Source organism: Microbulbifer jejuensis (assembly GCF_047289955.1).
GTDB lineage: Bacteria > Pseudomonadota > Gammaproteobacteria > Pseudomonadales > Cellvibrionaceae > Microbulbifer.
The window spans coordinates 1-57671 of the sequence record NZ_JBLBUB010000029.1 but is presented as its reverse complement, the minus strand read 5'-3'; the positions used below and the strand labels follow the sequence as shown (position 1 = coordinate 57671).

The 57671-nt window shown below is 48.8% G+C and carries 53 protein-coding genes and 3 pseudogenes (1 of these 56 running past the window's edge); 25 read left to right on the top strand and 31 right to left on the bottom strand.

All coding sequences use genetic code 11. The features are described from left to right. The 4 genes in view from ACL7TT_RS16985 to ACL7TT_RS16970 are tightly spaced (at most 47 nt apart) and all read left to right on the top strand, a layout consistent with a single transcriptional unit that may run on beyond the window. Nucleotides 1–689, top strand: the final stretch of a protein-coding gene (locus tag ACL7TT_RS16985; RefSeq protein ID WP_413397168.1) for an acetyl/propionyl/methylcrotonyl-CoA carboxylase subunit alpha. It extends 1315 nt beyond the left edge of the window; the window shows 689 of its 2004 coding nt (coding positions 1316–2004); its start codon lies off the left edge, out of view; its stop codon occupies nt 687–689. A 26-nt stretch (nt 690–715) separates the two neighbouring features. Next, nucleotides 716–1885 carry an acyl-CoA dehydrogenase family protein gene (locus ACL7TT_RS16980; protein ID WP_299944028.1) on the top strand — a complete coding sequence of 390 codons (1170 nt, stop codon included), beginning with the start codon at nt 716–718 and terminating at the stop codon, nt 1883–1885. A 24-nt stretch (nt 1886–1909) separates the two neighbouring features. Further along, nucleotides 1910–2776 carry an SDR family oxidoreductase gene (locus ACL7TT_RS16975; protein WP_299944025.1) on the top strand — a complete coding sequence of 289 codons (867 nt, stop codon included), beginning with the start codon at nt 1910–1912 and terminating at the stop codon, nt 2774–2776. 47 nt (nt 2777–2823) lie between these two features. After that, complete coding sequence (locus tag ACL7TT_RS16970; RefSeq protein ID WP_413397166.1) at nt 2824–3768, top strand: alpha/beta hydrolase; 945 nt, start codon at nt 2824–2826, stop codon at nt 3766–3768. A 156-nt stretch (nt 3769–3924) separates the two neighbouring features. On the opposite strand, the gene ACL7TT_RS16965 is transcribed toward ACL7TT_RS16970, so the two are convergent. The 21 genes from ACL7TT_RS16965 to ACL7TT_RS16865 form a co-directional block, all read right to left on the bottom strand. Beyond that, a complete protein-coding gene (locus tag ACL7TT_RS16965; protein WP_413397164.1) occupies nt 3925–5103 on the bottom strand; it encodes an acyl-CoA dehydrogenase family protein in 1179 nt (392 codons plus the stop codon). Nucleotides 5104–5114: 11 nt separating this feature from the next. Continuing rightward, nucleotides 5115–6011, bottom strand: a complete 897-nt coding sequence (locus tag ACL7TT_RS16960) for an SDR family oxidoreductase (RefSeq protein WP_299944017.1) — start codon at nt 6009–6011, stop codon at nt 5115–5117. Between the two features lie 40 nt (nt 6012–6051). Next, nucleotides 6052–7200, bottom strand: coding sequence for an acetyl-CoA C-acetyltransferase (locus ACL7TT_RS16955; RefSeq protein WP_413397162.1), 1149 nt, complete (start codon nt 7198–7200; stop codon nt 6052–6054). Between the two features lie 11 nt (nt 7201–7211). Next, entirely contained in the window at nt 7212–8222 is a 1011-nt protein-coding gene (locus tag ACL7TT_RS16950; RefSeq protein WP_299944011.1) for an acyl-CoA dehydrogenase, read from the bottom strand. A gap of 8 nt (nt 8223–8230) precedes the next feature. Beyond that, on the bottom strand, nt 8231–9394 hold the full coding sequence (locus tag ACL7TT_RS16945; RefSeq protein WP_299944008.1) for an acyl-CoA dehydrogenase family protein: 1164 nt from the start codon (nt 9392–9394) through the stop codon (nt 8231–8233). After that, nucleotides 9384–10166, bottom strand: coding sequence for an enoyl-CoA hydratase family protein (locus ACL7TT_RS16940; RefSeq protein ID WP_299944005.1), 783 nt, complete (start codon nt 10164–10166; stop codon nt 9384–9386). Before ACL7TT_RS16940 ends, ACL7TT_RS16945 begins: the two co-directional genes overlap by 11 nt. Then, a complete protein-coding gene (locus ACL7TT_RS16935) occupies nt 10166–11233 on the bottom strand; it encodes an NAD(P)H-dependent flavin oxidoreductase (RefSeq protein WP_413397159.1) in 1068 nt (355 codons plus the stop codon). The genes ACL7TT_RS16940 and ACL7TT_RS16935 overlap by 1 nt, the downstream gene beginning before the upstream one ends. Further along, the gene (locus tag ACL7TT_RS16930; RefSeq protein ID WP_413397183.1) at nt 11234–12160 is read right to left on the bottom strand and encodes an enoyl-CoA hydratase; all 927 of its coding nucleotides are present in this window, start codon (nt 12158–12160) and stop codon (nt 11234–11236) included. A gap of 14 nt (nt 12161–12174) precedes the next feature. Further along, nucleotides 12175–12951: a CoA-transferase subunit beta gene (locus ACL7TT_RS16925; protein ID WP_299943999.1), complete on the bottom strand. Its 777-nt coding sequence runs from the start codon at nt 12949–12951 to the stop codon at nt 12175–12177. Nucleotides 12952–12976: 25 nt separating this feature from the next. Further along, nucleotides 12977–13858, bottom strand: a complete 882-nt coding sequence (locus ACL7TT_RS16920) for a CoA transferase subunit A (RefSeq protein ID WP_299943996.1) — start codon at nt 13856–13858, stop codon at nt 12977–12979. A gap of 32 nt (nt 13859–13890) precedes the next feature. Next, on the bottom strand, nt 13891–14811 hold the full coding sequence (locus tag ACL7TT_RS16915; protein ID WP_299943993.1) for a VOC family protein: 921 nt from the start codon (nt 14809–14811) through the stop codon (nt 13891–13893). Between the two features lie 196 nt (nt 14812–15007). Then, the gene (gene dmpG, locus ACL7TT_RS16910; protein WP_413397156.1) at nt 15008–16099 is read right to left on the bottom strand and encodes a 4-hydroxy-2-oxovalerate aldolase; all 1092 of its coding nucleotides are present in this window, start codon (nt 16097–16099) and stop codon (nt 15008–15010) included. Continuing rightward, nucleotides 16096–17034 (bottom strand): acetaldehyde dehydrogenase (acetylating), encoded by a 939-nt coding sequence (locus tag ACL7TT_RS16905; RefSeq protein ID WP_413397154.1) that lies wholly within the window; start codon nt 17032–17034, stop codon nt 16096–16098. Before ACL7TT_RS16905 ends, dmpG begins: the two co-directional genes overlap by 4 nt. 26 nt (nt 17035–17060) lie before the next feature. After that, nucleotides 17061–17852 (bottom strand): fumarylacetoacetate hydrolase family protein, encoded by a 792-nt coding sequence (locus tag ACL7TT_RS16900; RefSeq protein ID WP_413397152.1) that lies wholly within the window; start codon nt 17850–17852, stop codon nt 17061–17063. A gap of 3 nt (nt 17853–17855) precedes the next feature. After that, nucleotides 17856–18686 (bottom strand): alpha/beta fold hydrolase, encoded by an 831-nt coding sequence (locus ACL7TT_RS16895; protein WP_413397150.1) that lies wholly within the window; start codon nt 18684–18686, stop codon nt 17856–17858. Nucleotides 18687–19100: 414 nt separating this feature from the next. Next, entirely contained in the window at nt 19101–19733 is a 633-nt protein-coding gene (locus tag ACL7TT_RS16890) for a helix-turn-helix domain-containing protein (RefSeq protein WP_413397148.1), read from the bottom strand. Between the two features lie 165 nt (nt 19734–19898). Continuing rightward, a complete protein-coding gene (locus ACL7TT_RS16885; protein ID WP_299943978.1) occupies nt 19899–21056 on the bottom strand; it encodes an acyl-CoA dehydrogenase family protein in 1158 nt (385 codons plus the stop codon). A 127-nt stretch (nt 21057–21183) separates the two neighbouring features. Next, a complete protein-coding gene (locus tag ACL7TT_RS16880) occupies nt 21184–21657 on the bottom strand; it encodes an Lrp/AsnC family transcriptional regulator (RefSeq protein ID WP_299943975.1) in 474 nt (157 codons plus the stop codon). Then, a complete protein-coding gene (locus ACL7TT_RS16875) occupies nt 21654–22142 on the bottom strand; it encodes an Lrp/AsnC family transcriptional regulator (protein ID WP_299943972.1) in 489 nt (162 codons plus the stop codon). The genes ACL7TT_RS16880 and ACL7TT_RS16875 overlap by 4 nt, the downstream gene beginning before the upstream one ends. Before the next feature lie 406 nt (nt 22143–22548). Continuing rightward, a complete protein-coding gene (locus ACL7TT_RS16870) occupies nt 22549–22701 on the bottom strand; it encodes a hypothetical protein (protein WP_299943969.1) in 153 nt (50 codons plus the stop codon). A 153-nt stretch (nt 22702–22854) separates the two neighbouring features. Continuing rightward, the gene (locus tag ACL7TT_RS16865) at nt 22855–23037 is read right to left on the bottom strand and encodes a CoA transferase (protein WP_413397146.1); all 183 of its coding nucleotides are present in this window, start codon (nt 23035–23037) and stop codon (nt 22855–22857) included. A 1093-nt stretch (nt 23038–24130) separates the two neighbouring features. Here ACL7TT_RS16865 and ACL7TT_RS16860 point away from each other — a divergent pair. Both ACL7TT_RS16860 and ACL7TT_RS16855 read left to right on the top strand, forming a co-directional pair. Continuing rightward, nucleotides 24131–25693: an AMP-binding protein gene (locus ACL7TT_RS16860; RefSeq protein WP_413397144.1), complete on the top strand. Its 1563-nt coding sequence runs from the start codon at nt 24131–24133 to the stop codon at nt 25691–25693. A 365-nt stretch (nt 25694–26058) separates the two neighbouring features. After that, a complete protein-coding gene (locus ACL7TT_RS16855; protein WP_413397142.1) occupies nt 26059–26832 on the top strand; it encodes an SDR family NAD(P)-dependent oxidoreductase in 774 nt (257 codons plus the stop codon). A gap of 36 nt (nt 26833–26868) precedes the next feature. Here ACL7TT_RS16855 and ACL7TT_RS16850 read toward each other — a convergent pair whose 3' ends face one another. Beyond that, entirely contained in the window at nt 26869–27942 is a 1074-nt protein-coding gene (locus ACL7TT_RS16850) for a Rieske 2Fe-2S domain-containing protein (protein WP_413397140.1), read from the bottom strand. Nucleotides 27943–27986: 44 nt separating this feature from the next. Continuing rightward, complete coding sequence (locus ACL7TT_RS16845; RefSeq protein ID WP_299943957.1) at nt 27987–28955, bottom strand: flavin reductase; 969 nt, start codon at nt 28953–28955, stop codon at nt 27987–27989. Between the two features lie 207 nt (nt 28956–29162). Between ACL7TT_RS16845 and ACL7TT_RS16840 the strand changes: the two genes are divergently transcribed. Then, a complete protein-coding gene (locus ACL7TT_RS16840; RefSeq protein WP_299943955.1) occupies nt 29163–29933 on the top strand; it encodes an SDR family oxidoreductase in 771 nt (256 codons plus the stop codon). A gap of 45 nt (nt 29934–29978) precedes the next feature. Then, nucleotides 29979–30122, top strand: coding sequence for a hypothetical protein (locus ACL7TT_RS16835; protein WP_413397137.1), 144 nt, complete (start codon nt 29979–29981; stop codon nt 30120–30122). 550 nt (nt 30123–30672) lie between these two features. On the opposite strand, the gene fabV is transcribed toward ACL7TT_RS16835, so the two are convergent. After that, nucleotides 30673–31854 (bottom strand): enoyl-ACP reductase FabV, encoded by a 1182-nt coding sequence (fabV, locus tag ACL7TT_RS16830; protein ID WP_413397135.1) that lies wholly within the window; start codon nt 31852–31854, stop codon nt 30673–30675. A gap of 342 nt (nt 31855–32196) precedes the next feature. On the opposite strand from fabV, the gene ACL7TT_RS16825 reads away from it, so the two are divergent. Continuing rightward, nucleotides 32197–32853: a DUF2238 domain-containing protein gene (locus ACL7TT_RS16825; protein ID WP_413397133.1), complete on the top strand. Its 657-nt coding sequence runs from the start codon at nt 32197–32199 to the stop codon at nt 32851–32853. A 57-nt stretch (nt 32854–32910) separates the two neighbouring features. Here ACL7TT_RS16825 and ACL7TT_RS16820 read toward each other — a convergent pair whose 3' ends face one another. Then, on the bottom strand, nt 32911–33381 hold the full coding sequence (locus ACL7TT_RS16820; RefSeq protein ID WP_299943947.1) for an Lrp/AsnC family transcriptional regulator: 471 nt from the start codon (nt 33379–33381) through the stop codon (nt 32911–32913). Between the two features lie 196 nt (nt 33382–33577). On the opposite strand from ACL7TT_RS16820, the gene ACL7TT_RS16815 reads away from it, so the two are divergent. After that, nucleotides 33578–35251 (top strand): aminotransferase class V-fold PLP-dependent enzyme, encoded by a 1674-nt coding sequence (locus ACL7TT_RS16815; RefSeq protein ID WP_413397131.1) that lies wholly within the window; start codon nt 33578–33580, stop codon nt 35249–35251. Between the two features lie 9 nt (nt 35252–35260). Here the strand turns inward: ACL7TT_RS16815 and ACL7TT_RS16810 are convergent, their stop codons facing one another. Further along, nucleotides 35261–36163: a universal stress protein gene (locus tag ACL7TT_RS16810; protein WP_299943941.1), complete on the bottom strand. Its 903-nt coding sequence runs from the start codon at nt 36161–36163 to the stop codon at nt 35261–35263. Next, nucleotides 36163–37668 (bottom strand): SulP family inorganic anion transporter, encoded by a 1506-nt coding sequence (locus tag ACL7TT_RS16805; protein ID WP_413397181.1) that lies wholly within the window; start codon nt 37666–37668, stop codon nt 36163–36165. The genes ACL7TT_RS16810 and ACL7TT_RS16805 overlap by 1 nt, the downstream gene beginning before the upstream one ends. Nucleotides 37669–38051: 383 nt before the next feature. Here ACL7TT_RS16805 and ACL7TT_RS16800 point away from each other — a divergent pair, with 383 nt between their 5' ends. The 9 genes and pseudogenes from ACL7TT_RS16800 (at nt 38052) to ACL7TT_RS16760 (ending at nt 48422) form a co-directional block, all read left to right on the top strand. After that, the gene (locus tag ACL7TT_RS16800; protein ID WP_413397129.1) at nt 38052–39332 is read left to right on the top strand and encodes an efflux RND transporter periplasmic adaptor subunit; all 1281 of its coding nucleotides are present in this window, start codon (nt 38052–38054) and stop codon (nt 39330–39332) included. Between the two features lie 95 nt (nt 39333–39427). After that, nucleotides 39428–40129 (top strand): ABC transporter ATP-binding protein, encoded by a 702-nt coding sequence (locus ACL7TT_RS16795; protein ID WP_413397127.1) that lies wholly within the window; start codon nt 39428–39430, stop codon nt 40127–40129. Nucleotides 40130–40141: 12 nt separating this feature from the next. Then, on the top strand, nt 40142–41458 hold the full coding sequence (locus tag ACL7TT_RS16790; RefSeq protein ID WP_413397125.1) for an ABC transporter permease: 1317 nt from the start codon (nt 40142–40144) through the stop codon (nt 41456–41458). Between the two features lie 8 nt (nt 41459–41466). Then, nucleotides 41467–42669: an ABC transporter permease gene (locus ACL7TT_RS16785; protein WP_413397123.1), complete on the top strand. Its 1203-nt coding sequence runs from the start codon at nt 41467–41469 to the stop codon at nt 42667–42669. Between the two features lie 97 nt (nt 42670–42766). After that, the gene (locus ACL7TT_RS16780; RefSeq protein ID WP_413397121.1) at nt 42767–43039 is read left to right on the top strand and encodes a hypothetical protein; all 273 of its coding nucleotides are present in this window, start codon (nt 42767–42769) and stop codon (nt 43037–43039) included. After that, nucleotides 43024–44376: a sigma-54-dependent transcriptional regulator gene (locus ACL7TT_RS16775; RefSeq protein ID WP_413397119.1), complete on the top strand. Its 1353-nt coding sequence runs from the start codon at nt 43024–43026 to the stop codon at nt 44374–44376. The genes ACL7TT_RS16780 and ACL7TT_RS16775 overlap by 16 nt, the downstream gene beginning before the upstream one ends. After that, the gene (locus ACL7TT_RS16770; RefSeq protein ID WP_413397117.1) at nt 44376–45701 is read left to right on the top strand and encodes a sensor histidine kinase; all 1326 of its coding nucleotides are present in this window, start codon (nt 44376–44378) and stop codon (nt 45699–45701) included. The genes ACL7TT_RS16775 and ACL7TT_RS16770 overlap by 1 nt, the downstream gene beginning before the upstream one ends. Nucleotides 45702–46148: 447 nt before the next feature. Then, nucleotides 46149–46403 carry a DUF2164 domain-containing protein gene (locus ACL7TT_RS16765; RefSeq protein WP_413397115.1) on the top strand — a complete coding sequence of 85 codons (255 nt, stop codon included), beginning with the start codon at nt 46149–46151 and terminating at the stop codon, nt 46401–46403. A 528-nt stretch (nt 46404–46931) separates the two neighbouring features. Next, a pseudogene (locus tag ACL7TT_RS16760) lies at nt 46932–48422 on the top strand (immune inhibitor A domain-containing protein). On the opposite strand, the pseudogene tnpA reads toward ACL7TT_RS16760, so the two are convergent. After that, nucleotides 48384–48631: pseudogene (tnpA, locus tag ACL7TT_RS16755) on the bottom strand (IS200/IS605 family transposase); the annotation flags it as partial. The pseudogenes ACL7TT_RS16760 and tnpA sit on opposite strands and share 39 nt — an antisense overlap. 347 nt (nt 48632–48978) lie before the next feature. Between tnpA and ACL7TT_RS16750 the strand changes: the two are divergent. Next, the gene (locus ACL7TT_RS16750) at nt 48979–50397 is read left to right on the top strand and encodes a hypothetical protein (RefSeq protein ID WP_413397113.1); all 1419 of its coding nucleotides are present in this window, start codon (nt 48979–48981) and stop codon (nt 50395–50397) included. A gap of 287 nt (nt 50398–50684) precedes the next feature. After that, entirely contained in the window at nt 50685–50945 is a 261-nt protein-coding gene (locus tag ACL7TT_RS16745; protein WP_413397111.1) for a hypothetical protein, read from the top strand. A 272-nt stretch (nt 50946–51217) separates the two neighbouring features. Here the strand turns inward: ACL7TT_RS16745 and ACL7TT_RS16740 are convergent, their stop codons facing one another. Then, complete coding sequence (locus ACL7TT_RS16740) at nt 51218–52300, bottom strand: DUF4331 family protein (RefSeq protein ID WP_413397109.1); 1083 nt, start codon at nt 52298–52300, stop codon at nt 51218–51220. Between the two features lie 1020 nt (nt 52301–53320). Between ACL7TT_RS16740 and ACL7TT_RS16735 the strand changes: the two genes are divergently transcribed. From ACL7TT_RS16735 to ACL7TT_RS16725, 3 genes and pseudogenes are all read left to right on the top strand, one after another. After that, nucleotides 53321–53554, top strand: a complete 234-nt coding sequence (locus tag ACL7TT_RS16735) for a UPF0175 family protein (protein WP_413397107.1) — start codon at nt 53321–53323, stop codon at nt 53552–53554. Nucleotides 53555–53567: 13 nt separating this feature from the next. Next, nucleotides 53568–54077, top strand: coding sequence for a DUF3368 domain-containing protein (locus ACL7TT_RS16730; protein ID WP_413397105.1), 510 nt, complete (start codon nt 53568–53570; stop codon nt 54075–54077). Then, a pseudogene (locus tag ACL7TT_RS16725) lies at nt 54065–54283 on the top strand (IS256 family transposase); the annotation flags it as partial. The gene ACL7TT_RS16730 and the pseudogene ACL7TT_RS16725, both read left to right, overlap by 13 nt. Nucleotides 54284–54591: 308 nt before the next feature. On the opposite strand, the gene ACL7TT_RS16715 reads toward ACL7TT_RS16725, so the two are convergent. After that, complete coding sequence (locus ACL7TT_RS16715; RefSeq protein ID WP_413397103.1) at nt 54592–55089, bottom strand: c-type cytochrome; 498 nt, start codon at nt 55087–55089, stop codon at nt 54592–54594. 28 nt (nt 55090–55117) lie between these two features. Further along, nucleotides 55118–56389 (bottom strand): sulfite dehydrogenase, encoded by a 1272-nt coding sequence (gene soxC / locus ACL7TT_RS16710; protein ID WP_413397102.1) that lies wholly within the window; start codon nt 56387–56389, stop codon nt 55118–55120. A gap of 1095 nt (nt 56390–57484) precedes the next feature. Here soxC and ACL7TT_RS16705 point away from each other — a divergent pair. Continuing rightward, a partial coding sequence (locus ACL7TT_RS16705) for a helix-turn-helix domain-containing protein (protein ID WP_413397179.1) occupies nt 57485–57671 on the top strand: 187 nt, incomplete at its 3' end.

Below are 57671 nucleotides of genomic sequence, written 5' to 3'. Positions count from 1 at the left end.
CCACATCTTTTATCGATGAGAATTTTCCGAAATGTTCTTTACAAAATAACAGAAAATATAAAAATACCCATATGCACTATGCCGTTGCTGCTGTGCTTCAACATGTTTTAGCGATGCAGCAATATCAAGCTTATTCATTGAATGTAAATTCTGATCTATTAGGCTGGTCAAGCACTGCAAACTTACGAAGCCTGCGCTGTTATGAAATTAACGCTCAGCGATCACTAATTTCAATATGCGCTCGAGCCAACGCTACAAGATCTTACAGAGTATCCCTTTCTGAAATTGAAATCGATATTAGAGTCTTATCAATTTCAGATAGTTACGCAAAGCTTATTGTCAATAAACGGCGACTCTCGGTGATTTTTCATAGTGAAAGCGAAAAAATCATGCATTTAGCCATATCGGGCGCGCCCATATTTACAGTTAGGGATATTAGCACAGATGTTGATATCGATAACACTGATTTTCTAGCCAGGGTAATTAAAGCTCCTATGCACGGAGTGATCATCGGACTGGAAGTCAGCGAGGGACAAGAAGTTAAAATTGGTCAGCCGCTGGTTATATTGGAAGCGATGAAAATGCAGCACTCTATTCTTGCACCGACGAACGGTTCTGTAAAAACACTTAACGTAAAACAGGACGAGAGAGTCGCAATAAATAAAGTACTTCTTGAAATTGAAAATTAATTAAAACCAATCCAATTGGTTATACTATGACACATCAATTTAATCTCACCAACGAACAACAAATTTTACTTTGTCATTCTGACAAATTTGCCAAAGAGCAGCTATACCCTTTAGCGCAAAAAATGGATGACGAAGAGTGGTGGCCAACTGATATTATGCCAATGATGGGAGAGTTGGGCTTGCTCGGTGTCACGGTTAGCCCAGAGTATGGCGGTGTTGGCCTGGACATGCTGTCCGCGGGTCTGGTTTGCCAGGCATTTTCCCGTTGGAATCATGCTTTGGCATTAGCGTGGGTCGCTCATGACAATCTTTGTGCCAACAATATTGATAACAATGGTTCTGATTATCTCCGTAAAAAATATTTACCAGGACTCTGCTCTGGCCAGCTCATCGGTTGCCTTGGCTTAACTGAGCCAGGCGCTGGATCAGACGCACTTGGCTCAATGAATACCAGGGCTAAAAAAGATAAAGATCACTATATACTAAATGGCAGCAAGATTTATATTACGAATGGACCAATTGCTGATATCTGCCTAGTGTATGCTAAAACAGAGCCAGGCAAAGGCTCAAAGGGTATTACTGCTTTTGTCGTAGAAACTGATACACCTGGTTTTACAGTTGCACAAAAGCTAAAAAAAATGGGCTTTCGTGGCAGTCAAACTGCTGAGTTAATTTTCGAAGATATGCGTGTTCCGATAGAAAATATTATCGGTGTTGAACACCAAGGACATCGAGTAGTTATGAGCGGCCTGGATTTTGAAAGAGCCATGGTCGCACCGATTAGCGTGGGCACCGCAGAACGCGCACTAGCGTTAAGTATCGATTTTGCCAACACCCGTGAACAATTCGGTAAACCCATTGCACAGTTCCAAATGGTACAGTCACGATTAGCCGATATGTATGTCTGGGTAGAAACAATGAAAACATTCTGCTGGAGTATTCTGGCAGAAACCAATGAAATAAAGGCATCTCAAGCAGGCAAAGGCGATATCCACGCGCGTACCGCTGCTTCTATTATGTATTGTGCCAATATGTGCAATCAAGTACTCGACAATGGCGTGCAGATTTTTGGTGGTAATGGCTATATCTGGGAATCTGAAATAAATCGCTTGTTTCGATCAACGAAATTATTGGAGATCGGTGCAGGCTCTACAGAAATACGTAAAATTATTATTGCCAGCCAACTTTTTGATTGATAATTTCTATCACGGATTTAACCTATGACGCAGGCGCAACCTGTATTCGGTATGAGCGATACCCAACTCGCATCCGCTCCCACGATTTATACTCCAAATCTTTTTAAGGATAAGTCCGTGCTAATTTCGGGAGCCGGCAGTGGCATCGGCAAGGCTACCGCTTGGTTGTATGCTCGTCTCGGTGCTAAAGTCATTCTCTGCGGTCGCAACCTAGATAAACTACAAACAGCAGCCTATGCAATGTCAAAGGCACAACTGGATATTGAAATCAGACAAATTGATATTCGTGATGATAATTTAGTAGAGCAATTATTTGAAGATGTTTGGCAGACGTTTGGTGGTATCGATATTCTATTCAACAATGCCGGTGGTCAGTTTCCTAAACCTGCAATTGATATCAGCCCCAATGGCTGGAAAGCCGTTATTGACAATAACCTCAACGGTACCTGGTTTATGATGCAGGCCGCTGCAAAAAAATGGCGAGAGCAAGGCGTAGCCGGCAATATTATCAACATGGCCACCGTCATTGATCGCGGCATGTTAGATATCGCTCACACCTGCGCAGCCAGAGCTGGCATTATTTATACGACAAAAACGGTCGCTGTGGAATGGGCACCGCTAAAAATCAGGGTGAATTGCGTAGCCCCTGGTGTCATTTCATCTGAAGGAATGAACACCTACGCACTTTCTGCAGTAGAATCCTTCTCAGATTCCAATCCAATGAAACGATTCGGAACCGTGTGGGAAGTGGCTGAATTGGTTGGTTACCTTGGCAGCAATGCTTCAAACTTTATGACCGGTGAGGTCATCACTCTCGATGGCGGAGGACGCTATTGGGGTGAATTATGGGCACATAAAAAACCTGAATTCTTTAGTGACATAAAGATCTAATTCCATTTACAGTTTTACTACAATGATACGCTAACCGAGAATTTAACTTGTCACTAAACATATTTATTTTCTTCGTCTTAATCTTTTTATTTTGGTCTTTCGTTACAGCATTATTCATAATATACAGCCAACATTTTCGAAATAGAAAATCCTATAACTATTTACTACCACCCCTGCAAGAAAGTATTAAATCGGGTTGTATAGGCCTGATATACGAGGACATTTCATTTATCACATCTGATCGGCTAACGATTAATGCCTGGTATGTGCCACCACCTGAAAATCATCTGGGTTGTACTCACAAACCGCCGGTTATTATTGCCCTACATGGCGGTATGGATGATCGACGCTATTATCTACCCTTACTGCCTGCAATAAATAAAGCTGGGCTTGCAATGCTGATGCTTGATGGTCGCAATCATGGTACCAGCGATTTTGACCCACGAGGTATGACAACCGTGGGCATACGTGAAGCCCGGGATTTAAAAGCGGCACTCGATTATCTTGACAAACACAAGCAGCATGGCAAGGTTGGTATTGTGGGTGTTTCAAATGGTAGTGCTGCCGCGATTTCAATCACCAGCAGTGATCGCCGGGTTAGTGCCATTGTTGTCGAAAGCACTGGTTACAATGTACAATTTATAGCTCAAAAAATTTATCGCTGGATTCCCTTGTGGTTAAGCTATTTTTTTGGTTCAGTATTGATGCTGCTGGTCGGCTCAGGATTAAAAAATGCTATTCATTGCCGTGGTCCACAGTTAGATTTAGTGAAAAAAATTCCAATCTCTGTACCTGTTTTATTTATACATGGTCGAAAAGACCATCTTACGCCATTAAGATATGTTGAACACCTCTATAAGGCGAAACGAGGTCAGAAAGAACTTGTCGTATATGATAACGCTCGACACGCTGTCATCCGATTTGAGGAAAGAAAATTCGTTGCGCATGTCAGCCGTTTTTTTATTAAATATTTATTCCCGGGTCGTAAATAAAAAATACACCTCTCACAGGACGCGTTGTGAACACATCCATGTGCACTTGTAATCGGCCTCCATGCCTCATTCTATCCCAAGGAAAAGTATTCCGCCCTCCTACCTTACGAGTATGTTGTAAATTAGCACTATCGCCTGTGGCGGGAAATCGGTGAGTTAGCCAGCGACTACATCTAAGCCAACCGTTCCCAGTATAGCATTGGCTATTCGGTCTTTGTGCCAGGCGCTATCACCGAGACTAACTTGCGCTGCTTTGGCACGCTTGAAGTAGAGCTGCACATCGCATTCCCAGGTAAAACCAAAGCCACCATGCATTTGCAGTGCTGAGCCGGTATTAAAATAGGCAGCTTCACAACAGTAGGCTTTTGCAATACTGGCAGCTTCCAGCAGCTCTGCACCCATGTCGTTGCCAGCCATAAACTCATCGGCTACACAGGCGGCGTAATAAACAGCAGAACGGGCGGCTTCTACTTTGCTCAGCATATCGGCTGCTTTGTGTTTCAATGCTTGAAAACTGCCTATTACACGACCGAATTGCTTCCGCTCGGCCATGTAATCAAGCGTCAGGCTTAACGATTTTTCCGCAACCCCCATTTGTTCGGCCGCTAGAGCAATGCACGCAAGGGCCAAAATGTTATCCAACGGTATCAAGCTATCGCCACATGTATCAAGCATGATCGAATCTTTGGCCACACAAACATTTTCCAATTTAACAGTCGCCAGTTTTCGAGTCTGATCCATTGAAGGCGTCCAATACCGAGTCACACCCACTGTCTCGGCTGATAACAAAAACAAGGCAATATTACCGCTTGACACATCACGAGCAGCAACCACAAATGCGTCCGCAGTATGACCATCAATCACATAGCGATAATCGGCATTTATAACAAAGCTGTTATCCTGCTGTTGATATTGGGCCGTAACAGATTCCACACCCCAGACTCTACCTTGGCTGGAATAAGCCAGCGCCAGTCGTTTTTGTCCTTCTGCAATCAATGGTAACCATTGCTTTTTCTGTGTTTTAGTACCGGCTATCAATAATGAATTAATACCAAGTACAACAGTAGAATAAAAAGGTGCACAAACCAGATTTGCACCCATCCGTTCAAGCAAAATACAAAGTTCGACATAACCCAAGCCAAGACCATTGAATTGCTCTGGAATGTGCGTCAAGTGCCAACCCATTTTCTGTGTAATCTGCTGCCACAAGACGCCATCAATACCCGTTTCTGTTACCATGGCCTCGCGTATCGATTCACTATTTGAAACCGAGCTTAGAAAAGCATCCGCAATGTGTGCAATGTGCTGTTGTTCTTGATTAAAAGAAAATTTCATAGGTTCTGTTGCTAAGGCCATTCAGTGCCGTAAACGGGTTGGGCGGGGTTTTCTTTTGCCAGTAATTGATCCATTACATTGGCAATTTCACCTGGCTGCCAACGATCGCCCTTGTCAACGCCTTCGGTACTGCGCCAACCATCAGCAATGGAAATCTTGCCCCCTTCAGCCTCAAATACCTTGCCGGTAATATGTGCGGAATACTCCGAACCAAGCCAAACCAATAGCGGTGATACATTATCCGCTGACCAATAATCAAATCTATTGTCATCTGGTTTCTTCATGCGCTCGGCCATGACCGCAACTGCTTTTGTCATACCCGTACGGGCTGCGGGTGTGATGGCATTTGCGGTGACGTCATAACGCGCAAGTTCAGCTGCCTGATTTAATGTTAATGCAACAATTCCAGCTTTTGCTGCTGCATAATTTGATTGCCCGACTGAGCCCTGCAAACCCGCACCGGAAGTGGTATTGATTATACGCCCGGAGACTGTACGACCTGCTTTTGATTGAGAACGCCAATAACGCACTGCATTTGAACTTAAGCAAAAATGTCCTTTAAGATGTACGGCGATTACTGCATCCCAATCGTCTTCCGTCATGGACGCAAACATACGGTCGCGATTAATACCGGCATTGTTAACCACGATATGAAGACCGCCATAAGTGACAACAGCATCCTGTATTGCATCAGTGCAAGCCTGGTAATTAGTGATATCAAAGTTACTAGCCTTGGCTGTACCACCATTGTCACAAATTTGCTCCACTACCGTCTGAGCGGCCATTTCATTAATGTCATTGACTATTACCCTGGCTCCTTCAGCACTAAATGCCAAAGCATGTGCACGCCCCAGGCCTCCACCGGCACCAGTAATAATCACAGTTCGGTTTTTACAGAGATTGCTCATGATTTTTAACTAATCAGTTTGTTGAGTTCGGTTTGCTCCATCACATTCTCTCAATGATGGTGACATTGGCGAGGCCGCCACCTTCACACATGGTTTGCAACCCATAGCGACCGCCTGTACGTTCAAGTTCATATAATAGCGTAGTCATCAACTTAGTACCCGTTGCCCCCAATGGGTGACCCAAAGCTATGGCACCGCCATTAACATTTGTTTTTTCATGAGGATACTGAATTTCTTTCAACCATGCCATTACAACTGAAGCAAAAGCTTCGTTAATTTCTATCAGATCAATATCCTCTAGGGATAACCTGGATTTTTTTAACGCATATTTAGTCGCTGAAATTGGAGCTGTCAGCATAAAAATTGGATCATCACCACGAACACTCATATGATGAATTCTAGCGCGTGGTGTCAATTCATAGTTCTTTAACGCTGCTTCTGACACCATTAATACTGCACTCGAACCATCGCAGGTCTGACTGGATACCGCAGCCGTCACCTTATCACAGCTAAACAGATAATCGAGTTCTGCCATCTTTTCTAAACTGGTTCGGCGCGGGGTTTCATCCTGGCTCAGACCGTTCAATGACAATATCTCCCTATCGAATCGTCCCTCCTCGATGGCACTCAAAGCTCGTCTATGGGATTCCAGCGCATAGACTTCCAGATCGACACGAGAAAAGCCCCACTGATCAGCAATCATCTGTGCTGCTTTGAATTGCGTAGGCGGATTCCTACCATAGCGCTCAACCCAACCAGTAGAACCACTATAAGGATCAGTAAAACCTAGCGGAGCGGCAAGGATCATAGCTGAACTAATCGGGATCTGCGTCATGGTCTGTACGCCACCAGCTACAACCACATCTTGAATTCCCGCCATAATAGCCTGAGCCGCGAAATGTACAGCTTGTTGAGAAGAACCACATTGACGGTCTATGGTGACGCCAGGAACCTGATCACTCAGCCCCGCTGCCAACCAACAGGTTCGAGCAATATTACCTGCCAGTGGGCCAACTGTATCGACACATCCAAAAATAATATCATCATACTCAACATCTGGTATACTATTGCGTTCTACCAGACCTTTTAAAACATGGGCACCCAGATCAGCGCCATGTACCTCGGCTAAGCCACCTTTACGGCGTCCCGTTGGTGTTCGAATTGCATCAACGATATACGCTTCTGCCATTTTTTATTTCCCTAAATAAACGTTCGCATCGTACCAATCTCCAGCTCACCATTCAGCAAGTAGTCTTCCAATTTTTTCATATGATAACTTCGGTCACCCCATTCACCACATAGCGCCCAGGTACGTTTCATAAAAAGGTGTAAATCTACTTCATAGGTGTAACCCATGCCACCATGTACCTGAATGGCCGTTTCAGCCGCTAGCATGGCTGCATCTATCGCAGCAAGCTTGGCATTATGAACCACCACTCCTCCTTGAAGAGCTGCTAGCTGAATGATTGGTCGGGTAAATTCAATCTGCATATACGCTGTGGCAAGCTGATGTTTTATGGCTTGAAACGCCCCAATAGGCTGCCCAAATTGATATCTGTTTTTAGCGTACTCAGACGACATGTCAATCATGCGCTGGGCCAAACCAAGCAATTGAGCTGCACTGAGTACCGCTCCGTGATAGTCAGCAAGGGTATTTAAAGAGCTTGGTTTATCGGTTTTGGCAAGGGTTCGCAATGGGTCAATCGAGTGTCTGGATTCTAAATTCAGATCTTCTTTTAATATCAGTTCACCACCGAATTTAGAGGTAACAATAAACATATCATGGTAGGCAGTGGCATTATTTATGGGTAGCAATGGTGTGATAATACCTACCGATAAACGGCCTTCAAGCACTTGGATCAGATGCTCCAAGTTATTCATTTGAGATAATAACGGGACCACTATTCCAGCCAGTTCGACCAAAGGCTCTGGCAAAGCTACATAGCCTGCGGCCTCGGCCACCCCTGCCATAACTACAAGAGGCTGCTCCAAACCACCGTCCGTCTCGTTGGCCATTATGCCAAACAACCCGAGATCAGCGAATTGGTTCCAGATATCAGAGGCACCGTTGTCCTTCGTTTGTTTGATAGTGTTTTCCGCTCTCCTTTCGCCTACAAGGTCTCGCAAGCGCTGCAAGGTATTTTTACCTTCTAGCACCTTTTTGGTTGCTTCAATGAGATCTTGTTGATTCTGTGTGTAACGAAAATCCATCGCTATTCTTAAACTCCCACTCTCGGCAACCCGAGTACACGCTCGGCTAAAATATTGCGCTGAATTTCATTAGTCCCTGCGTAAATCGGACCGGCAAGAGAAAATATATATCCGCCGAGCCAACGACCATTATCTATCGCATCCAGGCCATGCTCCAGTTCGGCTTGCGCGCCCATAATACTCATGGCAGTTCGATGCAGGTGTCGATCCATTTCTGACCAAAAAAGCTTATTGGCACTGGCTTCGGATGATATTAATGCACCCGCCTGCACCCGCGAAACAAGCTGGTAGGTTGCAGCACAAAATCGTTCCGTATTCATCCACGCCTGTATAACCTGTTCTCCAACCCCCGAAGAAAGACGATCTTTATGTTGTTTATATAACTTTACCAACCGTGCTGAAGCTGCTTGAAAACGCGCGGGAGAGCGCAATAATAAACCACGCTCAAAACCTGCTGTCACCATCGCAACGCTCCAGCCACCATGCTCCGGACCAAGCAGATTTTCAACGGGCACACGCACCTTATCAAAAAATAATTCGGCAAACCCTGTATCACCATCCAATTGTGCAATTGGGCGGCGGATCAAACCAGGGCTGTCGAGTGGTACGAGGATCATAGATAACCCTTTGTGTCGCTCACTGCCTTCTTCGGTTCTAAACAAACCAAAGCACCAGTCGGCAAACACTGCGCGCGAAGCCCAGATTTTCTGGCCGCTTATCAGGTAATGATCGCCTTCGCGAATAGCCTTGGTTGTGATGGCAGCCATGTCAGAACCCGCGCCCGGCTCAGACCAGGCTTGCGCCCAAATTTCTTTTCCCGATGCCATGGGTGGGAGAAAACGTGCTTTTTGTTCATTACAGCCATATTCCATAATGGTTGGTGCAAGCAGGAAGATACCATTTTGACTCACACGCAACGGCGCATCCACACGATAATATTCTTCTTCGAAAATTAGCCACGAAATAAGATCAAGACCTCGACCACCATACTCAAGGGGCCAATTAACATTACTCCAGTTTCCGGACGCCAGCGTGGCTTCCCATTCTCTATGCCGTTCAAAACCCTCTTTTGTATCAAAGCTTGGCAAGCGTTCTCCGGGCACATGATCTGCCAACCATTCTCGCACCTCGGCACGGAAATTTTTCTGATGAGGCGTATAATTAATATTCATGCCCAAGATCCGCTTTAAGCTTTTTAAAATCAGCCGACTTGCCATTTTTGACAAAAATATCTCGTGCTCTTTGGCTATCTTTGTGCATATACATTTCTAAGGTAAAACCCTGCTCCCAACGATAACACGCATCGACGTCAAAGGGTTCAATACCATTCAACGCTTGCTTGGCAATCCGCAAGGCATCTCTGGATTTACTGGTGATGACTTCTGCATAGGCACGGGCCTCCCTGACAAGGATTTCACGTGAAACCAGCATTTCAATACCACCCAAACGATAAGCTTCTGTAGCTGAAATTTTGCCGCCGGTAAAAAAGGCGGATCGGACCTTAGGCAGTGGCAATATACGCTGTAAATGTGCAGCCCCACCCATAGCACCTCTATCTATTTCTGGCAGGGAAAAGAAACAATCATCAGAGGCAATAATGATATCTGCAGCCCCACACATACCAATACCACCACCAATAACAAATCCATGGGGTGCGCATATAATCGGTACTTCGCAGTGATGAATTGCCTTAAAGGTTTCGAAATTACCTTTATTAACTTCTACAATAGCAGATGAATTCTCCGCGAGTTCCTTAATATCGACACCCGCACAGAAGCCCTTGCCTTCGGCACGAATAAGCAAGACTTTAACATCCTGCCGCTTTCCCAGTGCTGTAATTATTTCTGGAATGGTATTCCACAAGGAACTGTCAAAGGCATTGACTGGCGGGTGATCAAAAATCACTTCGGCAATACCATTAATGACTTCTGTTTTAATAGGCATTAAACCTCCGTACGTGAGAACCGCATTAAATTAGTTTCAGTCTCAGCTATAATTTTTGACACTATTTCAGCACAATCCGGCAGGTCGTAGATAAGGCCAGCAATCTGGCCACTGGGCAGCACTCCCTCTTCTGGTTTGCCCTCAACCATTGCCCTTTGAATGATCATAGGCGCATTAGCCGCCATCAAGGTTTGGCCTATTGTCAAGTCGGTTTTACTTGCCATATCCCAAGCTGTTTTAAGAGTCTGGATTATTGACATGTCAGTCTGCGACTTGAATTTCCAAGAATTTTTTAGAGCCCGTACCAGCATGCCGAACCTCGATGATTTTTCCAGCTCATCTAATGTGTGGTTGAGAATCATTCGTTGTCGAAGACCGTCCAGTTTAGTGGAAACAGGAATGTTCGACACATCAGATTTAATGTATTCCGCTTTAGTCGCATCTGGCGTTGGACTATCAGCACTCATCATAAAACGTGTTCCCATGGCAACCCCATCAGCGCCAAAAGCCAGAGCGGCTGCAAGTCCGCGACCATCCTTAAACCCACCGCATGCTACAATTGGCACGCCAAGGTTCTGATCTAGAACATCTGTCAGCAATAACCAGGTTGGTGTTGCACCCGTATGTCCGCCACCCTCTTGCCCTTGGCAAACAACAATATCCGCACCCATATTCACAGCCCTGGAAGCGTGCTTGCCAGCACCAATAGTTGGAACACATTTCAAGCCCGCATTTTTAACTTTACTAACAATTTTGGGGTTTGGCCCACGCCCATAAGACAATGCAGTAATCTCATGATCAATGCACATATCCACAATACGCTCAACGCCTGGTTGAAACCCATGGATATTCACACCAAAGGGTTTAGATGTGGCCGACTTGATTTTTTGGATCTCAGCTTCGCACTCAGCAGGGTCCATAACCGCAGCGGCAAGAAAGCCGAACACGCCGGCCTCAACACTCGCGATAACCAGTTGACTGGTCGCTACCCACCCCATCGCCGTTTGAATGACAGGGTAATCACAGCCAAGCGCCTGGGTGAGCGAAGTTGAAAGTACTGGATGCATTTATTCCTCGCGCTCCCTGTTTGCAACCTTATTCGATTGTGCCATCTTCTTGCTGTCAAAACCGGCAATGTAATCCCCTTTTACAAGCGTGTTGTTGGCATGTGCAAAATGATGCATAGCGTAAACAGCGTCAATCCCGGTCCGTTTGCCCTGCAGCTCTTCAATGTGGTTGCAGGCTTTTTTACTGAGAGACAACGCCAGACGCGGTTGCGTAGCGATTTTCTCACCCCAGCTTTTAACCGTGGCTTCAAGCTGCTGACGCGGAACTACTTTATTGATCATTCCAGCGGCAAGAACACGTTCGGCACTCCACTGTTCTCCTAATAACAGAAACTCTTTAGCCAGTCGCACATTCAGTTCGAATGGATGCGCAAAATACTCCACGCCTGGAAAACCCATTTGAACAACGGGATCTTGAAAAAAAGCATCATCCGATGCAATGATCAGGTCGCATACCCAGGCCAACATTAGCCCACCTGCAATACAACCTTTATGCACCTGTGCGATAGTGGGTTTCGGCACGCCGCGCCAGCGACGACAAAATTCCAGGTAAACTTCTGCCTCTCGGATGTAGGCTTTTTCTGCACCTGGCTTGTTGTCATGATTGTAGTTCATTGAACGTCGATCATTACGTCCTTGATCAAAATCCCGGCCCGGCGAACCAATATCATGACCCGCCGAAAAGTGCTTGCCATTAGCACGCAGAACAATTACTTTTACATGGTCGTCATCACAGGCTTTATAAAAACTATCGTCAAGTGCATAAAGCATCTGCGAGTTTTGGCTATTGTGGTATTTCACTCGATTCAGAGTAAGATAGGCGATGGGGCCGTCAACTTTATACAGAACAGGATGCTCTTCCTCATAGAAAATGTCTGTCGTGACACGGCCCACCGTTTCATTCGCACTTATCTTAATTTTGGTCATATCACTCACAGTACCTACCTCGCTTTAACAGCGTTTATACGCAGGTTATCCGGATCTAATATACTGATGGATGTCAATTGCTCTAATGCAGGTTCAGGGGTTTGCCTCAAACCTTCAGGTTTAATCAGATCAAAACCCGTATTGTCTTGAACCTCGTCAATCGTCACACCAGGATGCAAACTTACAATTCGCATTTTCTTGCACTCAGGCTCAAAATCCATCACACACAAATCTGTTACAATTCGACGAATATCAATATCATTCAGACAGTACCCTTTAGGCAATCGGGCGGGGTTATACCCAATCGAACAGACGGTATCGACTTCACCTTTAACAAAAACACGCTTGCTGTGTAATGGTACAAAAAAAGAATTGGCATGACTGATAGAATTTCCTGGAAATCCACGCATACCCAGCATCTGCACTTTCGGTTGCTCATAGTCTCCGATTGCCGAGATATTCGCTTGCCCAAACTGATCTATCTGGCTGGGGCCGACCAAAGCGTGTCGTTTACCACTCCAGACGTTATCAAATATTCTTGAGAAACCCATCCATGTTTCTCGCTTGGGCTCATAGCCATTGCGCCGACCAACGGGCACCGGCTCTGAAACTATAAAGGCTTCAGAATCGGTCATCATCAGATTTGGATTTTTTATCATTGCCAGCGACGCAGCCAAGCGCTGAATTAAACCGATACCTGACGCCAACACTTCAGAATCACTATCCCATACACTGGAGCAGGCACAGATTAGAAGATCTGCTAATGGATTACACAATACTTCTTCTCTCATCACAGTGTCCTAAGGCCTGATAAGACTAATATATTGGCAGTGGTAAAGATCGAATCGCATCGGCACCACCAACTTTTTCAAGATAAACAGCTTCATCGATCAATACATATTCGTTAAAATACTGCTCCCATCCACCTTCTCGACTTGCGCTGGCGGCGTATTCTTTGAAAAGTCTGACATCGATACCATACAGTGGATTGCAAGAACTCGGATGCGCACCAAACGCGCTGTGCACAATGTAATTGGTAGCGCTTCGCTCCCAGAACACATAGCGTGCTTCTTCTGGGTTCTGATGAAAGAATCCGGTATCAACTAATTCATCGCAAGAGACAATCGTTGTGTTTGCTGCCCGGGCAAATAGATCATCCATGTAGTGATCGGGGCCTTTAATTTGGCAAACACCACGCTGATCAGCGCGGTCAACATGCAGCAGCGAGACATCGAGATTCAATGCCGGCATCGCGACCCATTCTTTGGCGTCGTCATAAGGGGAGTCGATCAGTTTAATGTTTTTATTATACCTGATTACATCTGTGCCCAGTCCAACCTCAGTTGGAATAAAAGGAACACCCATGGCCGCCGCCCGCAAACCCAGCACCATTAAACCTTCGTCGATCTCCATTACCTCAAATTCAGCCTTTTGCCGAGCTTGACGGAAATAGGGCTCTAAGGGAATAAAATCGAGTGAAACAAAAGCAAACACCAGTTTTTTAACCTTACCTGCAGCACACAGCATACCAACATCGGCACCACCAAACGAAATCACTGTTAAATCATTCACTTCCCTGCGCAGCAATTCACGGATTAGCGCCATTGGCTTTCGACGCGGCCCCCAGCCACCAATGCCAATGGTCATGCCCGATTCAATGTTGTTGATTGCCTGTGTATGGGAAATCAATTTACTCATAGTGTTTTGTCTGCTTCTCAAACGCGCATAAATCAGGCTGGAACGGGTGGCATGTAATCATGTCCCCATATATCCGCCCGGGTGCTGAAGGTGGTTTGATAAGTATCATTATCAATCTGCAGACCGTCGCAACCATATTCAATTGCAAAACCACCTGGGGCTATCACATAGAAAGACAACATATTGTCATTACAATGACGCCCCAGCGTTGCCATCAAGGGGTAGCCCCCAGCTTGTACCCGATCCAGGCAGGCTCCAACCTCATCCACGCTCGACACTTCCAGAAGTAAATGCACCAAACCAAGTGGGTTAGGCCAGTTAAAAAGTGCCAGACTGTGATGCCTGGGATTATTGGCATGAAAAAACCGAACATTCATATCCGGCATTCCCTCTGCCGGAGAAGGCAAGGTAAGATTATCGCTTGCACCAAACCCTAATACGTTTTGATAAAATGCCTCTGTTTGATCAGTTTTCGGCGCGGGAATAACTGCATGACCCATACCCAGATCTCCGGTTACAAACCCGTTAATATCCAGCGGGGATTGAAAGTCCTCACGCAGGTCGGTTCGGGTATGAAACACTTCAAATGAGTTACCATCAGGATCAACACTATGCGCATATTCTGCCACACTTCGTTCGGCTGCCGCTTGTACGCTACCGCGTTCAATCTGGGCCCCCGACGCTTCAATTGCACCAATCACGGTCTCATACGAAGCTTTGCCAGAGCACTCCCAACCAACAGCCGCCAATTTGTCCGCGTCATGTTGCTTCACGATTAAACGCGAAGGGTGGTTATCCATTCGAAAGAATAATTTCTCAGCATTGCTGACTTCCGAATTTAACATTAGCCCCAGCACATCTGAGCCAAATATACGCCAACCCTTGATATCCTGTGCTAGCAGAATAATGTAACCGAGGCCGGATATTTTTCCAGCAGAAACAGAGCTTGACAAAATATTCTCCCAAAATAATCTGACGGTTTATCATTTCTCGCAATTTGCTCATTACGTGTGTAAATTTACCTTTTGCGCGATTACTAATGTGATCTTGCCATAATGACGCCGAGACAGGCAAAAGCTCGTTTTTAATTTTGACAAAGAACAAACATAACCATCCAAACTGGCTTAATAAAAATGTCCGCAGCGTAATTTAAAGCGCTGAAAAAGCGTTTTCGATCACCTTCTTTTTGCTATTAGTTTGTGTATTTTTCTGCTGTTTGATTAAATCGAGTGCAACATCAACAATCATATCTTCCTGGCCGCCTACCATGCCCCGACGACCTAGTTCAACTAAAATAGTACGCACATCAATGCCATAATCTGCTGACGCTTTTTCTGCGTGGCGTAAAAATGACGAATACACGCCCGCATAACCCAGTGACAGAGTTTCGCGATCCACCCGTACCGGTCGATCCTGCAAGGGCCGCACTAATTCTTCAGCAGCGTCCATCAACTGGTAAACATCACAGCCATGTTTCCATCCCATACGATCAATGGCCGCGATAAAGACCTCCAGTGGCGCATTACCCGCACCGGCACCCATTCCTGCCAGCGAGGCATCAACCCGCCGAACACCGTTTTGCACAGCAACGATTGAATTAGCGACACCCAGCGATAAATTATGGTGTGCATGCACACCCCGTTCCGTTTCCGGATCAAGGATATCGTCATAAGCCTTGAAACGCTCGGCATAGCCGTCCATATCGATCGCACCGCCTGAATCGGTTACATAGACACACTGTGCACCATAGGTTTCCATTAACTTTGCTTGTCGCGCCAAAGCTTTTGGCTCACTCATATGGCTCATCATCAAAAAACCAACCGTGTCCATACCCAGATTTCTGGCACACTCGATATGCTGCCTGGAAACATCGGCTTCGGTACAATGGGTTGCAACGCGGACTGACCGCACACCTAACTTATAGGCCCGCTTTAATGCATCCACGGTTGCAATACCCGGCAATATCAACGTAGTCAGCATCGCATTTTTTACTGCATCTGCGGTTGCCTCAATCCATTCCCAATCCGTATGCGCACCAAAGCCATAGTTAAAGCTGGAACCATTCAATCCGTCTCCGTGGGCAATTTCAATAGCATCAACACCGGCCTGATCCAGCGCTTTAGCAATCGCCGCAATCTGCTCAATACCGTATTGATGGCGAATCGCATGCATACCATCACGCAGAGTGACATCTTGAATAAAAACCTTTTCCTCAAAGGGATTACTTAATTTACCGGTCATGCTACTACCCCGTATTTAAATTCAGCGATGCGTTCACCTGTCGCCAAAGCTGCTGAAGTCATAATATCCAGATTACCTGAGTACTTGGGCAAAAAGTGTCCCGCGCCCTCAATTTCAAGGAAAACTGTTGTTTTCAAGCCAATAGCCTTACCGTACCCGGGTATCGCCAACGGTTTATCTATACCCACTGTCTCAAACTGCACATCCTGCTTTAATCGATAGCCAGGTACATATTTTTGAATGTCGGCCAGCATGGCATGAATGGATTCTTCAATCTGCTTCTCTTTCGCATTGAATGACAATGTATATACCGTGTCACGCATAATCATCGGTGGCTCAGCCGGGTTAAGGACAATAATGGCTTTACCATATTTAGCACCGCCGACTTTTTCCAAGCCCCGCGCCGTAGTTTGTGTAAACTCATCAATATTGGCTCGCGTGCCTGGACCCGCTGATTGCGAGGATACCGAAGCAACTATCTCCGCATAAGGCACAGAATCGGCAACGCGGGTGACCGCATAAACGATCGGTATTGTCGCCTGACCACCACAGGTCACCATATTGACATTTGGCTTATCCAGGTGTTCGTGCATATTGATCACAGGTACACAATACGGGCCGATGGCCGCGGGTGTCAGATCAATCATCTGCTTACCAGCTGCACGACAAATCACATCATGATGCCTGTGAGCGCGCGCTGATGTCGCATCAAAAACAATACGAATATCATCCCACTCTGTAAATTCTTGCGCGCCCTCGATACCTTTACAACTTGTCGCAAAGCCAGACTTGGCCGCCATTGCCAGACCCTCTGACTCAGCGTCAACTCCAATGACTGCAGCGACGGCTAACTTTTCCGAAGTATCTCGAATTTTAATCATCAAATCAGTGCCAATATTGCCTGAGCCGATAATCATGCATTGTATTTTTGCCATAGTATTTTCCGAATCGTTCTCACTCACTATTTGATAAAGTTCAGATTTAACGACCCGATCTCCTGAATAGTCAGGCTCATCACATCACCCGGAACAATGGGTTCCAATGGCACTAGCGAACCCGAAAGCACCAGCTCACCGGCTTCAAGTCCAACCCCAAGTTCACCCAATGTATTGGCCAACCAGGCAACCGATGCCAGTGGCGAACCCTGTACCGCTGAACCCTCCCCGTCGCTTAGGAATTCACTGTTCTTGTACACCCTGACTTTACAAGCAGACAAATCAAGGCCAGTCGCATCGACGCGTTTATTACTCACCACGAATACGCCGCAGGATGCGTTATCGGCAACAGTATCTTGTATTTTTATTTTCCAATTCTCGATTCTGGAATCCACAATTTCGAAACAAGCCATCACCGAATCCGTGGCAGCCAACACATCACCCATGGTGATACCCGGGCCCCGCAGCGCTTTTTTTAATTTAAACGCGATCTCTGCCTCAGCTTTTGGCTGAATTAGATGCCCGATTGGCACATCGCCATCCGAAAACTGCATCGCATCCGTCAAAAAACCAAAGTCGGGGACATACACACCCAGCATTGATTGCACGGCAGTACTGGTAACCCCGATTTTCTTGCCTACCACAACTTCTCGATTACCCGCCAAGCGCAAATCCAAATAGTGTCGAGAAATATTATAGGCATCACCGATTGTGATATCAGGAATTCTTTCTGTTAATGGCCGAACGGTAGTTTGATTAACCATGCCGTGATACAACTCACTGCCAAGTCGTTCAATATCCGATTGGCTTAATGGCATTAATCAGGCTCCTGTAAGTATGTTTCTCAGTGCAAGGTTAAAACGTTCAGCGTACTCAACCATAACCCAGTGCCCACAATTTGAGAATATCAGGAATTCGCATTTGGGCACTTGATTCAGAAATTTGTTGGCGCCACTGGCTGGCGTCATCTGGTCCTGTTGCCCCCAAAAACCATACACAGGACACTGCAATTCACTCAACCGTTCGCCCATCGATGGAATCGCCATTCTCGATAACACCTCTTTAGGTTGTGTTTCTAGAATACAAAATCGCTCTTCGAGCAATTCATTCGTTATGTGCTTTGGATCGAAAACCAGGCTTTCCAGCACAGTCCGCAGCCCATCCCGATCTACCACACCATCAACAAATACGCTCACCATCTTGGCGATACCGGGCATAGTAAAGTAGGTTTCCTGCTCCTCAATAGCACCGGGTGCCATCATAATGAGCCGTTCAACCAGTTCAGGATGGTCCAATGCCAAACGGATCCCAATTCCTCCACCCAATGAATTACCAACCAGAGAACACCGCTCAATACCAATGTTATCGAGTGCTGCCTTGACTGTGGTCACAAACAGCTCCGTTGTGTAGTCAAGACCGGTAGGCTTACTTGAATAGCCGAAACCGATCATATCGATCAATACGGCACGATGCCCTGAACTAACCACAACCGCAACATTCTGTTTGAAGTTACTGTAGGCACTGGCACCAAGGCCACTGCCATGCAAAAAAACAACGGCAGGCCCTTCACCATAACTTAAGTAGTGGATATCATAGTCACCGGCTTTGGCGATACATCCTCGTGGTGGCGCAGAAGCATTCATAGCGGACATATAGCATTGAGTATTGTGCTGGGCTGCCTTTTATTTAAAACTGTAAATAACTGGTATCTCAGCTGGATATTCTTTATAACACCTACATGTACAAAATATTTCTTATCTGTCAGGTGTCACGTGATGTCACCCTGCTATCCCTTCCAAAGCTTAAAGTTCGAAAGGAAATTACATTAGGGTATAGTTCTGATGAATATGCAGGAAAATATTTTTTTCCTGTTTAACCCTTATATCTCGAAAGCCAATTATTCATCGAGCTTACATAATGCCTGCGTTAAATACCCATGAACAAAATGGCTTGACTCATCGAGCTCATAATTATTTTTTTATATTCAATCAGTTACTGTATTTTCGCATATCTTTATAACTTTGAAAGTACACTTTCCTCTGATTGATAATTGTCGATACCACATTCTATGACGTGTGCTTGGCATTTAAACGCATTACCGGTTTCAGAGCCTGAAGTGCTAATCCCCGTTTTGTCTGACAATCTGAGGGTGCACCGACTCCATTCACCCAATATATTCCTGCATTTTCTTTCTGTGCTTTGCTCTGAATCATTGCATACTTCTCTACTAATCCATTTTCTACTCGGTATTGATTTGATTCATCAGCCTGCCTGAGTGGTTTTTGCGGAGTACACTCCCGCCGAGCCAACAGATCCCCAACCGTCCTAATGGCTATTCGAATATTGAATTCTTGCTTGATGAGCTGTTGAACTGCTCTTCTAGTCCATAGAGGATACGCAAGTTTCATCTGCTGGGGCGTTTTATTAACAATCAATGTTTCTATTTGGATTTCCTGCTCTTCAGTAAGCAGGCGACCCGTTCCAGGTTTTCGCCCCAGTTGTTTTGCCGAAATTCCTTCTAACCCTTGAGCACTGTATGCTCGATACCATTTTCCTACAGTTTCAAAGTGGACACCAACCATATCGGCAATATCTTTGTAGGAATAACCTTCCTCGCGTAAACGAATCGCCTGTTTGCGCTTTTCTTCTTTCGCGGCAGATGATAGTGTTCGCGCATCTTCTTTTTTTAATGTTCGCATTATATTATCCCCACTAGCACCCTGGTTATTAAATAACCACTAGTCCGACAACCCTCTGTTGTATTTATTTTTTTGTTTTTAACATTACAAATTTCACAGTTTTTATATTTTTAGAAATCCATCCCTAAACACTCAAATAGTGAAAAGCTTAAAAGCAGGTGCCATCTAGACAAATAAGTCCGGATTTTCACCCCCCATCATCATATTGCCAAAGTTTCGTGCAAACGGCACCGGATTATTTGCAACGTGTGCCCGAGCAACGTGTATATCATGCCAAATATTTTGAATTTCTGCGCCTTTGAAAACGCTCCGCCCACCTGCAATATCAAATAGACAGTCAACAGCCCTGATCATCTCATCAATTACAACAGAAGCCTGGTATCGGTATCGAACACGATCGAGCAATAGTATCTCTTGGCCATGATTAACACTCTTCATCATTGCATCGAAATTACGCATCATAATTGTTTCATTACTATCAATCAGATGCTCCGCTTCCACCACACGGCGCAGCACATCCGGATCTCCAACAAGCTTTGTTGGATCTGTGCTACTGGTGCTGGCGTTTTGTTTGAAAATTTTCAGTGCATGCCGAGCAGCACCAATGGCCGGTGCCGACACGACACGGACAAAGATTTGAGCCCAGGGCAAATTATACATTGGGTTTTTCTGTTTATTCTTGCAGTTAAAACCATCTATTTGTTTATGTGTACGGTAGTGCGCTACAAATACTGGCTTTTCGATGACGATGTCATTGGAGCCTGTCCCCTGCAAACCCATCGCGTGCCAGGTGTCTTCAATTTCATAGCCAGAGCGTGGCACCAGGAAGGTTCGATAGCCTTCATTTGGCACAATTGCGCCAAGCAAAGCCCATTGACAATGATCACTACCCGAACTCCAGCCCCAGCGGCCACTGAGCATGATACCGCCATCCACAACCTGGGCTTTACCTCCCACCGGATTATAAGAACTCGATACACAAGCGTCTGGATTTTCGCCATAAATATCGGCCTGTGCCCGCTCGTCCATTAGGGCGAGTTGAAATGCGTGGACAGCGATAATACCGCCAACCCAAGCCGAACTCATATCGTATTCTGCAATTTTTATCTGCGCCGCGAAGAACTCTTGCGGCGTCACTTCCAATCCACCCCAGCGCTTGGGCAACATCGACCTTATCAGCCCCGATGCTTTGAACTCCTGAATAGTTGCATCAGACAGCCGTCTTTGATTCCGGTTTTCAGCACTACGCTGCTTGATACTCTCAAGATAGGATGCAACATCAATTCCTGACGTTTGGCGTTCGGTTGTTACTGCCAGCGACATAGACTTTCTCCTGGTTAGCCGCTTTTCTAACAGCTGAAAAAGCAGATAATGCATAATAATAATGCGAAATTTACCATTCAAAAAGTTTTATGTATATAGATTAGTAAAATTATTGGCAGAATATTACTTATTTGATTACTCGCCCCCAGCGGTAATTGTACTTTAAGCTTTTTATTGCCAGTTTCGTTTCCACATGGCGTACCCCTTTAATTGTCATAATGTCCGCATTGATGTGCTGGATTAACTCTTCATTAGAGCCAATAAAGGAAATCGCCAAGATATCGTAACGACCCAACATAGTCGCCGTGAAGCGAATAAATGGTAACATGCTAATTTCTTTAGCAGTTTCTTTGACCCCCTTAAGATCGGCATGAATGCCGAGATAGACCATCATCGGATTCTCATAGCCGGTTTGCACCCGCACATCGGCAATAGCCATGATGCGAATCATATTTTCTGATTGCATACGCTTAATCCGGCCACGCACGGTACCCTCAGTTAAATTCATCGATTCTGCAATTTCCCGATTACTGACACGGGCATCAACAGAGAGATATTCGAGGATTTTTCGATCTGTTTCGTCAAGTTTTCCGTTACTCATAACTCGCCTACCCACCCAGATTCATAACGAAAGACATCAACAGTAATCGCTGGCGTCAATTTGGCAATTCCTTCAATATTCTGGAATTTATCGTGTAAAAAATATGACAATTCTTCGAAATCACGAGCAGCAACCATGATATCCAGATCGTGTAGTCCGGTCGTCATGTTAACGCTGAACACTTCGTCCAATTCCGCCAGTTCCATCCCCACGTCTTCGGCACTACGATTCTCCACCTCTATACCAATCGCTAACATTAACTCGTAACCAGCGGCTTTAAAATCGGTAACCGCAACCACGCGCATCACATCAGCATCTGTCATACGCTGTATGCGCTTACGCACGATTGAGGATGTATAGCCAATTTTGTCAGCAATATCCCGTATCGACATCCGCCCATCAATTTGCAGCATTTCGATAATCCGGTGATCAACCTCATCTAAAACGATATCCTTATCAGCCTCATTTTTGTTTTCTTTAACCATATGCTTACCCGATGAATGATTACTATCCAAACAAATTCTATCACTTCAGGTAACACATTACCTCAGGGCAACCGCATGATAATCTCGTGTTCACAATTGTGCTGACCTCACCTTTACGCTCTATTCGTCAACAGTCTGAAATACAGGACGATCTTTATAGCGCTTTACAAAACATGAACCGCGGCAATTTCGAGTGTTTTTTGAGCAATGGCGCCTATTTCCAGAATACGGTACAGCTCAAAAAACGCGCACGCTGTGGCTCCGTACATCACCTCTATCTATTGCCACTGTTGGCAGCTTCAGCCCTATCGAGGCACCTTGACGGCTAAAGTTACCTGGCTGATGCGTAACACCGTATTTAGGATCGCCAATTTTGGCGACACAAGCATCCTGTAAAAACAGCTCATCACTTAAAACTTCTTCTGGCGAATGTTTTTTGGATACATTGCCCGGCTATCTCAGTTGCTGCGATCCTCTCGTCGGCTGCAAATTTTTTAAACACCTCTGCCAACTGCGGATAAGAGTGGCCAAGCACCAGCATGCCGTCCATTGCAGGCATGATCCGATCCGGACCTCAGATGACCTATCCAGCGCCGGGTACAAGGCCCTACCTGGGGAAGTGCCAAACACAAACCTCGGGTTTGCTGTCCAATTAATTATTCTGCGCCAAGACTGAGCCAATAGGTACCTGTAAAAAGCGCACCACCACGGCCTATATAGCAGGCCCACCGCTTACCTCACGATACCCGAGCTGCGACTCTCGACTGGAATTGCCTTCAGGCCTTTTTATCTTGATAAGCCCCGCACCACCGTCAGATAGAACCATAGCGGCCATCGGACCGGCAATGGCCCGCGACAAATCAAAAACTTTAATTTTGTCTAGTACTCCTGCCACCCTCTATTCCGAAACCTGTTGCCCCGCACACCTTTTGACAACCATATCACTATTCGTATATTTGCTTCAAGTATTTTACGATTGATATTACTTTTTTGCTTTAAACTATATATACTCGTACAAATCAGTCAAAATTAATACAGAATGAAACAACACGCAATAAGGGGGACCAGGCTACAGATAAAAAGTTCGATCTCTGCTGGTTTAAGGTTTTCCTCGCGACTTACCAGTAAAGCAGGAGGAAAGCAAACCCCTCTCCCAGAATCATATGAGGCATGGATGCCGATTACGAGCGCACAAGGATGTATTCACAGCGTGTCCTGGGAGAGGGGTATTCTTTCCTTCCGACTCGTTAGTATCTCCATTAATGAGGCACAGGTGCGGAGCGCATTTCTACACTGCCGCAGACTGCCGTGCGCTTTTGGGAAACCGCTCAGAGTGCATTATGTGACTCGTCATGGTGATATACCGAACAAACCTCAGATATCACTGAGAGACTGATCTCCACAGCATCCCGCCACTGACCTAGTGGCGGTCTTCAAGTGTTATACTTGGATGTTGGGGGACGCATCACGCCGCTCTCCCTTATTTGATCACAACTAGCGAGCTCATCAGGGTGAACCCGATACGTTTGGCGCAACAACGATGGATAGCGGATTATAAATTGCCGAGAACACACCGCAATGCACAAGCATGACATGCAATTCAGGTTTCAGAGCTCAGTTAGCTGAGCCCAGCCTGTCCACCTATTAAGGTCTTTCCAAAGACCGACCTTACTGGCACGTAAGTTGCCTTTCTGGACAGGAACTTCAATTTGAATCCACGTAATTATAATTTGACGGTTACGAAAACTTAAGCTGTGGACATTGCAATATCAGATAGTTGTTGACTGCTGTACTGTATTAATCAGAGAGAGGTTCATTAAGACTATCCTGAGCATTGTCTAAAATTATCATATTTTAATTTATTTATGTGTATGATAGTAAGCTTAAATGCAGTAAAAAATTATTACATTTAATTATCGACCCCTGGCAATCACCACATGCCGCTGCTTTAAAAGACATATAAGACATCATTAAAGCGAACTGACAACATGATAGATCTGACACAAACTATTCCCGACATTATCATCGATGCGGCCGATCAATGGCCCGAGCGAATCGCTATTGATGACCATGGTATCACTCTGACGTTTGAAGAATTGAAAAACAGGTCAAAGGAAGCGGCGAAGGGCTTTATTGCGAGCGGACTTAAGGCCGATGACCGATTTGCCATATGGGCTCCAAATATTCATGAATGGGTCTGGATAGCCATTGGTGGCATGATGGCTGGTGGCATTCTGGTACCATTGAACACCCGCTACAGGGGGATCGAAGCCGGAGACATATTGAACCGATCCCATAGTCAGCTCTTATTTACGGTCAGTAATTTTCTTGATACGGACTATATAAAATTACTCGATGAATATAAGCCCGAGTGCGTACACGAGATAATTGTATTGCGCGGACAACTCTCTAATGATGATGCTCATGTAAATTCTTTAAAAACTTTTATTACTCGCGGTCACGGCGTCACAGATCAACAGGTTGATGAGTCTATCTGTGCACTAAGTGGCGATTCACTGTCTGACATCATGTATACCTCGGGCACCACAGGTGCGCCCAAAGGGGTCATGAGCAACCATGGTCAAGTAGTCGCTAGTTTTAAACTTTGGGCAGCGGCAGTCGGACTGAACGATCAAGACCGTTATTTAATTGTTAACCCTTTCTTTCATACCTTCGGCTTCAAAGCGGGTTGGTTGGCCTGTTTAATCACTGGTGCGACAGCCTTTCCGGAGCCTGTATTTGATACCGATACTATTCTGGAGGCTATCGACGAAAAGCAAATAAGTGTATTGCCTGGTGCCCCTACTGTATTCCAGTCGTTGCTAAACTCACCGCAGTTAAACCACACGATTTTAAACAGCCTTCGCTGTGCGGTGACCGGTGCAGCCTCAGTTCCACAGCAACTGGTGCGCGACATGAAAAAAATACTCGGCTTTAAAGAGGTCTACACTGGGTACGGCTTAACTGAATGCGGCGTTGTCAGTATTTGCCGCCAGGATGATGATCTTGAAACCATCGCCAATACTGCCGGTTGTGCTATTGATGGTATTGAAATCAAGGTTCTGGATAACAGCAACCAGCAGCTCCCGTCTGGTGAAATTGGCAATATTTTTGTGAAAGGTTTTAGCGTGATGCAGGGTTACCTTGATGACCCACAGGCAAGCGAACAAATGATCGACCAAGAAGGCTGGCTAAATACCGGTGATATCGGCTGGCAAAACGCCAATGGCTATATCAAGATCACTGACAGAGCCAAGGATATGTATATCAGCGGCGGGTTTAATTGTTATCCCGCGGAAATAGAAAATTTATTATTGAGGAACCCTTCTATCACAGACGCCGCAGTAACAAGCATGCATGATGACCGGCTTGGCAAAGTTGGGGTTGCACATATCATACTAAAAGAAGGGGAGCAACCGTCCCCCGATACGCTACGCAACTGGCTCCGGGAACATATGGCCAATTACAAAGTGCCGCGAGTGTTGCACTTCGTTACATCGTTGCCGAGGAATGCCTCGGGCAAAGTACAAAAATTTCTTCTTAAGCAATAGGAAACGCCAATGGCACTCGACCTAAAAGCAAGTGCGTTAATACAGTCCCGCTATTTCCGGCCTGCTGCCTGCGACCATACGCGACTTCAAGACTGTTGTACACCGGAAACTTCAATACGCCGTATTGGTGGTAGCTATGGGCTACAAATGAACGGCCTCGGATTACTATAATCCAGTGTGCCGGTAACACAATTTACGATTTCCGTTGATTTTTGGCTTTGTATCCGCACTGCTGGTAGATCAAGTTTTGGTATGGCGACCTAGGGTGGACACGTTAACAAAGAAAGTATTGAACGCAAGTTCAATCCAAACTTTGGCTGTATATTACTGAAAAAGATATATCTCGATACCCGAGTAAATATACTATGGCAGAACAAGAATTCCCAAGTGGTGCTGCATTAATTTATGGAGGAAGCGGCGGCCTCGGTAGTAGCTGTGCCGAACGAATCGCGGCCTATGGCAGCGATATTGCCATTACCTATAGAAGTAATGTTGAAAAAGCGCGTCAACTTTCTGAACAAATCAAATCCATGGATCGTCAATGCTCTATTCATCGGGCCGATTTATCCGACGCAAACAGTATTAACAACGCCTTTCATTCTGCTGTCAAAATGCACCACCGGGTGCATACTGTGATTGTGGCAGCCGGATCAGACATTGCTCAACCCTTTTTTAATGACATCACTGATCAACAGTGGGAAGAAGTGATCCACAACGATCTCAACGGTTTTTATCGGATAGCCAAAGCAGCCATTCCTCATATGCGCACCCAGGGTGGCGGCAGCTTTGTACACATATCTTCTGCGGGGTTAAACCGTATCCCGCCCAGAGATGCGCTATCGGTTGCCCCTAAAGCCGGTATTGAAGCCATTATGCAATACATTGCCAAAGAAGAGGGTGTTCACAATATTCGTGCAAACTCTGTTGCAATCGGTGTGATTGAGGCTGGTATCTATCTACGTCTTGAAAAAGAAGGCATCTTTGACGAACAGTGGAAACAAGCCGTTAAAGCAACGCTTTGTCTGAAACGCTTCGGTAAAACCAGGGATGTCGGCGAAGCTGCCGCCTACTTTGCCTCAAACCGCGCAAATTACGTCACCGGGCAGATACTCTGCGTGGATGGCGGATACAGTGTTTAATCCATCCAATTGTATTTTCCTTACCCTTCGCCTGACTTATTCCTGTAATTCCGCCGCTAACTCAGCTGGTTTAGCAAGGCCTTTTAGGTGGTGCTTGCCATCCACCTTAGCATGAAATTCATTCGCTTTTTCGATCGGATTGTAGAACTGCTTGTACCAAACTCTCCCCAATCGAAAATTGCGCTCGACAGGTAAAGCCATAATTTGTAATGCCGGCTTTTTATTCGTCCATATTTGCAGGTCCTGAGCAAAAGCCGCAAGTGCACCCTCTTGTGCCATTTTTGCATTTGCGATGTCTTGCTCATCGGGATTGGCACTTGGCGCCAGTGAAAGATTATTGTGCCAGGCTTTAACCACGCCCTCATCAACCGGCGTATGGAAAATAAACTCATAGCCATTGGTATCACCGAAGCGCTGCCTAGACAATAACAGACCCGGCCCGGTATACCAGGTCAATGTCGTCAGATGGGCGCCATACATCCGGTGGAAGCCGCCCTGACGCTGGTAATATTTATGACCTATATATTCGTTTTCAAAATACTCACAGGGCGCACCATGCGTTGGGCCCAAATGATGCGCATCGGCCATATTATCGATAATCTCTTGCGGGTGAATACCTATTTCACCCAGATGGTCGTAGCGCCCATTAATCCACTGTGAGTCATGCCACGCCTCCAAGTCCGGGGCCTCGTAATCAGGCTCACCCCCAGCAGGATCGTGCCACATCATAATGGCACCAAGCGTTTCAACGACAGGGTAACTTTGAATTCTAGCCTTGGGACACGGGCCGTCAAAATAAGGAATATCGTCTACCTGGCCCTCTGCGTTATAGCGCCAACCGTGATAGGGACAGCGAATTGAGTCTCCTTCAAGTTGCTCACTGTTGGTCACGATGGAGGCACTGTTGCTTTTTGCCAGGTGTGTCCCCATGTGCAAACAGTAGGCATCAAGTAACACAAGCCGACCGCTTGCACCACGATACAGAGCAAAATCCTTGCCAAAAAACCGCACACCCTTGGGGCCATCATCCAGCTCATTGGCCTCAGCGATCATAAACCAACCCCGAGGAAAGGTGTATACCCCCAAATCAAACCCTTTAACAAGTGCCATATTTTCTCCAATTGACTATTTATGTAACTGGTTATGACTCATTTTCACTGCCATAAATCCGGAACACCGGGATCGGATTTCCGGATAAAGCGCTGCAGAAAATCCCGTGTATCCGCCACTTCCTCAGGCGAAAAGTCATCTAACAATTCTTCTTCAATTGCTTTCGATTTTGCCAGCAGACTAACGTAGAGCTCACGCCCTTTAACAGATAAGGAAAACTTGATCTTATCCCTAGTACCCCTTGTCGTCTCCACAATCAGTCCGCGCTCGAACATATCTTGAAGCATCGCATGACTAGGTTTATGCCCGGTATGCTCCATGCGAACATGCAAGTCCTGTAAAGAAAGCCCACCCCCCATACCAAACAATGTCAGAGCAAGATACTTTTCCTTATTCAAATTACTTTCACGCAAATCTTTTTGCAGCTTATGAGCAGCCTGGAAATGTGAGCGAGATAACAAGTATAAAAAAAACTGATCCGAAAAAGTACCCGCCTCGATATTGACAGCCTCTCTATATTTTTCATTGCCATGTTTAGTTTTTGCAAGCGCGTATTTACCACCATGAAAAACCAGTGGCAATTCTTCAACCCGGTCACATTCCAGCACTTCTCCAACAAAAATAATATGATCACCACCTTCATACTGATAACTTGTCTTACACTGAAAGCGTGCAGCGTACTTAGATAAAATTGGCAAATTACCAATACCCCTCCCCCAGTCAATACCTGCGAACTTATCTACGCCCCTGGAAGCAAATTGATCTGAGGTATCCTGCTGGCTGGCCGCCAGTATATGCACACAAAAATACCCTGAGCTTTGAAAAGAAGACAGCGACATTGCATTTTTAGCCAATGACCAAAGCACCAGCGGTGGATCGAGTGATACCGAGTTAAAGCTCGACGCCGTGACCCCGACCGGGTTATTGCCAGGATCAATAGAGGTAATTACCGTAACACCCGTAGCAAAACTGCCTAGAGCCTGGCGAAATTCCAATGGATCTATTTTACTCATGGTAAATATTTTTTAAATATTTGAGTAGTATTCTACGCAAAAGCTAAGTATGATTTCAATTACTTGTTAATATCGTTTTTTATAATTCACGCAAAAATAAATGCGCCAATATATTCTGAGCCTGGCAGTTATATAGTGATGATTAAATACAGAAATGATCAATAAAATTTCCGCAACACACCATCACTACCTGACCGCCGGGTTACTATGAGCGCACTTCAGTTCCACGGCAAAACAGCGTTGATCACAGGTGGATCCCGCGGCATCGGTAAAGGTATTGCAGAACAGTTTCTCAATGCTGGCGCCAACGTAATCATCTGCGCTCGCGAAAAACCAGCGGTGCTGCCATCCATCAGTGGCAGATCCGTCCTATTCCAAGCCACCGATGTTCGAGACCCTGAGTCAACGCAAAGCCTGATCGATTTCACACTGACTGAAACCGGGCAACTGGATGTACTTATCAATAACGCTGGAGGCAGCCCGGAGGTCGATGCAAAAAAAGCTTCCCCTCGATTTACGTTCTCCATTATCACCCTCAACCTTATTGCACCCGCGGTGCTGTGTCAGCAGGCATATAAGGCAATGGTCGATACCGCTGAGAATGCCTCTATTATCAATATCGCCAGTATTTCCGCCGGCAGGCCCTCTCCCGGCACCGCTGCTTACGGTGCCGCCAAAGCGGGCCTGGTAAACCTGACGCAATCACTGGCCCAAGAATGGGCGCCAGTTGTTCGCGTAAACGCGATCATCGCTGGAATGGCAAAAACCGAAGCGGCATTTAAGCACTATGGCGGCGCAGAGGGTATTACTAAAATTGAGGAGCATCTGCCAATGAAACGTATGGCCGCCGCTGATGATATTGGCAAAGCCTGCTTATACCTGGCATCGGACGACGCAGCTTATATTTCAGGCGCTTCACTTGCGGTACATGGCGGCGGCGAACCGCCCTCGTTTTTATCTCTGCAAAGCGACACTTAGAAGCGCCTAGAAAATAATCTAAGCCGAATTACCCTGGTGAAAATCATGGGCAATTGCGTGGTTACAGGAAGCCGTTCTGGTATCGGCGCAGCCATAAAGCCGCAGATGATTGATAAAGGATATTCAGTCATTGTTGCCGAGATAAAACATACCGATTTATCCACCGAACCAACCACCAACTCGTCGTAGTCTCAATACCCAAACCATGTACTTAAGGCTTAGATGGCCTAATTGCAGCACGCCACTGTATGATCGTACAAAGTCCCCAGTTATTGATCATAAGATTTTGCAATTTTATGCCCCAATGTCCCGACTATGATCACAGCCTCAATCGAGTTTTCCACTCTGGTATCTTGCGATACCTCTAATCTTGCCACCAGCAGAATATTTCCGGCTTTCTGACAACAAAAAAGGGAGGTTCGAAGAGGGGCCTCGGCGCGCCGTACAGATCATAAGTCTCTGAATCCAGGGGGATAATCCAGCGCTTGCTTTTCAGGCTCATTCGGGCATCCAAAAACGTCCGATCCCAGCGCAATCCGTTGAAAATCAGCCAACTCCGGGGAACATCCAGAAAGTACAGCGCCCCTGAAAACCCTGCCACGCCTGGGTTTCAGGGAGGAGTGAATATGCCGCTTTGCGGGCAGCGGGCATAGTGCGAACAGGAATCACCGTGAGCCGCAGGCGGGAGCGGCAAAGGCACTCCCGGGCAACAAAGGCCCGCTAGTGCACTTCCACTTTTTTAATCGCTGAACCCCGCCTCGACCTGCGGCCCGATATCAGCATTGTAATCAATACCCTCCACACCAAACCCAAACAGCTTGAGGAAGTCCTCTTGGTAGCCCTTGAAGTCGGTCAAGTCGAAGAGGTTTTCCCCAGTCACTGCAGGCCAGAGTTTCTCGATCTTGGCCTGGGTCTCCCGGCGCAGTTCCCTATCGTCCATGCGCAGGCGGTTATCCCTGTCCAGACGCGGTGTATCCGTATAGAGCCCTTCGGTAAAGAGGCGATACAGCTGCTCGATACAGCCCTCATGAGTCCCCTCCTCCTTCATCACTTTATAGATCAGAGAGATATACAGGGGCATGACCGGGATAGCGGAACTGGACTGGGTCACCAGGGCTTTGAGCACTGCCACATTGGCGGAGGCCCGGCCACTCGTGCTGATGGCCTTTGCCGCACGGTCCAGATCTTCCTTGGCCTTGCCGATAGTGGCGTTGCCGTATATCGGCCAGGTGAGCTTGTCACCGATATAGGTGTAGGCCACCGTTTTGCAACTTTCCGCCAGTACCCCGGCATCACCGAGGGCCTGCATCCACAGTTCCCAATCCTCGCCACCCATCACTTTTACTGTGGAGGTGATTTCCTCCTCGGTGGCAGGCTCGACAGTGATATCGGTGATTTCCAGCTTGTCGGTGTTGAGGTTCTTGGCGGTGTAGGATTCACCGATGGGCTTTAGTACCGAACTGTACAATGCACCAGTTTTGGGGTCAGTACGGCGCGGAGAAGCCAGGCTGTAGACAACCAGGTCCACCTGTCCCAGATCCTCTTTAATCGAATCGATGGCCTGAGCCTTCACCTTGTCGGAGAAGGCGTCACCATTAATACTCTTGGCGTAGAGCCCTGCCTGGTGCGCTTCGGCCTCGAAAGCGGCGGCATTGTAATAGCCGGCGGAGGCGGTGCGTTTGTCTGTTGGTGGTTTCTCGAAGAAAACCCCCAGGGTTTTGGCGCCGCAGGCAAAAGTGGCTGTAATTCGCGAGGCCAGCCCGTAACCGGTGGAGGCACCGACAACCAATACCCGCTTGGGTCCCTTCTCAAGGGTCGGCTGCGACTGGATATACGCAATCTGCTCGCGCACGTTGGCTGCACAACCCTGTGGATGGGCATTGGTACAAATAAACCCGCGTACTTTTGGCTGGATGATCATCCTTACTGTCTCTCCCTTCGCAGTTGGGGAATCGTGGTTGTGTAATCACAGATACGCCGATGGCGTACCAGGGGAAACGATGACCGAAATACAAGCGTACCGACGCCTGGGCCATCTCGACGCGCCATTCTAATGGTTGTGGCTCGGGAGTCCCATAGCGGCATTCCACCGCGCGACCCCGGCTTGTCCAAAATATCCGGGCCACCGGCCAAAGCAGCCACCTGCCCCATCGCCCAACCCCGCGCCAGGTCGCGTTGAGAGACGTGTTCAGGCGCAACCCATTGCGCACAATGGTGTATGCTGGCGCGGATTCACCTTGTCTGCAGTGGGGTTTCCGCCGTTATGTTCACACTCCGCCAACATGGATTCCACCTGTCTTTACTGGTCGTTTTTGCCCTTACCTGGGGCTGGTCCGCCTGGCAGCCCCTGCATCCGGACGACTGGTTGCTGGAAAATTACCTAGTATTCGCCGCGCTGCCGGTGATTTTGATCAGCACACACGCTTTCCCGCTCTCCAAAGTGTCCTATACGCTGATAACCCTGTTTATGTGCCTGCATCTGGTCGGCTCCCACTATACCTATGCGGAAGTGCCCTTCGGCTTTACCCTGCAGGAGTGGATCGGTGCCGAACGCAATATGTACGATCGGCTGGTGCATTTCAGTTTTGGATTGTTGCTGGCCTATCCGGTACGGGAAATACTGGTGCGTATGGCGGGCCTGCATGGGTTCTGGGCCTACTTCTTTCCCGTTGACATGACCTTCGCCCTGTCTTCCATCTATGAAATCATCGAATGGCTGGCAGCCCGCACTGTCTCACCGGAACTGGGCATTGCCTATCTAGGTTCCCAGGGAGATATCTGGGACGCTCAAAAAGACATGCTGCTGGCCGGGCTGGGCTCCATTGTTGCGATGCTGGTGGTTCTGGCCTTAAACCGCTGGCGCAGCGCCAATGCCTTGGGGGATATTCGCAATAGCCTGTCTGTACCAGCGCACGACTAGGCCCTGGGCGAGGCGAAACACCGGCGATAATCGCGCGGACGCCACAGCCATTGTGTGTCATTTGCCCATAGCATGTTTCAATGGCAGGCGGGTTGTCTGCTTCATGGTTTCCATCACAAAACTGGAGCTGACATCGAACAGGTCGGCCTTGATCAGCTCCTTATACAGACGGTCGTAACCGGGCATATCGGTGACCACCGCCTTGAGCAGGTAATCCAGGTCCCCGCTCATGCGGTGGACCTCCAGAATCTCCGCAATCCCCTGCACCAGTTCACCAAACCGTGCCGCCCATTGATCATTGTGCTGGTTGGTGCGGACAGAAATGTACACCGTCAGCGGCAGGTTTAACTTGTGCTGGTTCAGAAGGGTCACCCGTTCGGCAATCACGCCATCCGCCTCCATCCGGTGTATGCGCCGCCAACAGGCAGACTTGGACAAGCCTACCCGCTCGGCAACCTCCCCCACGGAAAGCGTCGCATCCCGCTGCAGCCATTCCAGAATCTGTCTGTCCTGTTTACTGAATCCCATTGCCTATCCCCTCGCCGCCCCACATTAGCCAAAACCCCATACGTCTCGCAATTAACAAATATTATATCTTATCGTTCCAATTAAGAAATTTTTCCGGCACATTGTTTCGATAATTATCAAAATAGAGACACCAAGAGACATGTTGTTTCGCCTGTAAAGCCCTAGAATAAGGCCCGATCAAACAGGGGAATGCAACATGACAACGCTGATAAAACGCATCCGCGATTCGGTGATCGGTGATATGCAACCGATCGATACCCCCTTTGGCCCGAAGCCATTGATCTATGCAGACTACACGGCTTCCGGGCGTTCCCTGACCTTTATCGAGGACGCGATCCGCCAGTGGGTATTGCCCTACTACGCCAATACACACAGCGAGACTTCCTACACAGGAGCACAGACCACCGCCCTGCGCGAAGAAGCGCGCGAGGAAATCCGGCGCACGATCAATGCCGGCCCCGAGCACAAGATCATTTTCTGCGGTTCCGGCGCCACCGCGGCAATCAATAAACTGATCGATATCCTCAACCTGCGCTTGCCCGCCGACCTGGACCGGCAGTACCGCCTGCGGGACAGTATCCCTGCGAAGCGGCGACCGGTGGTCTTTATCGGCCCCTATGAGCATCACTCCAACGAATTGCCCTGGCGGGAGAGCATTGCCGATCTGGTTTCCATACCCCTGAACAATGCCGGCACCCTGGACCTGAATGCCCTGGAGAGACAGCTGCACACCCACGCCGGCCGCTCCCTCAAGATCGGCAGCTTTTCCGCCGCCTCCAATGTGACAGGCATTGTGACCGATGTGGATGCTGTGACCCGCCTGCTCCATCGACACGGTGCCCTGTCCTTCTGGGACTATGCTGCGGCCGCCCCCTATCTGGCCATCGATATGTGCGGCCGGCGGGATGCCCAGGGGGACAGCGGCAAGGACGCGGTATTTATTTCACCCCACAAATTTGTTGGCGGACCCGGCACTCCGGGGATACTCGTGGTGCATAAGCGGCTGCTGCAAAACACGGTACCGGCGACGCCCGGCGGGGGCACGGTACTTTACGTCACTCCCGAGGATCACCGCTATCTGGCCGACCCCGAGCGCCGGGAGGAAGGGGGCACCCCGGCCATCATCGAATCCATCCGCGCCGGCATGGTATTCAAGTTGCAGCGGGCGGTGGGCATTGATGAGATTACCCGACGGGAAAAAGCGCTGGTGGATCGCGCCTTGGCGCACTGGTCCAGGGAGGAAAATATCGAGATTCTCGGCAATCCGGACGTACCGCGCCTCTCCATTGTTTCGCTGCGCATCAAATGGCGCGGAGGCGATTTGCACTACGGCTTCGTGGTGGCGCTGCTCAACGATCTTTTCGGTATCCAGGCCCGCGGTGGGTGTTCCTGTGCCGGCCCTTACGGCCACACGCTGTTGGGCATCGATATGGCCTACAGCCGCGCTCTGGAAGAACAGATACTCAAGGGACAGAAGCTGATGCGCCCCGGTTGGGTACGCCTGAATTTTAACTACTTTATCAGTGAGGAGGTGTTTGCCTACTTGCTGGATGCCGTATCACTGGTGGCGCAGCACGGCTGGAAACTGCTGCCTTACTACTGCTTCGATGAAGCCCAGGGCGTTTGGCGCTACCAGGGCAAAAAACCGCTTGCGACCTCCTGTCTGGCGCAGCCGGACTTCAGCGACTTGCCAACAATGCCGACAGAAACAAAGCCGCCGCTGTGCGCCCTCGACAAGTACCTGGCCCTTGCCGAGCGGGAGCTGTGTCGCAAGCAGCGCAATGGGCAACACTACGATTTGTCGCTGCCCGCGGACGCGGACAAACTGCGCTGGTTTGTGAGCCCCGAGGAAGCCGCGCTGGCACTTTAAGGGGAACCCCTATCGCAGCAACAGCAGCGGCTGGCGGGTGTTCAGCAGCATCTTGGCGGTAATACTGCCCATCAACAGATCGCGCAAGCGGTTGTGGCTAAAGGCGCCCATTACCGTCAAATCAATCTGATATTCCATCTGATAGGCAATCAGGGCCTCGACGGTATTGCCCTGCAGGTGGCTGGCACTCACTGCCAGGCCCTTCTCATCCAGCTGGGCACTGGCTTCCGCCAGCAGTACTTCCGCCGTTTCTGCAGACCCCACATTCACCAGGTGCAAAGACAGGCTGCGAAAAAGTGCACTCCCGGCGACCAAAGACAACGCTTTGCGCGCCGCCTCGCTGCCATCGTATGCGAGCATCACCCGATGTGGTGTCCGGAATTCCCGGTTTACCACCAGGATCGGTTTGTGCAGGGAGCGCACCACGGTTTCCAATTGCGCCCCCAGGCCCTGCTCGGAATCGCCGTGCTCCTCGCCGCGAATACCCAACACCAGGGCGCGGATACCATCCTCCAAGTCCAGCACAGACTCTGGAAGACTGTCGTGGCGCTGGCAGGTCATCACCTGCCCAACCCCGGCCTCTTCAACGCGTTTGCGCGCGGCCTGCAACATCAGTTTGCCCTGCTTCACCAATAGCTGCGCGCGCTCCTGCTCCAGCGCGGTCAGCTCTTCCAACAGCTCCTCCTGGCTGCCAAGGCCGATACTGCCAGTAAAGTCCGTCAACGCAGGGACATTGCTGCGCTCGATGTTGTGCAACAGTTTCAACGGCGCCTGCAGATTGCCCGCCAGCCAGGCTGAGTAATCGCACACCGCACCGGTGTAATGGGAACCGTCGATACAGGAGAGTACCGACGGCGGGGTGCCACCATTACAGGTTGTCTTATTGTTATTGTCTCTGTTGCTTACAGCCATCAATGCCCTCCAAGAACCCGTTCAATTTCCTCGGGTTTATCGTGTACGCCGAATCGGTCGACGATGGTTTCACTGGCTTCATTCAACCCTACCAGCGTCACTTCTGCGCCCTCGCGGCGGAACTTCAGCACGACCTTGTCCAGCGCATACACAGCGGAAACATCCCAGAAATGCGCCCGGCTCAGGTCGACCACCACCGTGTCCACCACTTCTTTGAAATCAAACGAAGCGGTAAATTTGTCCGCGGAATTGAAAAACACCTGCCCCATAACCTTATAGGTGCGGCGGCTTTTCACCGCATCCAGCGTGCTGCTGACATACATGAAATGGCTGACCTTATTGGCGAAGAACAAAGCCGCCAATAACACGCCGACAAATACACCATAGGCCAGGTTGTGGGTCCACACTACCACAATCACTGTCGCCATCATCACCAGATTGGTGGAGAGGGGATGGTGCTTCAGATTGCGGATGGAGTCCCAGCTAAACGTACCGATAGAGACCATGATCATGACCGCAACCAGCGCCGCCATGGGGATTACCGCCACCCAGTCGCTGAGGAAAACCACCAGCGCCAACAGGCCAATACCCGCCACCAGAGTGGAGAGGCGTCCGCGACCGCCGGACTTCACGTTGATCACCGACTGCCCGATCATCGCACAGCCGGCCATTCCACCCAGGGTGCCCGCGGCAATATTGGCGATGCCCTGCCCCTTGCATTCGCGGTTCTTATCGCTTGGGGTGTCGGTGAGTTCATCGACAATGGTCGCGGTCATCAAAGATTCCAGCAGCCCCACCACCGCCAAACCGGCGGAATAGGGGAAAATAATCTGCAGGGTCTCGAAGTTTATCGGCACCTCCGGCCAGAGGAAAATCGGCAGAGTATCCGGCAGCGCACCCATATCGCCTACGGTACGGATATCCAGGTCCATGGTCACGGCAACAGCGGTCAGTAACAGGATACATACCAGCGGTGAAGGCACGACTTTGCCGATCACAGGAATATACGGAAACAGATAGATAATCCCCAGGCCCGCAGCCGTCATGGCGTAGACTTCCCAGGAGCCTCCAGTCAGCTCGGGCATCTGTGCCAAAAAAATCAAAATGGCCAGGGCGTTCACAAACCCCGTGACCACCGCACGGGAGACAAAGCTCATCAGGCTGCCCAGCTTCAGATAACCGGCAATGATCTGCAATACCCCGGTGAGCAGTGTCGCCGCCAGCAGATACTGCAGACCGTGCTCCTTCACCAGGGTCACCATTAGCAGGGCCATGGCGCCGGTGGCGGCAGAGATCATCCCCGGTCGACCGCCCACAAAGGCGATCACCACGGCGATACAAAATGAAGCGTAGAGGCCGACCCGCGGGTCCACCCCGGCAATAATGGAAAAGGCGATGGCCTCAGGGATCAGTGCCAGGGCCACCACCAGGCCCGCAAGTACGTCACGACGGATATTCCCGAACCAATCGGCCCGGGTGGAAGACAACAACGAAGGGAGAAACATAAAATGCAATACAGCTGAAAGGATCGGAAAAAGACCGCGCACTCTACCACAATCCACCCGCCCCTGCATGGCTGCACCCCAGACGGCCATATCCTGAATCACCGACACCCTCAACAGCACCTGTTGCGCCTTGAGGAATGTTGTCCCTCTCCCGTACAAGGCGGACAGCGGACACTTTTAGTGGACACCTCGGCAGCGATACACAATCCCAGCAGAACGATAAACCCTTTAACTATTAACAGGTTATTTGCATTTGAATATTTGGCACGGCTATTGCCATCTATGCCGTAAAGCAGATTTTCCTGATTTGCATCCAAAACAGAAATGCGCTGCATCCAAATTATCAATGCAGACGCAACCACACAGAGAAATGGAAAGCCGCAATGATAAGAGACACTTCCAGGCAGGACACAAGAATCGAAGCCGTACCGCTTTGGAAGAACCCGAAAACCTATCAGGCTTCCGCTCTGCTCGGTATCACCGTCGCCTTTTTAACCTTGGGCATTGGCGCTTGGCATAACACCGGGTCTGTAGACGGCACCCTCTCGCTGGCGCGGATCAATATCGCCCAGGTCCAGCGCGGCGACCTGATCCGCGACCTGGTAGTCCAGGGCAGAGTGGTCGCCGCCAACAGCCCCACCCTGTACAGCCCGGCCCAGGGCATTGTGAAGTTCGCGGTAAAGGCAGGGGATACCGTGGAGGCGGGTCAACTGCTGGCCTCGGTCGACAGCCCCGCGCTGTCCAACCAACTGGCCCAGGAGGAAGCTCAGCTCAACCAACTAACCGTGGAGCTACAGCGACAAAAGATCCAGGCCAAACGCCAACGGATGGAAAACCGGCAAAAGGCCGATCTTGCCAGGGTCAATCTCACCGCTGCCAAGCGGGAATTAAAACGCGCTGAGCTTTCCATGGAAAAGCAGATTATTTCCCTGCTCGATTTTGAAAAAAATAAAGACGATATGGCCCGTGCACAGTTGGAATATGAGCAAGCCGTACAAAATGCCGAGTTGGAAAAAGAATCCCTCCACTTTGATACCCAGACACTCCACCTACAGGTCTCCCAGCAGAAATTACAGGTAGAGGAGCTGCAGCGTCGCGTACGCGAACTGGAGATCCGCTCCCCCGTGAGCGGCACCATCGGCAGCCTGGCCGCATCACAACGCAGTGCCGTTGCGGCCAACGCCCCCTTGATCACAGTGGTGGATCTCACCAGTTTTGAACTGGAAGCCGCCGTGCCTGAAAACTATGCCGATGACCTGGGTCTGGACATGGCCGTCGCTATCAATCTCGGCGGCAAAGAATTACCCGGCGAGATTACCGCCATTTCCCCCGAAGTGATCAATAACCAGGTCATTGCGCGGGTGCGCTTTACCGAAGGGCAGCCCCAGAACCTGCGCCAGAACCTGCGCCTCACCGCCCGTATCCTGCTGGAAAACCGCAACGGAGTATTGCTGGTGAAACGGGGAGGATTTCTCGACCAAAGTGGTGGCCGCCATGTCTTTCGCCTGAATAACCAGCAACAGGCGGAGCGGGTATCTATCCAGATCGGTGCTCTGGGATTGAAACAAGTGGAGATTGTTTCCGGCCTGCAGGAAGGGGATCAAATCATAATCTCTTCCGCCGAGGAACTGGAAAACGCGCAGCTGGTTGCCCTGAAAGAGTAACGCCGCGAAAAAATCGCCCGTGGACGGCCGTGCAAATACGGCGACGCCCGCCCAAAGGCCACACAACTATTCAGTGATCAACAAGGAACATCACCATGCTCAAAATGCATAATCTTCGCAAGAGTTTCCGCACAGATACCATCGAAACCCACGCATTGCGCGACTTCAACCTGGAAGTCAAAGAAGGGGAGTTTGTTTCCGTAACCGGTCCCAGTGGCTCCGGTAAAACCACTTTCCTGAATATCGCCGGACTGCTGGAAATCCCGACTGATGGCCAGTACCTGCTGGATGGCGAGGACGTTAGCAATCTCAATGATCGCCAGCGCTCGCGCCTGCGCAACGAGAAAATCGGCTTTATTTTCCAGGGCTTCAACCTGATTCCCGATTTAAACCTGTTTGACAATATCGACGTGCCGCTGCGTTACCGCGGTTTTAATGCCAAAGAGCGCCGCAAGCGTATTGAAAAAGTACTGGAGCAGGTGGGCCTGTCTGCCCGTGCCAGACACCTGCCGGCGCAGCTCTCTGGCGGGCAGCAGCAGCGTATCGCCATTGCCCGCGCCCTGGCCGGCGAACCGCGCTTTCTGCTCGCGGACGAACCCACCGGCAATCTCGACTCCCTGATGGCTCGCCAGGTGATGGAACTGCTGGAATTTATCAACGAATGGGGCACCACCATCGTCATGGTCACCCACGACCCGGACCTGGCCCGCCGCGCCCAGCGCAATATCCAGATTGTGGATGGACAGGTCTGCGATCTGCGCCCGGTCACCGAACAATCCGATGCCGTCATTGCTTAGGGAGCCCACAGAATGATTGTCTACTATCTTTCCCTGGCGCTGCGCAGCCTGCGCAGCACCCCCATTCTCAGCGCATTAATGGTTGCCGCGATCGCAATTGGCGTGGGCGCCGCCATGACGGTGCTGAGCCTCAACTATATGATGTCGCGGAATGCCTTACAGCATAAAGACAATGTCCTCTTGGCTGTGCAGTTGGACAGCTGGGACCCCAATGAAGCCTTTGACACGGCCAATGAATTGCCCTGGCAACTGACCTACCGGGATACCCAGGCGCTGCTGCGCTCGGATATTCCCACCCACCAGGTCGCCATGCACCGTTTCGGCTTCACTGTTGAATTGGAGGATTCGCAACTGCGCCCCTTTGTGGCTTCGGCACGGGTGACCAGCCGCGACTTATTCACCCTGTTCGATGTCCCCTTTCTGTATGGCGGCACCTGGGACCGTGTAGCGGACAGCACATCCACACAGGTGGTGGTGCTGTCGAAGGCCACCAACGACAAGCTCTTTGGTGGAGGAAACAGTGTGGGCAAAAGCATCACCCTAAATAGTGAACCCTTTACCGTGGTGGGTGTGATTGACCACTGGAATCCCGCCCCCAAGGTCTACGATCTCAACAATAGCCCGTTTGCCGATACGGAATCCATGTTCGTGCCGTTCAGTCTGCACCGAAAGTTTGAAATATACAGTTGGGGCAATGACAGGGGGTGGGATAGCGGTCCCAGACCAGAAGGTTATGAAGGCTATCTGCAAAGTGAGTCTACGTGGATTCAATACTGGGTGGAACTGCGTAATCGCGAGGAAAAACAACAGTACGAAGCATTTCTCACCGCCTATATCGAGGGTGAAAAGGCGCAGGGGCGCTTTCAGCGGCCGCTGAAATTCGCCTTGAGCAAACCGTCCCAATGGCTCTTACTCAACGAAGTCCTCAGGGACGACAATCGCGTGCTGGGATGGGTCTCCCTGGCGTTCCTACTGGTTTGCGTCATCAATGCGGTAGCTTTGCTGCTGGCCAAGTTCCTGCGCAAGGCACCCGAGGCGGGTGTGCGCCGCGCTCTGGGAGCCAGCCGCAGCGCCCTGTTTATTCAGCATCTGATCGAGAGCGCCGCAATCGGAATAATGGGGGGGGCTATAGGTATTGTTATTGCCCTGATGGGTATCCGCGCTAGTCGCCACCTGGCGATGGGAGGGATCGATACTGTGGCTTCGATGAACTGGTTGATGATGCTCGCCGCCATAGGGCTGGCGCTGATTGCTAGCCTTTTGGCCGGTCTCTATCCGGCCTGGCGTATCAGCCAGACCAACCCCGCCACCTACCTGAAAACCCAGTGAGGCCCCACATGTTCGAACTCAAGCCCATATTGTCGACACTCTGGCATCACAAGGTCTCCGCTTTGTTAATTGCCCTACAGCTGGCGCTAACCCTGGTGATCGTCAGCAATACCCTGCTGATCGTAACAGACCGCATGGATAAGATGGCCCGACCAACCGGCATGGCCGTCGAGGATATTATTGTGGCGGATTTCCTCGCAATCCCGCAGGACTATGATATGGCCGCTGCGGTGCGCGCCGATCTGGATATGCTGCGCGCCCTGCCCAATGTAGTGGATGCCACCCCCAGCAACAAAGCCCCGCTTTCCAGTTCTGGTTCCGCCAGTACCTATCACACCCAGCCAAATCAGGAAACCGGCGGGGTCAATGCCAATTACTATAGGACCGACCCCCATTTTATTAATGCCCTGGGCCTGACCCTGGTGGCCGGCCGCAATTTTACCCCGGCAGAGATGCAAATTTATGCCCCCGGTGAGCACCTAGAAGTGCATGTGGCAATCATTACGCGACAACTGGCGGAAAAGCTGTTCCCCAGCGAAGATGCCCTGGGCAAGTCTCTGTACGATGATGACAGCCCCATGGAGATTATCGGTATCGTGGAGCGGCATCTGGGCGCCTGGGTAGGCTGGTCGAATGCCGGCAATGTGGCATTTTTTCCAGCCGTGCGAACTGGCCAGGGCATGGACTATCTGGTGCGCGCAGAGACCGGTAAGCGCGATGCGGTGTTGAAAATACTGGCCGACAAGCTCGCGGAGCGAGACCCTGAGAGAGTCATCCGTGTAAAAACTCTGTCGAACCACAAGGCCCGGAGCTACGCCAGAGACAATATAATGGTCAAGGTCCTGTCCACGGTTGGCGCCATGCTCGCCTTTATCGTGGCACTGGGCATTGTGGGGCTCACCAGTTTCTGGATAAATCAGCGCACCAAACAGATAGGCGTGCGGCGGGCACTGGGGGCCACTCGCGCCAATATCAGCCGCTATTTCTTGGTCGAAAACAGCCTGATTGCCGTTACCGGTATCGCTCTGGGCGCCGCCGCCGCTTTGATCGCAAACCAATATCTGGTACGTGATTATTCGCAGCCGGTACTGACCCTGTTACCGCTGGGCATATGTGCCCTGGTGATTTTACTGGTTAGCCTGGGTGCCGCTCTGGCTCCGGCGCTGCGCGCCGCCAATATCTCCCCGGCAACCGCCACCAGAAGTGTGTAGTGCCAATACACCATGGCACCGGCAGCCAGACAGGCTGCCGGGATACTAAAACAAGCAATTGCCGATCACCCAAAATAGCAGCTTTGAAGAGTTTGTGATGTTCGAACCGGTATCCCTTTTATTTACAACAGAGCGCGCTACTTTCAGTTTGCCCGATTTTACAGAACAAAATCCGGTCATTTCCGCAACCGCGACACACCATGAGTTCATTGATGAAGCAACCAACATTGAGCAGATACTCTTCGATGCGGTGTTCAACCACTGCAACCTGGCAACATCCAGGGATCTGGCCAAAGTTCACACCCCTGCCCGGTCGTTGCATAATGGGCACACAACAACCGAATCCCGACACCTATGGATAAAATACTGATTATCGACGACAACAACGGTATTCTCTCTGCGCTGGAAATATTGCTGTCTCTGCACAATTTGCAATCCCTTTGTGCCATCACGCCCCAGGCCGGCCTGCAGTTATTGCGTGAAAATCGGGATACTCGCCTGGTCATCCAGGATATGAATTTCACTGCCGATACCACCTCCGGTGAAGAGGGCCGCGCGTTGTTTTTCGCCATCCGGGAAATCAATCCGGACTTGCCGATTATCCTGCTGACTGCCTGGACGCAGCTGGAGATGGCAGTCACGTTGGTCAAGTCCGGAGCGGCGGATTACCTGGGCAAGCCTTGGGATGACAACAAACTGATCGCCACTATCAACAACCTGTTGGAACTGGGTGAGTTGCAAAGGCGCCAGCAGGTGTCTCAGCAGCAGGCTCTGGATGCGCGCAACACGCTGGCAAAAACATTTGACCTTCAGGGTATTATCTATCGCAGTGACAAAATGCAGAAACTGCTGGAGATGACCACCCAGGTGGCCGGGTCCGATGTACCGGTACTGATTACCGGACCCAATGGCGCCGGCAAGGAAAAGATCGCGGATATCGTACAGGCCAACTCCCGAGTGCAGGATGGCCCCTATATCAAGGTCAATGTGGGCGCCCTGCCGGAAGAGCTGATGGAGGCGGAACTGTTCGGCGCCGAGCCCGGTGCCTACACCGGAGCCGGCAACCGGGCCCGCGAGGGGCGTTTCGAGGCCGCCGATGGCGGCACCCTGTTTCTCGACGAGATCGGCGAACTCTCTGCCAGCGGCCAGGTAAAGTTGTTGCGCGTGCTGCAAACCGGAGAATTCCAGCGCCTCGGCAGCAACCAGACCCGCAGGGTTAAGGTGCGCGTTATCAGTGCCACCAATAGTGATCTGCCCAAAGCCATTGCCGGGGGCAGCTTCCGCCAGGACCTGTTTTACCGCCTGAATGTGATCGAGCTGCGCCTGCCACCACTGTGTGAACGCCCCGAGGATATCGCTCCACTGGCAATGGGTTTTTTAGCCGAAAACGGCAACACCAAGAAACTCTCTGCGCAGGCGCTGACTGCCATGACCCGCTATACGTGGCCAGGTAATGTGCGGGAACTGCAGAATGTGATGCAGCGTGTCACTGTTTTATGTCTGGAAGACACGATTGACGACGCCATTCTGGCCTTGCCGGAACCGCCAACAGCCAAAAGAAGAGAGGTGGATTTTGAACCCAGTCGCGAACTATTAGAGCAGACCCTTGCCAGCTGCAACGGCATTATTGCCCAGACGGCACGGGAGTTGGGCATGAGTCGGCAAGCGCTGTACCGCCGATTGGAAAAACACGGAATTGCCTGTTGATGTCCAAGGTTTTCTCCCTGGAGGGCCGCATTGTCGCCATCGCGATCCTGGCACTCACCCTAGGCACCGCCCTTCCCTGGCTATTGGCGTATCTCGGCCTCGGTGCGCACTTTTCCTGGGCCTTTGGCTTACTAATGGGCGTACTCTTACTGATTGGCCTTATACGCTTGGCTCTGCGCCCGCTGACCACTACCCTGGAGGCCCTGCGGTGGGGCCTGCTAAATTTTCGCGATGGCGATTTCTCCATTTCCCTGGTCCCTCCAGGGGATATTGAGCTACGCCAAATCACAAATCTTTACAACGACATTGGGCAGCATCTGCGGCGCGAGCGTGCCTATATCTACCAGCGTGAATTGCTCCTCGATACCGTAATCCAGAGTTCCCCACAAGCCCTGTTACTTGTGGACCAGAACAATCATATTATTTACTCCAATAGCAGTGCGAGACAACTTTTGAACCAGGGCAGACCCATCCAGGGCCTGCTTTTGCAGAAACTGCTCCCGAACAGCCCCAGGGAAATTGCCAAGGCCATTAAGAACTGGGAAAACGGCCTGTTTAATTACACCGATAACAATGGTGTCCATTCCATGCATATCGGTAACAGCACTTTTGTGCTCAACGCCCACAAGCACCGGCTGATTGTTTTGCGCGAAATGACCCGGGAGTTGACCCGCGCGGAAGTGGCCGTGTGGAAAAAAGTGATCCGGCTCATCAGCCATGAATTGAATAACTCCCTGGCGCCAATATCATCTCTGGCACATTCCGGCAAACTGCTGACCACCCAACCGGATAAGGCCTCTGCACTGGAAAAGGTCTTCGATATTATCGCCGAGCGCTGCGAACATCTCACCGAGTTTACCCAGGGCTATGCCACCTTCGCCAAACTGCCTGCACCCAGTTGTGAAATTGTAGACTGGCCACAATTGATAGGGCGTATAGCCCCCCTGCAACAATTCACCCTATCGGGCAAACTGCCGGAACGCCCCGGCTATTTTGATCCCATACAAATTGAACAAGCGCTGCTGAACCTTATCAAGAATGCCCGCGAAGCCGGAAGCGATAGCAAGGATACTGAACTGCACATTACCACAGATGGACTCGGCCAACGGCTGGTGATCGCAGACCGAGGCTGCGGTATGAGTGAAAAGATACTGCAACAAGCGCTACTCCCCTTTTTTTCCACCAAGGAACAGGGGGTTGGCCTGGGACTGGCCCTTTGCCGGGAAATTGTCGATGCTCATGGCGGCCATATTCAACTTCTCAATCGCTCTGACGGCGGTCTGCAGATCACCCTGTGGCTGCCCTGGGCAAGGCAAGAAAGCTGAGGAGCCTTTCCCAAAGTAGTTTCCTTCACACTTGTATATAAAGCTGGTCTGAACCAGCAGCTCCTGGCAACCGGTAAAGGAGACGGAATGAGCGTGAGGTCACAATGGTTGCATAACAACCTCTCTCCTCTTTAAGCATTGTATGACAATCGTTCAGCATTTTTTCGGGAGGCTATCCAGGATGGCTATTTTCCTAAATGGCATCTTAATCACAATAGCCGATTGAGTGAACAAAGCCTTTCTTGGTGACAGCCCTGATTTACTTCTGAAATAGTTATCCTGATAATAGGGTCATGCGACCACTATACATTCACCCCATTGAGGGATTTACGTATTTTCTAATGTATTTTAACCAGTCAAATAGCATGCGCAAGCAGTTTAATGCCGGCCTTTTCCTCTATTGGGCGGCTTCCACGAAAGATTACGATTTATATATAGAGAGCGGACATGACCAAAATTCAATTCTCCAAAGAAGAAAAAACGCTTATAACCACAAGAATACAAATGTACTTCCGTGAAGAGCTAGACCAGGAAATTGGTAATTTTGATGCAGAATTCCTATTGGACTTTTTCTCAGAAGAAATGGGCGCATACTTTTATAATCGCGGCCTCTATGATGCCCAGCATCTCCTGAATACAAAAGTAGAAGAAATAGAATATTTGGTTCAAGATCTGGAAAAACCAACTGAGTTTAGGAAATAAATTATAGAACCCATGACATCTCCAAGGCCGTCAAGAGTAAATATCCACCGGAAAAACCGGTGGATTTTCTGAGGAAAATTGCACTATTAGATATACGCTTTAGTATAGTTACTCGGCCAATCCTCACTCAAAAAAAAGTTTTCTGGATGCCAAACCATAATTGAATTCTCTACAAATAGACCCAACTACCAACCCAATTCATTTGCAAAAGTTGCTGATAAATTCATACAGAAAAGATTGCGGTCGGCGGCATCTGGATCGTTGTAGTTAGAGCAGCCAGTAGGCAATGGCTGTCGTGATTTGGGGAAATATTCAGGTAAAACCCTTGCGCTTTAGCTGCGCCCGCCTCGATCAGAAATTTCTAATAAGATTTATGCCTAAGGAAAAGATATTATGTCAAAAATATACGGCACACTGAAACTTTGTGCGCTCGCTTTCAACTTAGCCGCTGCCGACAGCTAGGCCGCAGACCTGCCGCAAGCCTCGGGCGCCCCCTTGGACCTGGCAATCGCCAATGAGAACAAACTGATGGAAATGCTAAAGCGCTCCGGGCGGATCAACGAAAGCGCGACCTTGTCCGAAGCCGAACAGGCACTCCACAGCTATCTGGAAGCACGTGCGGCCAAAAGACAGCCACATTCACACGACCGCTCGACAGAAACCGTGCAGATGATGTCCCAATCCCGGAGTGCTGGTACCAGCCAGGCGCTGCAAAATGGCAAGGGCAACAAGCTCGGCCTGGGCAAAAAGCAGGCTCCAGCCCCACTGCAAACGGAACACTATACTGACGAATTCAAAACGGCACGGGTACTGGCAATTCTGATGGAATTCCCGGACTTCCCGCACAACAGCATTGAGCCCTGGGAAACGAATATGTACTACGCGGACTACGCCGCGGAGCACTACGCCGACCTGCTGTTCTCGCAGAATGGCTTCAGGGGACCCGACGACCAAAACCTGCTGTCCATGCAGCAGTTCTACTGGCAACAATCCGGCAATAGCTACTCCGTTGAGAGTGGTGTCGCAGGCTAGTACACCGCCAGTCAGCCCGCCGCTTTCTGTGGCAACAATCAAGACGGGGATGCGCGGGGGCTTGTACGGGAGGCCTTGCTGGCCGCCGCAGCCGACCCCGATGTCGACTTGTCGGAATTTGATATTGAAGACCGCTATGACCTGGACGGGGATGGGAACTACTGGGAGTCCGACGGTCTGGCAGACCATATTATGATCTTTCATGCCACTGTGGGCGAAGAAGCCGGCGGCCAAGTGGGTGAAGACGCTATCTGGTCACACCGCTGGAACCTTGGCAATGTCTTTCCCATCCCCGATACCACTGCAGAAGTGGACAATTGGGGCGGCGTCATGGCCGCCTTCGACTACACTATCCAACCCGCGGATGCCGCCGCCGGTGTGGAGAGCCACGAGTATGGCCACGATTTGGGCCTCCCGGATGAATACGACACCAACAACACCGGGCGCGGCGAGCCGGTTTCCTCCTGGTCCATTATGTCCATTGGCAGTTGGGCCGGCGTGATTCCAGGCTCCCAGCCCACCGGTTTCTCCGCCTGCGCCAAGGAATTCCTCCAGCACAATCACGGCGGCAACTGGATGCACGGCGCCACTATCGCCCTGGAGGAGATTCCGGCCGAAGGGGTCGTAGCCCTGCTCGATGAGACGGTGCATAAGGGTGCCAACCACGATGCGGTGCGCATTGACCTCCCGCCGAAAAAAATCGTGGTCACCGTACCCACCAGCGGCAGCTACGCCTACTTCAGCGGCAACGGCGACAACTTGCAAAGCAATATGGCAGTTGCGCTGAACCTCACTGCGGCCGCCAGCGCCAGCCTGTCCTTCAAAGCCTGGTACGACATCGAGCAGGACTGGGACTACGCTGCGATCATGGTGGACAGTGGGGATGGGTTTAGCACCATTCGAGGCAATATCACCACCGAGACCAACCCCAACAACGTGAATCCCGGACAGGGCCGTTTTACCTTTCACGACTCCCAAGAGCATTGATATTGGCACCTTCACGAGAAGTTGCACGTGGTCTGCTTGGACATTTATCGCTACCACTCTGCAACGAAGCTGACTGTAAAACACCTGATGCAGTTATACACTTCCTGTCCAACCGGCCCCTTCAGTACTCTATAGCGGTACTTGGGAAACCAAACAATGTGGCATTGGCAATGCCACAGAACATGCGTTAGCTTTTCAAAATGGCTTATGTTATTTCCTCTCGCTCGAATTCATGGGGCAATTCGAACCTAGGGGTAACATGGGCCGCCTTTTTCGTAATAGGCAAAGCCGATTATTCATAATCACGTCCGAAGGACGTCGGTTTCCACATTAAACTAAATTTTTATATCGTTGCCATAAATTCGTCACCGCCACTGTCTATATTCTAACGGCGCACCCATCCATATCGATTCTAATGGAATGTAATCTGTTTTAGCTGCAAATGAGATGTTTGACTGTTCATTGGTTTTCAAATTTTGCAAAACGGTGTGCTCGATTGAACCAGCTGAATTATCAAATTCTAAAATCTCTTTAATTAACAGGAGAAGACCAAGCTATGGGTTCTTCAATACATTCAAATTCTGGCCGGTTGGCAGATTATGCGCGGAAGACAGGTTTCGCTTTTCTCGTTACCCAGATACTGGTTGCCCGCTCTGTGAGCGCTCTTGACGGCGGTACGTTGCAAGTTTCCACCTATAACGGTTGGCAAGCCTTTGAGGTGATCACCCAGGGTGACAACCCTTCAGGCGATGGTGTTGGCCATTCAATGCCCAGTACCTTCGATGGTGCGGGTGCTTTTCTAGTGAATAGTTCAACAATCCGGATCCAGGTGAATCATGAAACCAGTGACGCTTCTGTTAGTGATGTGGATGTCAATGTCGCCAATTTGCGGGCAGCGATCTACAACATGATCAACGCTGGTAATACGGGTGATGTGAGTTTTGTAGTGGCTGCACGGCAAGCCTATGACCGCTGGAGTAGCAACGGCGGGTCAAGCTGGACCAATACGTCCAATACCTCCAATACCAGCTTTTCCCGTTTCTGCTCAAGCCAGGCGTATGCCCCAAATACGTTTGGGGACAATCGCGGGTTTGTTGACCAGATCTATATTACCGGTGAAGAAGTCAGTAGTGGACGTCTGTTCGCTCTGGACAGCGCCAACCGCGATTTATATCAACTGAGTGGAGTCGCAGGTAGTGCTCCCGATGGTATCGGCGGTATGTCGTATGATTCCTGGGAAAACGCTGCGCTCATTGATACCGGTGAAACTGAGCATGTCGCAATCGTGCTGTCTCCCGACGGCGGTTCTCAGGATATGAAGCTGTACATTGGCGTGAAAGGTCTGGATGCCAGTGGCAATGCATCGAACAGCTTCCTCGCACGGAACGGCCTGGCATATGGTAGCTGGTACTATCTGAATGCCTCCTATCCAAGCCTGGGTAACACCAATAGTGGCTTATTCGATACCAGCGCTTCCGGAGCGTTGACTTCCAGCAAGCTGGAAGACATTGATACCAGCCCCAGTAGCCCTACTGAAGTCGTACTTGCCGACCAAAATTCTGGTGTCTTTAACCTGAATTTCTCTCTGGTCTTCAACTCCGGGTTCGATGCCACTTCCTCCAGCTTTACCGTGACCAAAATTTCCAATGAAAGCGGTTCAAGCGGTAGCTTGGACAGTCCGGACAATATCGATTGGACCGCGGCAACCACATTAAATGGTGTGGATTATCCAGATGGAATCATCTTCGTTAATGAAGACAATAGTTCCGGTGAGATCTGGCACATGAATCCGGATGGCGGTAACAAGTTGCGCATTGGGAAGACGAATGTGAACGCGGAATCGACCGGTATCTTCGATATCTCCGAATTGGTCGGCTATGCCCCCGGCAGCATTATGGTGAGCAATAATCAGGGGTCGCCATCGTCGATGACGGTAATGATCAATCCTGATGCGACATTGAGCGACAACCCCTGAGGTGATGTACCGTGTAATGAAGATGGTAGTGCGAGTATCGGTGGTATTTGTCAACAAAGGTGTCGCGTAAGAAGGGGCAGTATTGATCGCGAACATACCAGGCGCGCATAAATTTCTCTCAGATTTAAGTAGGAATTGGAGAAAAACGCCAGATACTTCCGAGAGGCTGAGGATGCGTTCCAAACTGGCTTTGAGTCCGCTCCCTGCCACTGTGTTGCTGAGGGAGTGGAAATCCTCTCGTATTGGCAACCGGTTGAGCATTGATTAACCGCTTGAGGGAACCCCCTTTGCGCAATCAACTGGCTACGAACCAGGTGATCGGAGGTTCGAATCCTCCCGAACGCGCCAATAGAAACAAAGGCTTATATCTTTTGATGAAAGCCTTTTTTGTTCTTGCCAAAAATAACGAAGCATGCTTGGCATTCTGGTCACCCCAAGCCTCTATCAATCAATCTATTCCTATCTTTTTATTCCCTCACTCGTGCCCAAAACCTGAGCAGATTTCTGCTCCTAAAGGCGCAGCCCAAACTTCTCGACAATTTCCATAAACCGCTTAACATAAATTGCCTGCCCTGATTCATAAGGCGGCATCCACTCATCAGGGCCTTTGTCTCTTTTGCTCTGATTTCACCCATTATCAACAAGCCATAGGTACTCTGGTTCTTCAACAAACTACCGCTTCAACTCTACAGTCCAACCTGTATCACCATTCTCATGGGCCCATGAGAATGAGACGATATGTTCAACATCCAGGTCAGTCTTACTTACGGATAGCGGTAGCTTCGACTTTAACACAACTGCAAAAAATCTATTTTAATTGTTACTTATTAACTGGAATTAAATAAGGAAATTTACTGGTATATTTTTTTGGGTTACTTATGAAATCATCAACAACCACACCTGTATAAACTTTAAAAACTTCATTTGAAGAATCCCCATATAAAGGCCTACCTGAATCCCCACCTATCTTGTAATCACCCTCACTACCTATTTTAAACTTCAACACATCGGGTGTTAACATATCAGCAACGCGATTGGCATATTCAGATATTGCTTTTACTCCACCTCCAACACCACCAGCTTCACTAACAGCACGGAAAACGTTATTAGATATTGAGCTTGTAAGTTTATGATCTGTATCAGGACGAGTTTGGTCTAAAACCACACCAGATGGATGCGTATTATATAAAAATATATATTGCATCAAAACATTAGCCACCCGTGTTATTTGCATCCACTCATCATGCCCTCCCATTACTTTCATTGATGAACTACCATAAAAATATACATTTTCACCTAACAGCTTATTGGGTATATCTATAACAATACTACTAATTCTTGAATCCTTGAAAATATCTTGCCTGTAATGTTTTTTGAAAACTTGCTTATCAAAGTTACCGTCCATAATATTTTTTTGAAATGCACCAAAATCAAAGGCATCTACAAAGTATGGCTCTAATGTACGGGCTGCCCAAATTTTAATTCCGCTTTTTGTTTGTATTGTTTCCCCTACTTTTCCGGAAAGCAGCTTTCTACCAAACATTCCAATTTTACCGTTAGGCTCATCCAGTATACCCACATCGAAAGATGGGCCATTAAATTTAAAGTTTAAAGTAAAACCTTCTGACATTTTCTTATTTTTTGAAATATGAAAACTATACAACCCATTATCACCAAAAGAAGTTGCATTTGTTAAATTCTGCGCATCACCACCCTTGCCAATTGGTGGAGGATTTCCGGTTAAAATAAATGTTGTGTGACCTGGGGATGCTGATTTAAATACATAAGCATCGCCAAGATTATATTGAGGGTATTTATTTGCCAGCTCAGTTTCCCAGTGATGAGAAGAAAATGCAGAATTAAAAGAAAATACAAGCATCGTTAAAATAAATAATTTTAGCATATCTAGCACTCCTCATGAAGAAAATTGCAATACAAAATAATTAAGGAAATCTCTATAAATTTAGCCTCCTTAATTTTATCGCCCTAAAGCCCCCATTATTCATGGCTTATGGCCGCCAAAAAAAGTAATTTTCAGAGGCGCACTTAAGCATTAACTGATACTCATAATTTTATATTTTCGCCATTTATTTATAATAATGTAGACACCATAAAACTCTAAATACCTTACCCTTATCATAAGCATATCCTATCGATTGATAGCTGCCACCTTAGTGAGAAACAATGAATTCAAGCCTGTCAACATACTTTGTAAATACCATTTGGTCATGCCGAACTGCAAAAACACTGTTGTAACTGATGTAGTTTAACAATACGAAGTATTTCAATTTTAAATCTAGGAAGAAAATATAAATTTAATCAATTGTTAATACTTAATACCCTTTACGCCGAGTTAGTTTAGATCAAACTTGACATATTTCCATGAAGTGAATGTATTTATGTGTTTTTGCACGCCTTCACTATCCTAGACACTATCTCTTTCAGTATCGCCAAACCGGTAATGCGGGTCCTTTTAAAAAATGCCTTAAGACTTTGCGAAGCTTTGCCAGCCACTGCATTGATTTTCTTCTGAATCACGTCCAGTTTTAACAGCTTGACCTAGCGCGTATGGTGGAAAACCGTGACCCACGCTCATTGATCATCTACCATAACGCGACCGCCACAGAAACTGTCTCTCGCCTGGACTAGCCAATAAGGATGGCCAGTACTGGCGTACAAGGCGGTGGATAGAATGATATGAAGAATCAGGTGCATAGCGATTCCTCAATATTTTTGAGGGATCGTACAAGAGGTGGAGGCGAAAGAGGGCGTGAAGTGCGTGAAACCGGCCAAACGGCGTTCCCACCGCCAAGGGCGGCCAGGGCAGCCCCTTCTGAGTGGTTGGGGTATAACCGATAGCTCAGCAGGGAACCGCTACACCAGAGGTACCCTTGGAAACGGGCAACCTTAGCAAGAATTTGGCATGCATATAGAACTCGACGACGTGCTGATGGCAAAAATCAGCGTGGATGAAAGGGAAGCGTCTGAGCTGTTGGCCATCACCTTATACAAGCACAAGCGCATACATGGATCTTTGACGGGAAAGATGATTCGAGTGTCTGAATTCGACTTCCATAACCTGCTTTTGGAGAAGAGGGAAGCCGTCAACTTCGGTGTGGACAACTTGGTGGACGATATAAAAAGCCACGATCTATAAGGATATAAAGAAGATGAACAAGATTGTCATCAGCGATACCACCGCATTAGCCCACCCCACCAAGATCGGTGCTCTCCACATCCCTCAGAAGCTTTCCGGCGAGATACTGATTCCTACAGCCGCTTTGTCGGAGCTGGCACAAGTTAAACGTACCCAGCCAGGTGCACTTCAGGCACTCACTTCTCCCTGGATCAGGGTGGCTCCTATCAATAATCAGACAGTAGTTAGCAAGTTGACCCAGCATCTGGATCTCCGCGAATCCGAGGCCATAGGCCTTTCTTTGGAGCTGAACGCCGACGTGCTGATCATTGATGAAGTCGCCGGCCCGACAGTAGCGAAGAGGCTGGTGCGCAGTATTATTGGCATGCTTGGTGTTGCGCTGGAAGCAAAGAAGAAAGGCCATGTGGCACAGGTGAAGCCTTACTTGGACAAGCTGTGCAGCACTGACTTCCGGTTGGGAGTAGATATCTATAAACTGGCATTGACGCCTGCCGGGCAAGCCCAAAATAGACAGCCGCGGTAAGCGCTTTCAGTGTACACCGCCAGTTCCGCAAGCTGACTAAAATCAAGGGCGGCTTTGCCAATAAGAACAGCTTACTCAAGCTGCTTTACGCCGGTATATTGAGAGCCTCCGAGCGCTGGGCACACCCAACCCAGAACTGGAACTTGACGCTGTCACAGCTGACGATCCACTTCCCGGATCGCCTGGAGAAATATATCAGCCTATAAGGCTACTTGGCTGACACAGAGCTTTGAACACCCTCTCAACTGCTAAATGGATCTTGCCTGTGTGCCTCGTCCGACATTTCCCTATCGCATGATTCTGATCACTGGCAGTACCGCTACTGTGTTGGTACGCCTTAACGTAATTTCGATCAATAAAAGCCCATTCCATGTCCGAATCTACTACCAGCATTTAATTATTTCAACAGCCTACGACTTTAATCGCGTGATTTGGCTCATTTTACGGTCGGACGTCTATTACGCGTAAACTCCGTTATACTCAACATGCAGATTGAAATAGAGATTAGCAAATTTTAACGATGATCAGGTTGAGCCCAAACGTCTATCGTATTATATTTCTCTGGCATGGTTATCGTGATTAGCTTGTCAGCATTAAGGGCATCTGTTTTTTCGATCAGTTGATTTAAAAATAAAATATACGCTACTAATTGATAAACTTCTTCATTTTTAAGGCTCTTTGGCGCAAAGTGCGGCATACCTCTGCGGATATAATCAAATATTGTTGTGGCATTGGGCCATGCGCCTACAGATAACGCCCGTAAAGGGTCAGTCGAATCGTGATAAAAACCTGCCGTGCCACTTAACCGGGTGGCAGGCCCTTCTGTACCCGTAGCACCGTGGCAGGAGCGGCATTGCACTGCGTATAAAGCTTCCCCTTCTTTGGCATTGCCGCTGCCTGCGGGCAACCCCTTACCAGAGGGATAGATAGTGATCGACCACTGTGTGATCTCTTTATTGCCCAGGGTTTTTCCTAGGTTGGGAGCCTCTTGAGAAAAAGTTTTTTCTGCCACGCACAATAGCGCGGCCAATAAAAAGCATTTAACTATAGGCATTATTAATATGGCCTTCGCGCGTGACTTCCCAAACTTGCATAGCATTGTAATGATTAAAGGTGAAATTGGCAAAGCGCGACTTCCATTCCTTTCTACTTGGCTGAGTGTTGCCGTATTCATCGATTGCCCGGCTGATCAAACGAGCGCTTTGACCTTGCCATTGCCAAGGGAGAGTAAAACGGGTAAACGCTTTACTCAAAGTAGGGCCTTGAAGGGTTGCTGGAAGCCAGGAATTTCCACCATCGGCGGACACTTCTACGGTATTAATTTTGCCTCGACCCGACCACGCCAAACCCGAAATTTCATAGTAACCCTTGTCGGGTAATTGCTGTAAACCCGAGGGATGGGTGATAACAGACTTCACTTCCATATATAGTGTGAATTGACGAATCTTTAGCTTGTTATCAAATTCAGCATAAAGCGATTGCTCATCTTTACTTTGCGAAGGCTGGTCACTAAGCTCCATGCGGTGAAGCCATTTTATATTTGCGTTACCTTCATAACCGGGCAAAAATAATCGCGTAGGGTAACCCTGATCGGGCCGCAAGCGTTCGCCGTTTTGATACAAGGCAATAATTGCATCATCAAGTAATTTGTCAACTGGTACATTTCTCACCTGGGAACCAGCGTCCGCCCCTTCACACATTGCCCAGCGAGCCTTTGATTTGATGCCGACTTCATTTAATAATACCGACAGCGGAATGCCCGTCCATTCGGCGCAGGAAATCTGGCCATGCAACGCCATGCAGTTGTCTTGCACGGGCTCATCGCTGGTTGCATTGGTCGCAGAGTTACCTGAACATTCTAAAAATTGAACACGGCTTATCATCGGGTAACGCAACAAATCGGCCATGTTCCATTTAAGAGGCTTATCCACTAAACCATGAATCATAAAGTGATGTTTATCGGGCGGGATATCGGGTATGCCATTATGATGAATACAAAAGTGAAGGCCATTAGGCGTGATAATACCACGCAAATCTTGCAAGGGAGTTAAGGCCTCGGTAAAAATTTGTGATTGAAAATACTGATTTTTCTTGCGTTTTACCTGGGATTCATATTGTGATGGTAAGCCATAACTATCACTACTACGCCCAGGTGTAGTCATGTAACGCGGGTAGCGACTAAAGTCTTGAGCGGCTCTGGGCGGGCTAAGGCCAGCTGATGCCACCGCGGTTAATAGGGTAGCTCCACTGCGTAAAAAGCTGCGCCGGTCAATTAATCCATTGTGGCTCAGTTTATTGTAAGAACTTGCCATGATGATAGCCAATGTATCAATGAAATTATCTTTAATGTAGGCGAAAAAAAGTAATTTGACTGGACCCTCTTGTCAGCTAAAAAGCCACCTCACGCCTTTGTGAAGCTTTAGCTGCCATAGCATTCATTTTCTACTGCATCACATCCTGTTTTAGCCGCTTAGTTTTGCGAGGAATACCCTCAGATAAAATACGCTCACACCGCTAGCGCAATTCGGCTAGCTTGATGCAGTAGATGGCGCTGGGCCAGCTTGTTGTGATGTTCAGCCCTCTAAACATGAATTAGTACACATCTGCTACATCTGAAAAACAAGCTCTCGTCAGGAATGGACTCCCATGCCTGCATGACCAAACGAAAGGGACGCGCCATTACAGCGCCTCTAATAATTGACAAAGGAGCGGCGCATTGTCAGCGCAAACACCTCGCACAACCAAGCCGTTTGGCAGCGATAGCGTTAAGCCAGCATTGTCATCCGATCGATAGCTGACCTGAGCAAACCCGGTGCCTGCTACTGGTGTGAGTTGTTCACCCTGTAACTGCATCTGGATGCCGCCGGGCAAACTCAGCTTAACCTAAGCCTCTAAAAACCTGGCATGGGCACCAGATTTTTCTAGGCACCGATATGCTGCTGCCGGAAATTGGATTTACTCTGAGTGGTCACTTGAATTTTCTGGTCGTTAAAATCAGGAAAGTAGAGAAAATCTGGTTGGCCCTTTAGGTAGGGTCATTTTATCACTTACGCAAAATCGCCAAAATTGCGCAACTCCAAAACTTACGCTAATCTCCGGCTCTGCGAATACCCAGTATGAAGAAAATGTTTGTAGCGCCAAATGCGATGGTAAGAGGCGGCACTTACTGGGAAGGACGTGATGTCAAATTGGTTATCTACGCAGTTTCCTTTTCGCCTAACCTTTATATGGTGATCACTATGACCAATGTTATCCTGATTACAATCCCGGAATCAATTCTGCACAAATCCTCCACAATCCTCATTTTAATACCTAGATTCAACTTGTAAGTGCATATCTCAATGGAGCTAGAAAAAGCGGCCAGTTGCCCGTAGGCTCCTCGCTTTTTCTCCGGTAAGAGGCATGCAATAAGACACTACAAGCAACTGACCTATGAGCAAAGATGCCAGATTGAGGCGTTCAAGAAAAGCGGTTTTACACAAGCAGAGATTGCGGTGGCTCTAGGCGTGAGCCAGTCAACGATATCAAGGGAGTTAGCGCGGAATAGTGGTCAGCGCGGGTATCGACACAAGCAAGCCCAGAGGTTTGCGCTTT

Excerpts from the sequence above, each read along its gene's own strand:
- ACL7TT_RS16980 (WP_299944028.1), top strand. The coding sequence starts at position 716 with ATGACACATCAATTTAATCTCACCAACGAACAACAAATTTTACTTTGT.
- ACL7TT_RS16975 (WP_299944025.1), top strand. The coding sequence starts at position 1,910 with ATGACGCAGGCGCAACCTGTATTCGGTATGAGCGATACCCAACTCGCA.
- ACL7TT_RS16965 (WP_413397164.1), bottom strand. The coding sequence starts at position 5,103 with ATGAAATTTTCTTTTAATCAAGAACAACAGCACATTGCACACATTGCG.
- ACL7TT_RS16960 (WP_299944017.1), bottom strand. The coding sequence starts at position 6,011 with ATGAGCAATCTCTGTAAAAACCGAACTGTGATTATTACTGGTGCCGGT.
- ACL7TT_RS16955 (WP_413397162.1), bottom strand. The coding sequence starts at position 7,200 with ATGGCAGAAGCGTATATCGTTGATGCAATTCGAACACCAACGGGACGC.
- ACL7TT_RS16950 (WP_299944011.1), bottom strand. The coding sequence starts at position 8,222 with ATGGATTTTCGTTACACACAGAATCAACAAGATCTCATTGAAGCAACC.
- ACL7TT_RS16945 (WP_299944008.1), bottom strand. The coding sequence starts at position 9,394 with ATGAATATTAATTATACGCCTCATCAGAAAAATTTCCGTGCCGAGGTG.
- ACL7TT_RS16940 (WP_299944005.1), bottom strand. The coding sequence starts at position 10,166 with ATGCCTATTAAAACAGAAGTCATTAATGGTATTGCCGAAGTGATTTTT.
- ACL7TT_RS16935 (WP_413397159.1), bottom strand. The coding sequence starts at position 11,233 with ATGCATCCAGTACTTTCAACTTCGCTCACCCAGGCGCTTGGCTGTGAT.
- ACL7TT_RS16930 (WP_413397183.1), bottom strand. The coding sequence starts at position 12,160 with ATGACCAAAATTAAGATAAGTGCGAATGAAACGGTGGGCCGTGTCACG.
- ACL7TT_RS16925 (WP_299943999.1), bottom strand. The coding sequence starts at position 12,951 with ATGAGAGAAGAAGTATTGTGTAATCCATTAGCAGATCTTCTAATCTGT.
- ACL7TT_RS16920 (WP_299943996.1), bottom strand. The coding sequence starts at position 13,858 with ATGAGTAAATTGATTTCCCATACACAGGCAATCAACAACATTGAATCG.
- dmpG (WP_413397156.1), bottom strand. The coding sequence starts at position 16,099 with ATGACCGGTAAATTAAGTAATCCCTTTGAGGAAAAGGTTTTTATTCAA.
- ACL7TT_RS16905 (WP_413397154.1), bottom strand. The coding sequence starts at position 17,034 with ATGGCAAAAATACAATGCATGATTATCGGCTCAGGCAATATTGGCACT.
- ACL7TT_RS16900 (WP_413397152.1), bottom strand. The coding sequence starts at position 17,852 with ATGCCATTAAGCCAATCGGATATTGAACGACTTGGCAGTGAGTTGTAT.
- ACL7TT_RS16895 (WP_413397150.1), bottom strand. The coding sequence starts at position 18,686 with ATGTCCGCTATGAATGCTTCTGCGCCACCACGAGGATGTATCGCCAAA.
- ACL7TT_RS16890 (WP_413397148.1), bottom strand. The coding sequence starts at position 19,733 with ATGCGAACATTAAAAAAAGAAGATGCGCGAACACTATCATCTGCCGCG.
- ACL7TT_RS16885 (WP_299943978.1), bottom strand. The coding sequence starts at position 21,056 with ATGTCGCTGGCAGTAACAACCGAACGCCAAACGTCAGGAATTGATGTT.
- ACL7TT_RS16880 (WP_299943975.1), bottom strand. The coding sequence starts at position 21,657 with ATGAGTAACGGAAAACTTGACGAAACAGATCGAAAAATCCTCGAATAT.
- ACL7TT_RS16875 (WP_299943972.1), bottom strand. The coding sequence starts at position 22,142 with ATGGTTAAAGAAAACAAAAATGAGGCTGATAAGGATATCGTTTTAGAT.
- ACL7TT_RS16870 (WP_299943969.1), bottom strand. The coding sequence starts at position 22,701 with ATGCCTGCAATGGACGGCATGCTGGTGCTTGGCCACTCTTATCCGCAG.
- ACL7TT_RS16860 (WP_413397144.1), top strand. The coding sequence starts at position 24,131 with ATGATAGATCTGACACAAACTATTCCCGACATTATCATCGATGCGGCC.
- ACL7TT_RS16855 (WP_413397142.1), top strand. The coding sequence starts at position 26,059 with ATGGCAGAACAAGAATTCCCAAGTGGTGCTGCATTAATTTATGGAGGA.
- ACL7TT_RS16850 (WP_413397140.1), bottom strand. The coding sequence starts at position 27,942 with ATGGCACTTGTTAAAGGGTTTGATTTGGGGGTATACACCTTTCCTCGG.
- ACL7TT_RS16845 (WP_299943957.1), bottom strand. The coding sequence starts at position 28,955 with ATGAGTAAAATAGATCCATTGGAATTTCGCCAGGCTCTAGGCAGTTTT.
- ACL7TT_RS16840 (WP_299943955.1), top strand. The coding sequence starts at position 29,163 with ATGAGCGCACTTCAGTTCCACGGCAAAACAGCGTTGATCACAGGTGGA.
- ACL7TT_RS16835 (WP_413397137.1), top strand. The coding sequence starts at position 29,979 with ATGGGCAATTGCGTGGTTACAGGAAGCCGTTCTGGTATCGGCGCAGCC.
- fabV (WP_413397135.1), bottom strand. The coding sequence starts at position 31,854 with ATGATCATCCAGCCAAAAGTACGCGGGTTTATTTGTACCAATGCCCAT.
- ACL7TT_RS16825 (WP_413397133.1), top strand. The coding sequence starts at position 32,197 with ATGTTCACACTCCGCCAACATGGATTCCACCTGTCTTTACTGGTCGTT.
- ACL7TT_RS16820 (WP_299943947.1), bottom strand. The coding sequence starts at position 33,381 with ATGGGATTCAGTAAACAGGACAGACAGATTCTGGAATGGCTGCAGCGG.
- ACL7TT_RS16815 (WP_413397131.1), top strand. The coding sequence starts at position 33,578 with ATGACAACGCTGATAAAACGCATCCGCGATTCGGTGATCGGTGATATG.
- ACL7TT_RS16810 (WP_299943941.1), bottom strand. The coding sequence starts at position 36,163 with ATGGCTGTAAGCAACAGAGACAATAACAATAAGACAACCTGTAATGGT.
- ACL7TT_RS16805 (WP_413397181.1), bottom strand. The coding sequence starts at position 37,668 with ATGTTTCTCCCTTCGTTGTTGTCTTCCACCCGGGCCGATTGGTTCGGG.
- ACL7TT_RS16800 (WP_413397129.1), top strand. The coding sequence starts at position 38,052 with ATGATAAGAGACACTTCCAGGCAGGACACAAGAATCGAAGCCGTACCG.
- ACL7TT_RS16795 (WP_413397127.1), top strand. The coding sequence starts at position 39,428 with ATGCTCAAAATGCATAATCTTCGCAAGAGTTTCCGCACAGATACCATC.
- ACL7TT_RS16790 (WP_413397125.1), top strand. The coding sequence starts at position 40,142 with ATGATTGTCTACTATCTTTCCCTGGCGCTGCGCAGCCTGCGCAGCACC.
- ACL7TT_RS16785 (WP_413397123.1), top strand. The coding sequence starts at position 41,467 with ATGTTCGAACTCAAGCCCATATTGTCGACACTCTGGCATCACAAGGTC.
- ACL7TT_RS16780 (WP_413397121.1), top strand. The coding sequence starts at position 42,767 with ATGTTCGAACCGGTATCCCTTTTATTTACAACAGAGCGCGCTACTTTC.
- ACL7TT_RS16775 (WP_413397119.1), top strand. The coding sequence starts at position 43,024 with ATGGATAAAATACTGATTATCGACGACAACAACGGTATTCTCTCTGCG.
- ACL7TT_RS16770 (WP_413397117.1), top strand. The coding sequence starts at position 44,376 with ATGTCCAAGGTTTTCTCCCTGGAGGGCCGCATTGTCGCCATCGCGATC.
- ACL7TT_RS16765 (WP_413397115.1), top strand. The coding sequence starts at position 46,149 with ATGACCAAAATTCAATTCTCCAAAGAAGAAAAAACGCTTATAACCACA.
- ACL7TT_RS16750 (WP_413397113.1), top strand. The coding sequence starts at position 48,979 with ATGGGTTCTTCAATACATTCAAATTCTGGCCGGTTGGCAGATTATGCG.
- ACL7TT_RS16740 (WP_413397109.1), bottom strand. The coding sequence starts at position 52,300 with ATGCTAAAATTATTTATTTTAACGATGCTTGTATTTTCTTTTAATTCT.
- ACL7TT_RS16735 (WP_413397107.1), top strand. The coding sequence starts at position 53,321 with ATGCATATAGAACTCGACGACGTGCTGATGGCAAAAATCAGCGTGGAT.
- ACL7TT_RS16730 (WP_413397105.1), top strand. The coding sequence starts at position 53,568 with ATGAACAAGATTGTCATCAGCGATACCACCGCATTAGCCCACCCCACC.
- soxC (WP_413397102.1), bottom strand. The coding sequence starts at position 56,389 with ATGGCAAGTTCTTACAATAAACTGAGCCACAATGGATTAATTGACCGG.